This window comes from Amycolatopsis sp. NPDC043887, assembly GCF_056435665.1.
In genome coordinates this window covers 54,419-111,966 of sequence record NZ_JBWKEB010000013.1, presented here as the reverse complement: position 1 = coordinate 111,966, position 57,548 = coordinate 54,419, and the positions used below count along the sequence as shown (strand labels likewise).

General features: G+C 69.4%; 52 protein-coding genes and 1 riboswitch (2 of these 53 running past the window's edge). Of the genes, 36 read left to right on the top strand and 16 right to left on the bottom strand.

Features of this window, described 5'->3' with window-relative positions:
* On the top strand, positions 1-1,199 hold the 3' portion of the coding sequence (locus AC069H_RS30725; RefSeq protein ID WP_478234647.1) for a class II 3-deoxy-7-phosphoheptulonate synthase. 193 nt of this gene lie to the left of the window's left edge; only the last 1,199 of its 1,392 coding nucleotides appear in the window; the start codon falls outside the window, past its left edge; it ends in the stop codon at positions 1,197-1,199.
* Positions 1,200-1,274: 75 nt separating this feature from the next.
* Here AC069H_RS30725 and AC069H_RS30720 read toward each other — a convergent pair whose 3' ends face one another.
* The gene (locus AC069H_RS30720; RefSeq protein ID WP_478234646.1) at positions 1,275-2,579 is read right to left on the bottom strand and encodes a wax ester/triacylglycerol synthase family O-acyltransferase; all 1,305 of its coding nucleotides are present in this window, start codon (positions 2,577-2,579) and stop codon (positions 1,275-1,277) included.
* Positions 2,580-2,801: 222 nt separating this feature from the next.
* Here AC069H_RS30720 and AC069H_RS30715 point away from each other — a divergent pair, with 222 nt between their 5' ends.
* Positions 2,802-3,311 (top strand): DinB family protein, encoded by a 510-nt coding sequence (locus AC069H_RS30715; RefSeq protein ID WP_340687703.1) that lies wholly within the window; start codon positions 2,802-2,804, stop codon positions 3,309-3,311.
* Between the two features lie 118 nt (positions 3,312-3,429).
* On the opposite strand, the gene AC069H_RS30710 is transcribed toward AC069H_RS30715, so the two are convergent.
* On the bottom strand, positions 3,430-4,215 hold the full coding sequence (locus AC069H_RS30710; RefSeq protein WP_478234645.1) for a DUF1295 domain-containing protein: 786 nt from the start codon (positions 4,213-4,215) through the stop codon (positions 3,430-3,432).
* Positions 4,215-5,486: a class I SAM-dependent methyltransferase gene (locus tag AC069H_RS30705; protein WP_478234734.1), complete on the bottom strand. Its 1,272-nt coding sequence runs from the start codon at positions 5,484-5,486 to the stop codon at positions 4,215-4,217. The genes AC069H_RS30710 and AC069H_RS30705 overlap by 1 nt, the downstream gene beginning before the upstream one ends.
* An 87-nt stretch (positions 5,487-5,573) precedes the next feature.
* Between AC069H_RS30705 and AC069H_RS30700 the strand changes: the two genes are divergently transcribed.
* The 11 genes from AC069H_RS30700 (at position 5,574) to AC069H_RS30650 (ending at position 14,867) form a co-directional block, all read left to right on the top strand.
* Positions 5,574-6,851, top strand: a complete 1,278-nt coding sequence (locus AC069H_RS30700; protein WP_478227166.1) for an NAD(P)/FAD-dependent oxidoreductase — start codon at positions 5,574-5,576, stop codon at positions 6,849-6,851.
* 5 nt (positions 6,852-6,856) lie between these two features.
* The gene (locus tag AC069H_RS30695; RefSeq protein ID WP_478227284.1) at positions 6,857-7,585 is read left to right on the top strand and encodes a DUF1365 domain-containing protein; all 729 of its coding nucleotides are present in this window, start codon (positions 6,857-6,859) and stop codon (positions 7,583-7,585) included.
* Positions 7,586-7,604: 19 nt separating this feature from the next.
* Positions 7,605-8,186: an ECF RNA polymerase sigma factor SigK gene (sigK, locus tag AC069H_RS30690; RefSeq protein WP_478227283.1), complete on the top strand. Its 582-nt coding sequence runs from the start codon at positions 7,605-7,607 to the stop codon at positions 8,184-8,186.
* Complete coding sequence (locus tag AC069H_RS30685; RefSeq protein WP_478227165.1) at positions 8,183-8,953, top strand: anti-sigma factor; 771 nt, start codon at positions 8,183-8,185, stop codon at positions 8,951-8,953. Before sigK ends, AC069H_RS30685 begins: the two co-directional genes overlap by 4 nt.
* Before the next feature lie 425 nt (positions 8,954-9,378).
* A complete protein-coding gene (ftsZ, locus tag AC069H_RS30680) occupies positions 9,379-10,701 on the top strand; it encodes a cell division protein FtsZ (RefSeq protein ID WP_126733686.1) in 1,323 nt (440 codons plus the stop codon).
* Positions 10,702-10,777: 76 nt separating this feature from the next.
* Entirely contained in the window at positions 10,778-11,485 is a 708-nt protein-coding gene (gene pgeF, locus AC069H_RS30675; RefSeq protein WP_478234644.1) for a peptidoglycan editing factor PgeF, read from the top strand.
* Positions 11,482-12,213: a YggS family pyridoxal phosphate-dependent enzyme gene (locus AC069H_RS30670; protein ID WP_478227163.1), complete on the top strand. Its 732-nt coding sequence runs from the start codon at positions 11,482-11,484 to the stop codon at positions 12,211-12,213. The genes pgeF and AC069H_RS30670 overlap by 4 nt, the downstream gene beginning before the upstream one ends.
* 82 nt (positions 12,214-12,295) lie before the next feature.
* Positions 12,296-12,910 (top strand): cell division protein SepF, encoded by a 615-nt coding sequence (locus AC069H_RS30665; RefSeq protein WP_478227162.1) that lies wholly within the window; start codon positions 12,296-12,298, stop codon positions 12,908-12,910.
* A 114-nt stretch (positions 12,911-13,024) separates the two neighbouring features.
* Positions 13,025-13,300: a YggT family protein gene (locus AC069H_RS30660; protein WP_005155180.1), complete on the top strand. Its 276-nt coding sequence runs from the start codon at positions 13,025-13,027 to the stop codon at positions 13,298-13,300.
* Positions 13,301-13,354: 54 nt separating this feature from the next.
* On the top strand, positions 13,355-14,212 hold the full coding sequence (gene wag31 / locus AC069H_RS30655) for a DivIVA-like cell division protein Wag31 (RefSeq protein WP_478227161.1): 858 nt from the start codon (positions 13,355-13,357) through the stop codon (positions 14,210-14,212).
* Between the two features lie 97 nt (positions 14,213-14,309).
* Entirely contained in the window at positions 14,310-14,867 is a 558-nt protein-coding gene (locus tag AC069H_RS30650; protein ID WP_478234643.1) for a hypothetical protein, read from the top strand.
* On the opposite strand, the gene AC069H_RS30645 is transcribed toward AC069H_RS30650, so the two are convergent.
* Both AC069H_RS30645 and AC069H_RS30640 read right to left on the bottom strand, forming a co-directional pair.
* A complete protein-coding gene (locus tag AC069H_RS30645) occupies positions 14,864-16,672 on the bottom strand; it encodes an FUSC family protein (protein ID WP_478234642.1) in 1,809 nt (602 codons plus the stop codon). The two genes, AC069H_RS30650 and AC069H_RS30645, sit on opposite strands and share 4 nt — an antisense overlap.
* Positions 16,673-16,919: 247 nt before the next feature.
* A complete protein-coding gene (locus tag AC069H_RS30640; RefSeq protein ID WP_478227158.1) occupies positions 16,920-17,132 on the bottom strand; it encodes a hypothetical protein in 213 nt (70 codons plus the stop codon).
* A gap of 402 nt (positions 17,133-17,534) precedes the next feature.
* On the opposite strand from AC069H_RS30640, the gene ileS reads away from it, so the two are divergent.
* The 9 genes from ileS (at position 17,535) to AC069H_RS30595 (ending at position 29,448) form a co-directional block, all read left to right on the top strand.
* Complete coding sequence (gene ileS, locus AC069H_RS30635) at positions 17,535-20,696, top strand: isoleucine--tRNA ligase (protein WP_478227157.1); 3,162 nt, start codon at positions 17,535-17,537, stop codon at positions 20,694-20,696.
* A 208-nt stretch (positions 20,697-20,904) separates the two neighbouring features.
* On the top strand, positions 20,905-22,509 hold the full coding sequence (locus AC069H_RS30630) for a penicillin-binding transpeptidase domain-containing protein (RefSeq protein WP_478234641.1): 1,605 nt from the start codon (positions 20,905-20,907) through the stop codon (positions 22,507-22,509).
* Between the two features lie 43 nt (positions 22,510-22,552).
* Positions 22,553-23,236: an ArsR/SmtB family transcription factor gene (locus tag AC069H_RS30625; protein ID WP_478234640.1), complete on the top strand. Its 684-nt coding sequence runs from the start codon at positions 22,553-22,555 to the stop codon at positions 23,234-23,236.
* A gap of 112 nt (positions 23,237-23,348) precedes the next feature.
* Positions 23,349-24,827, top strand: a complete 1,479-nt coding sequence (locus tag AC069H_RS30620) for a potassium/proton antiporter (protein ID WP_478234639.1) — start codon at positions 23,349-23,351, stop codon at positions 24,825-24,827.
* A gap of 131 nt (positions 24,828-24,958) precedes the next feature.
* Entirely contained in the window at positions 24,959-25,642 is a 684-nt protein-coding gene (locus AC069H_RS30615; RefSeq protein ID WP_478234638.1) for a M23 family metallopeptidase, read from the top strand.
* A gap of 128 nt (positions 25,643-25,770) precedes the next feature.
* A riboswitch (SAM riboswitch) is annotated at positions 25,771-25,885 on the top strand.
* 32 nt (positions 25,886-25,917) lie between these two features.
* Positions 25,918-27,282, top strand: a complete 1,365-nt coding sequence (locus AC069H_RS30610) for an aminotransferase class V-fold PLP-dependent enzyme (protein ID WP_478234637.1) — start codon at positions 25,918-25,920, stop codon at positions 27,280-27,282.
* 19 nt (positions 27,283-27,301) lie between these two features.
* On the top strand, positions 27,302-27,937 hold the full coding sequence (locus AC069H_RS30605; protein WP_478234636.1) for a hypothetical protein: 636 nt from the start codon (positions 27,302-27,304) through the stop codon (positions 27,935-27,937).
* A gap of 24 nt (positions 27,938-27,961) precedes the next feature.
* Positions 27,962-28,525, top strand: coding sequence for a signal peptidase II (gene lspA / locus AC069H_RS30600; RefSeq protein ID WP_034319164.1), 564 nt, complete (start codon positions 27,962-27,964; stop codon positions 28,523-28,525).
* A complete protein-coding gene (locus tag AC069H_RS30595) occupies positions 28,522-29,448 on the top strand; it encodes an RluA family pseudouridine synthase (protein ID WP_340687722.1) in 927 nt (308 codons plus the stop codon). Before lspA ends, AC069H_RS30595 begins: the two co-directional genes overlap by 4 nt.
* A gap of 102 nt (positions 29,449-29,550) precedes the next feature.
* On the opposite strand, the gene AC069H_RS30590 is transcribed toward AC069H_RS30595, so the two are convergent.
* Positions 29,551-30,534, bottom strand: coding sequence for an AsnC family protein (locus tag AC069H_RS30590; protein ID WP_340687723.1), 984 nt, complete (start codon positions 30,532-30,534; stop codon positions 29,551-29,553).
* Positions 30,535-30,670: 136 nt separating this feature from the next.
* On the opposite strand from AC069H_RS30590, the gene AC069H_RS30585 reads away from it, so the two are divergent.
* The 4 genes from AC069H_RS30585 (at position 30,671) to AC069H_RS30570 (ending at position 36,483) form a co-directional block, all read left to right on the top strand.
* Positions 30,671-33,982 carry a DUF885 domain-containing protein gene (locus AC069H_RS30585; protein ID WP_478234635.1) on the top strand — a complete coding sequence of 1,104 codons (3,312 nt, stop codon included), beginning with the start codon at positions 30,671-30,673 and terminating at the stop codon, positions 33,980-33,982.
* An 80-nt stretch (positions 33,983-34,062) separates the two neighbouring features.
* Positions 34,063-35,103 (top strand): LLM class F420-dependent oxidoreductase, encoded by a 1,041-nt coding sequence (locus tag AC069H_RS30580; protein ID WP_478234634.1) that lies wholly within the window; start codon positions 34,063-34,065, stop codon positions 35,101-35,103.
* Positions 35,104-35,307: 204 nt separating this feature from the next.
* Entirely contained in the window at positions 35,308-36,264 is a 957-nt protein-coding gene (locus AC069H_RS30575; protein WP_478234633.1) for a Ppx/GppA phosphatase family protein, read from the top strand.
* Between the two features lie 39 nt (positions 36,265-36,303).
* Complete coding sequence (locus AC069H_RS30570) at positions 36,304-36,483, top strand: hypothetical protein (RefSeq protein WP_478227147.1); 180 nt, start codon at positions 36,304-36,306, stop codon at positions 36,481-36,483.
* Positions 36,484-36,564: 81 nt separating this feature from the next.
* Here the strand turns inward: AC069H_RS30570 and AC069H_RS30565 are convergent, their stop codons facing one another.
* The 3 genes from AC069H_RS30565 to AC069H_RS30555 are packed head-to-tail and all read right to left on the bottom strand — an operon-like array spanning position 36,565 to position 40,258.
* Positions 36,565-38,925 (bottom strand): glycoside hydrolase family 65 protein, encoded by a 2,361-nt coding sequence (locus tag AC069H_RS30565; RefSeq protein WP_478234632.1) that lies wholly within the window; start codon positions 38,923-38,925, stop codon positions 36,565-36,567.
* On the bottom strand, positions 38,922-39,656 hold the full coding sequence (locus AC069H_RS30560; protein WP_478234631.1) for an HAD family hydrolase: 735 nt from the start codon (positions 39,654-39,656) through the stop codon (positions 38,922-38,924). The genes AC069H_RS30565 and AC069H_RS30560 overlap by 4 nt, the downstream gene beginning before the upstream one ends.
* A 44-nt stretch (positions 39,657-39,700) precedes the next feature.
* Positions 39,701-40,258, bottom strand: coding sequence for a TetR/AcrR family transcriptional regulator (locus tag AC069H_RS30555; RefSeq protein WP_478234630.1), 558 nt, complete (start codon positions 40,256-40,258; stop codon positions 39,701-39,703).
* A 72-nt stretch (positions 40,259-40,330) separates the two neighbouring features.
* Here AC069H_RS30555 and AC069H_RS30550 point away from each other — a divergent pair, with 72 nt between their 5' ends.
* Positions 40,331-40,837, top strand: coding sequence for a PaaI family thioesterase (locus AC069H_RS30550; protein WP_478227143.1), 507 nt, complete (start codon positions 40,331-40,333; stop codon positions 40,835-40,837).
* Here the strand turns inward: AC069H_RS30550 and AC069H_RS30545 are convergent.
* The 3 genes from AC069H_RS30545 to AC069H_RS30535 form a co-directional block, all read right to left on the bottom strand.
* Positions 40,834-41,187, bottom strand: a complete 354-nt coding sequence (locus AC069H_RS30545) for a nuclear transport factor 2 family protein (RefSeq protein ID WP_478227142.1) — start codon at positions 41,185-41,187, stop codon at positions 40,834-40,836. The two genes, AC069H_RS30550 and AC069H_RS30545, sit on opposite strands and share 4 nt — an antisense overlap.
* A 136-nt stretch (positions 41,188-41,323) precedes the next feature.
* Entirely contained in the window at positions 41,324-42,526 is a 1,203-nt protein-coding gene (locus tag AC069H_RS30540) for an ROK family transcriptional regulator (RefSeq protein ID WP_478227141.1), read from the bottom strand.
* A 208-nt stretch (positions 42,527-42,734) separates the two neighbouring features.
* A complete protein-coding gene (locus tag AC069H_RS30535; RefSeq protein WP_340687734.1) occupies positions 42,735-43,463 on the bottom strand; it encodes a zf-HC2 domain-containing protein in 729 nt (242 codons plus the stop codon).
* Positions 43,464-43,521: 58 nt separating this feature from the next.
* On the opposite strand from AC069H_RS30535, the gene sigC reads away from it, so the two are divergent.
* From sigC to AC069H_RS30505, 6 genes are all read left to right on the top strand, one after another.
* A complete protein-coding gene (gene sigC, locus AC069H_RS30530; RefSeq protein WP_034324554.1) occupies positions 43,522-44,091 on the top strand; it encodes an RNA polymerase sigma factor SigC in 570 nt (189 codons plus the stop codon).
* Positions 44,092-44,336: 245 nt separating this feature from the next.
* Positions 44,337-46,583: a xanthine dehydrogenase family protein molybdopterin-binding subunit gene (locus tag AC069H_RS30525; protein ID WP_478227139.1), complete on the top strand. Its 2,247-nt coding sequence runs from the start codon at positions 44,337-44,339 to the stop codon at positions 46,581-46,583.
* Positions 46,584-46,610: 27 nt separating this feature from the next.
* Entirely contained in the window at positions 46,611-47,066 is a 456-nt protein-coding gene (locus AC069H_RS30520) for a (2Fe-2S)-binding protein (RefSeq protein WP_340687736.1), read from the top strand.
* A gap of 139 nt (positions 47,067-47,205) precedes the next feature.
* Positions 47,206-48,447: a PucR family transcriptional regulator gene (locus tag AC069H_RS30515; protein WP_478234629.1), complete on the top strand. Its 1,242-nt coding sequence runs from the start codon at positions 47,206-47,208 to the stop codon at positions 48,445-48,447.
* A gap of 9 nt (positions 48,448-48,456) precedes the next feature.
* Positions 48,457-49,269, top strand: coding sequence for an aldo/keto reductase (locus AC069H_RS30510; protein WP_478234628.1), 813 nt, complete (start codon positions 48,457-48,459; stop codon positions 49,267-49,269).
* Between the two features lie 68 nt (positions 49,270-49,337).
* Entirely contained in the window at positions 49,338-50,501 is a 1,164-nt protein-coding gene (locus AC069H_RS30505) for an IS30 family transposase (protein ID WP_478234627.1), read from the top strand.
* Positions 50,502-50,548: 47 nt separating this feature from the next.
* Here AC069H_RS30505 and AC069H_RS30500 read toward each other — a convergent pair whose 3' ends face one another.
* The 3 genes from AC069H_RS30500 to AC069H_RS30490 are packed head-to-tail and all read right to left on the bottom strand — an operon-like array spanning position 50,549 to position 53,346.
* Positions 50,549-51,295 (bottom strand): class I SAM-dependent methyltransferase, encoded by a 747-nt coding sequence (locus AC069H_RS30500; protein WP_478227136.1) that lies wholly within the window; start codon positions 51,293-51,295, stop codon positions 50,549-50,551.
* A 49-nt stretch (positions 51,296-51,344) separates the two neighbouring features.
* Positions 51,345-52,379 (bottom strand): L-glyceraldehyde 3-phosphate reductase, encoded by a 1,035-nt coding sequence (mgrA, locus tag AC069H_RS30495; RefSeq protein WP_478234626.1) that lies wholly within the window; start codon positions 52,377-52,379, stop codon positions 51,345-51,347.
* A gap of 10 nt (positions 52,380-52,389) precedes the next feature.
* Positions 52,390-53,346, bottom strand: a complete 957-nt coding sequence (locus AC069H_RS30490) for a helix-turn-helix transcriptional regulator (RefSeq protein ID WP_478234625.1) — start codon at positions 53,344-53,346, stop codon at positions 52,390-52,392.
* 62 nt (positions 53,347-53,408) lie between these two features.
* Here AC069H_RS30490 and AC069H_RS30485 point away from each other — a divergent pair, with 62 nt between their 5' ends.
* Genes AC069H_RS30485 through AC069H_RS30475 form a run of 3 tightly spaced genes read left to right on the top strand, consistent with a single transcriptional unit; the run spans position 53,409 to position 57,094 of the window.
* Positions 53,409-54,848, top strand: coding sequence for an MFS transporter (locus AC069H_RS30485; RefSeq protein ID WP_478234624.1), 1,440 nt, complete (start codon positions 53,409-53,411; stop codon positions 54,846-54,848).
* 21 nt (positions 54,849-54,869) lie between these two features.
* Positions 54,870-55,751 (top strand): AAA family ATPase, encoded by an 882-nt coding sequence (locus AC069H_RS30480; RefSeq protein ID WP_478234623.1) that lies wholly within the window; start codon positions 54,870-54,872, stop codon positions 55,749-55,751.
* Complete coding sequence (locus AC069H_RS30475) at positions 55,748-57,094, top strand: vWA domain-containing protein (protein WP_478234622.1); 1,347 nt, start codon at positions 55,748-55,750, stop codon at positions 57,092-57,094. The genes AC069H_RS30480 and AC069H_RS30475 overlap by 4 nt, the downstream gene beginning before the upstream one ends.
* 41 nt (positions 57,095-57,135) lie before the next feature.
* On the opposite strand, the gene AC069H_RS30470 is transcribed toward AC069H_RS30475, so the two are convergent.
* Positions 57,136-57,548 carry the 3' portion of a lytic transglycosylase domain-containing protein gene (locus tag AC069H_RS30470; protein ID WP_478234621.1) on the bottom strand. It continues 409 nt past the right edge of the window, so 413 of the gene's 822 nt are visible here — the last part of the coding sequence; the start codon falls outside the window, past its right edge; its stop codon occupies positions 57,136-57,138.

Here is a 57,548-nt window from a genome sequence, read left to right as displayed (position 1 = left end):
TCGACCGCCTCTCCGACCGGCTCGCCATGGTCGCCCGCGGCGAGGCGTTCCTGCTCCAGGGCGGTGACTGCGCGGAGACGTTCGAATCGAACACCGAACCGCACATCCGCGCCAACCTGCGCACCCTGCTGCAGATGGCCGTCGTCCTCACGTACGGCGCCAGCCTGCCGGTGGTGAAGGTCGGCCGGATCGCGGGCCAGTACGCGAAGCCGCGTTCGGCGTCCACCGACGCGCTCGGCCTGCCGGTGTACCGCGGCGACATCATCAACTCGCTCGTCGCCAAGCCCGAACTCCGCGTGCCCGACCCGGGCCGGATGATCCGCGCCTACGCGAACGCGGGCGCCGCGATGAACCTCGTCCGCGCGCTCACCGGCGCCGGCATGGCGGACCTGCACCAGGTGCACGACTGGAACAAGGACTTCGTGAAGTCCTCGCCCGCCAGCGAGCGCTACGAGGCGCTGGCCTCGGAGATCGACCGCGGCCTGCGGTTCATGTCGGCCTGCGGCGTCACGGACGCCTCGCTCCAGTCCACCGAGATCTTCGCCAGCCACGAGGCGCTGCTCCTGGACTACGAGCGCTCGATGCTGCGGATGGACCGCGCGGACGCGGCGAACCCCAAGCTGTACAACCTGTCCTCGCACTTCCTGTGGGTGGGCGAGCGGACCAGGCAGCTCGACGGCGCGCACATCGCCTTCGCCGAACTGCTGGCCAACCCGATCGGGCTCAAGATCGGCCCGACGACCACGCCGGAGCAGGCCGTCGAGTACGTCCGCCGCCTCGACCCGCGCAACGAGCCCGGCCGCCTGACGCTGATCGCCCGGATGGGCAACGCCAAGGTCCGCGAGGTGCTGCCCGCGATCGTCGAGAAGGTCGAGGCGTCCGGGCACAAGGTCATCTGGCAGTGCGACCCGATGCACGGCAACACGCACGAGTCGTCGACGGGCTACAAGACCCGGCACTTCGACCGGATCGTGGACGAGGTGCAGGGCTTCTTCGAGGTGCACCGCAAACTCGGCACGTACCCGGGCGGCATCCACGTCGAGCTGACCGGTGAGGACGTCACCGAATGCCTCGGCGGCGCGCAGGAGATCTCGGATCTGGACCTTTCGGGCCGCTACGAGACCGCGTGCGACCCGCGCCTGAACACACAGCAGTCGCTGGAGCTGGCGTTCCTGGTCGCGGAGATGCTGCGCGGCTGACCTGCCCCCTTACGCGCGCTATGAAAGGTCCTTTCCTTGCAAATTTTGCAAGGAAAGGACCTTTCATAGCGTTCGCTAGGCGGTGTCCAGCAGTCGCGCTGCCGACTTGAGTACCCCGTCTCGCAGCGAACCCATGTCCGAGACCGCCGCCCCGTTCGCCTGAAGTCCGATGTGGACCGAGTCGCGATAGGTCGCCACCGCGATCCCGACCGCCTGCCGCGGCGCCAGCGGCACGAACGGGTACACGCCGACGACCTTCGTCCCGTCGAGGGTGAGCCGGTTGGGCGGCACCGGCACCGTGGTGATGACGAGGTCGAACAGCAGTGGCGCGGCCAGGCCGGCGGCCTTCGAACCGAGCCGGTGCAGCATCGGCGGCATCCGGTCGGCGAGCAGCGGGAACGCGCCCGCGCCCCGTGCCGGGCCCGCCGCCTTGTTCCGGCTCATTTCGCGTTGGACGGCCAGCAGCCGCTCCACCGGATCGTCGAGGCCGATCGGCAGGTCGCAGAGATAGCCGGACAGCTTGTTCCCGCCGAGTTGCTCGGCGGAGCGTCCGCGCACGCTGACCGGGATGAGCGCCCGCAGCGTCCGGTCGTCGGCGCGCTGGCCGCGGTTGATCATCCAGTCGCGCAGCGCGCCGCTGAGGATCGCCAGCACGACGTCGTTGGCGGTCCCGCCGTGGGCCCGGCGGATCCGCCGGATCTCGGCGGTGTCCAGCCGGACGAGGCCGAGCCGTCGTTCGGTCGACGGCGGCGCGCTGATCGGCGACAGCGGCGAACGGGTCGCGCGGACGACCGAAGACGCGATCCCGGCCTGGGTCAGCGTCGAGCCGACGGCTTCCTTGACAGCGTCCACAGGGGACCGAGGTGCGGGCGGCCCGGACCCGCCGTGCGGACGCCTTGGCGCGCGGGGGAGTTCGTCGAGCAGGCCCACGGCGACGGCGTACGCGCCCGCCCCATCGGTGAGCGCGTGGTGCAGTTTCAGCAGCAACGCGAACTCGCCGTCCGGCAGGCCGGTGACGAGATGCAAGTCCCACAAGGGTTTTCCGGTGTCGAGCGGCCGCCCCATCCAGCGCGAGGCGTAGGCGGAGAGCGGGTCCGGTTCGTACAGGGAACTCAGGTGATGATGTGAAATATGTTCACTGGCAACGAAATCCGGGTCCTCGGCCCAGATGGCGGCGCCGGGCGGGAACAGCGCGGTGCGGGGGCGCTGACGCAGCTTCGGGAGCCGTGCGGCCCGCTCGGCCAGCAGCGCGGTCAGCTTACGCGCGTGCACCTGCCCGTGCGGCCGGAAGGTGACCACCGCGCCCATGTGCATGGGCGTCGTTTCGCTTTCCAGGCAAAGGAAAGCGACATCGAGTGCGCTCAGCTGGGGGCCTGACATCAGTGACCTTTCTCGGAACCGGCGGCGATGGGCACAACTGCACCAGCCTGACATGACGAGCGGGTGGTCGTCATGTTTCAGGGGCGCTAACTACCGCTGGTTTCACTCGAACGATGGGATCACGTTCGGACATGGACCACGGCTGTGCGGCAGATGGTGGACAGTGCGTCCTGGGGTAACTCGTTAGCGGATCATCCGAGGAAACCGGCAGACTGCACCACCATGACCGACGAACCGAAGCGCCCCGAACCGCCGCTCACCGGCGACGAGCGCACGCAGCTGAACGGCTTCCTCGACTTCCTCCGCGCCACTGTCGTGTGGAAGTGCTCCGGCCTCACCGACGAGCAGGCCCGCCGTCCGCTCGTGCCCAGCGAACTGACCACCGTCGCCGGCCTGCTCGGGCATCTGACCCTCGTCGAGCAGTACTGGTTCAACGTCGTGCTCAACGGGCAGGAGGACGTCTGGAAGGAGGCGCTGGAGGCCGATCCGGACGCCGAGTTCCGGGTCGCCATGCAGACCCCGATCGAGCAGCTGATCGCCGCCTACGAGGCCGAGTGCGAGCGGAGCCGCAAGATCGTCGCCGCGATGGGGCTGGACGACGAGGTCCCCTTCCGCGGCGATCGCAAGGTCAACGTCCGGTTCGTGGTCACGCATATGATCGAGGAGACCGGCAGGCACGCCGGCCACCTCGACCTGTTGCGTGAGCTGACCGACGGTCTCACCGGGGAGTGAGGCGGACTGGACCCCATGGCATCGAGGGGTGTCGCGAAAGCCACTTTCGCGACGTCAGATGTCCTGAAAGTGGCTTTCGCGACATGACCGCTGCATCGGTGCCCGTCCGACGCAGGTGTCAGGAGGCACCCCCTCGGCGAGGGGGCAGCGGGAAGAACCCGCTGGTCCGCTCGACGTACGCCGCGTATCCCGGCCGGGAACGCCGCAAACCCTTCTCCAGCAAAGGTTTTCCGGTTCCCTTGGCCAGCGTGTACGTCATCGCGATCGGTGACAGGATCGTCGCCGCCCCCACCCAGCTCGTACACGCCAGCAGGTACAGGCCCCACCACACGCACGCGTCGCCGAAGTAGTTCGGATGCCGGGTGTAGCGCCACAGCCCGCTGTCGAGGACCTTCCCCTTGGTGGCCGGGTCGGCCTTGAAACGCCGCAGCTGTTCGTCGCCGATCGTCTCGAATCCGAAGCCGACCAGCCACAGCGCGACACCGAGCCACGCCGTCACCCCGAAGGTGTCGCCGTACATCGCGAACTGGACCGGCAGCGAGACGAACCAGAGCACCACCGCCTGGACCAGGTACACACGGACGAAGAGCTTGAGCGCCGGATTCTCCCCGGCGTTCTCCGCCATTCGCACGTAGCGCGGGTCTTCGGGCAGCTTGTGGTTGCGCAGGTGGAGGTGGACGCCGAGGCGCACACCCCAGATCGTGGTCAGCAGCGCGGTGACCACGCGCAGCGCCACCGACCCGTCCCCGAGCGGCGCCGCGACCAGCGCGACGAGCGCGAAGCCCGGCCCCCAGAACGTGTCGACGGTGTCGTACCGCTTGCGCCACCGTGCGATGCCGAAGGTGACGACGAAGGCCAGCAGCGTCGCGCCCGCCGTGATCGCGAGTGTCCCGCCAAGGGGCATCAGGACCACTCCCGGGTGGCGGGCATCGCGCTCAAGCCCTCGTCCGACGAACGGACCGCGAGGATCTGGTCCACACCCATCCGGTTCTCCTCGAACGCGAGGGCCCCACCGACCAGGTACAGCCGCCAGACCCGCGCGCCGGATTCACCGATCAGCGCCACGACGTCGTCCCAGTTGTCCTCGAGCGTCCGTTCCCATGCCCTGACCGTACGCACGTAGTGCTCGCGCAGCGCGTGGACGTCGCGGATCTCGAACCCGGCGCTCTCCAGATGCCCGAGCGTGCGGCTCAGCGGCCGCATCGTCATGTCGGGGGCGATGTAGCGCTCGATGAACGCGCCGCCGCCGGGGGCCACCGCGCCGCGGGACATCTGCTGCAAGACCAGCCGTCCGGTGGGCTTGAGCATCCGGTACAGCGTCCGCGTGTACTCGGGGTAGTTCTCCTCGCCGACGTGTTCACCCATTTCGATGGACGCGACCGCGTCGAACGGCTCGTCGGTCAGCTCGCGATAGTCCTGCCGCCGGACCTCGACCCGTTCCTCCAGGTCGTGCTGGACGAGGCGGCCGCGGATGTGTTGCTGCTGCTGCGCCGACAGCGTGATCCCGATGGCCTGGACGCCGTGGTGCTTCGCGGCGTGCACCAGCAGCGAGCCCCAGCCGCAGCCGACGTCGAGCAGCCGCATCCCCGGCCGCAGGCCGAGCTTCCGGCAGATCAGCTCGAGTTTGTCCCACTGTGCCTGCTCTACGCCGTACCCGTCCTCGTCGGAGGTCCAGTAGCCGGACGAGTAGGCCATCGATTCGTCGAGAAGCAGCTGGTAGAAGGCATTGCTCAGGTCGTAGTGGTGCGCGATGGCCGACTTGTCGCGGAGCAGTGTGTGCAGCTTCCCGGACAGCCGGGCCTCTTCGGCGGGCGGTTTGGGCGGCGGCCCGACGACGCCGAGACCCACCGCGATCCGCAGCGCCTCCGCCCATTCGCGCGGACCGAGCTTCGCACCACGCACGGCACCCGATCGGGTCAGCGCCCAGATCCGGCGGAATCCGTCGGCGAGGTCGCCTTCGACATCGAGATCACCGGAGACGTAGGCCCTGGCCAGGCCCAATTCGCCGGGGGCGTAGAGGAGACGGCGCAGGGCACGCCGGTTGCGGAGTACCACGGTCGGCGCATCCGGCGGACCGGCACGTACGCCATCCCAGGTACGCAGACCGACCGGCAGGGAGCCGCCGAGGAGCCGCTCGGCGAACGGGACTAGGCGGGACGCGGGACTGTTCGGCATAGTCGTCATTCGCTCCCGGACCGGAAAGGGATGGGTCGGATGCTCAGCCGGTTCACGAGATCCAATCCTCGCCCGATCCGGCTCCGAATGCCTCATGTGCACACCAAGGGTCAACGCATCGGAGTCATCGGCAGCGGCGTCGCCGGCCTCACGGCGGCATACCTGCTGCAACGCCGTTACGAGGTACTGCTGTTCGAAGCCGACGACAGGCTGGGAGGCCACGCGCACACCCACGACGTCCCGAGCGCGCACGGCGGCACCGTCGGCGTCGACTCCGGGTTCATCGTGCACAACGAGCGTACCTACCCGAATCTGCTCCGCCTGTTCGCCGAACTGGGCGTCGCCACCCGTGACACCGAGATGTCGATGAGCATCCGCTGCGACGGCTGCGGTCTCGAGTACGCCGGTGCCAAGGGCCTGAAGGGCCTGTTCGCCCAGCCACGCAACGTCGCGCGCGGCAGCTATCTGCGGATGCTCGCCGACGTCAAGCGCTTCCACCGGCACGCGAAGCGCGTGCTCGAAGCGCCCGAGGCCGGAGACGTCACCCTCGGCGCCTTCCTCGCGATCGGCGGGTACACGAAGTACTTCGTCGACCACTTCATGCTCCCGGTCGTCTCGACCGTCTGGTCCGCGGACCGCACCGACACCCTGAAGTACCCCGCGCGGTACCTGTTCGAGTTCCTGCGCAACCACGGGATGCTGTCGGTCGGCGGATCCCCGAGGTGGCGCACCGTCGTCGGGGGCTCGCGCGAATACGTCGAACTGGCCGCCAAGCAGCTGACCGCCGTGCATCTGTCGACGCCGGTCCGCTCGGTCAAGCGCACCGCGCGAGGGATCGAGGTCCGCGACGACGCCGACACGCGCCACCGGCTCGACAAGGTCGTCCTGGCCACGCACGCGGACCAGGCGCTGAAGCTGCTCGCTTCACCGACCGAGGCCGAGCGCGAGGTTCTCGGCTCGTTCCGGTACTCCAGCAACGAGGCGTGGCTCCACACCGACACCGGCGTGCTCCCGACGGCGGAATCGGCGCGGGCGGGCTGGAACTACGCCACGCCGTCCTGCGGTGCCGGCCAAGGCGCGGTCCAGGTGTCCTACGACATGAACCGCCTGATGCGGCTCGACGAACCGACCGGCTACGTCGTCACGCTCAACCCCGGCACCGCGCCCGACGCCGGTTCGGTCCTGGCCAAGATGACCTACGAACACCCCGTCTACACCCCGGAATCCGTGGCCGCCCAGCGTCGTCTGCCCGAATTGAACGACGACACGGTCGCCTTCGCCGGCGCGTACCACGGCTGGGGGTTCCACGAGGACGGCTGCGCGTCCGGTGTCCGCGCGGCCGAGAACTTCGGGGTGCGCTGGTGACCGTCATGGCCGTGCTCTACGACTCCACGGTGGCTCATGTCCGGCGCGACGCCCCGCCGATCTCGTTCGCCCACCGGATCTACCTGTGGTTCGTCGACCTCGACGTGCCGCCGAAGCTGCCGTGGTGGCTGCGCCCTTTCGCGCGCTTCGACCCGCGAGACCACTTCGCGCCCGAGGACACTTCCAGCATCAGGTCCAAATTGGACCGCTGGCTCGCGGCGCGCGGCGTCGACCTCCGCGGCGGGCGGGTGCTGATGCTGGCCGGCGCGCGGATGCTGGGCCACAACTTCAACCCGATCACCCTGTACTGGTGCTACCGGCCCGACGGGATACTCGAATGCGTCGTCGCCGAGGTCCACAACACCTACGGCGGCAGGCACGCGTACCTCCTGCGGCCCGACGCGGACGGGAACGCCTTCGCGGACAAGGAGTTCTACGTTTCGCCGTTCCAGTCGATGGACGGCGAGTACCGGATGGAGGTGCCAAGGCCGGAGTCGCTGCTCTCGGTCAAGATCGCCCTCCGCCGGGACGGGCGGACGCCGCTGACCGCGTCGCTGCGCGGCGTGCGGCGGCCCGCCACTACGAAATGGCTGGCGCACATGCTGATCACCCGCCCGCTCATGCCGCACCGGGTCTCCGCGCTGATCCGGCGGCATGGGGTCAAACTGTGGTTGAAGAAGGCGCCGATGACCACGCGGACGCCGCAGACGGCCGGAGGCAGACTTGATCGATGAAACGGCACGTCCGCGCCGGATGGCGCCCGTACCCGGTGACGGCGAACCGGCCGGACCGACGGCCGAGGATCTGCTCGTCCGGGTCGCGAAGGGCGACGAGCGCGCTTTCGACGCCCTGTACGACCGGCTCGCCGGCCCGGTCCTCGGCCTGGTGCGGCGGATCCTCCGTGACGCCGCGCAGTCCGAAGAGGTCACCCAGGAGGTCATGGTGGAGCTGTGGCGCACGGCCACGCGCTACTCCCCGGAGCGGGGGAGCGCGCTGAACTGGGCCATGACGCTCGCGCATCGCCGTGCGGTCGACCGCGTCCGCTCGGCGCGCGCCAGTTCGGATCGCGAGGTCAAGGCGACCTTCGAGGCCGCCCGCGCCCGGCCCTTCGACGAGGTGGCCGAGGCCGTCGCGGCCCGCTGGGAACAGTCGCAGGTGCGCCGCTGTCTCACGACCTTGACCGAGCTGCAACGGGAATCCGTGTTGCTCGCGTACTACCAGGGCTATACCTATCGCGAGGTCTCAGAGGTGCTGCAGACCCCGCACGGAACCATCAAGACCCGGCTCCGGGACGGCCTGATCAGGCTCCGGGACTGTTTGGGGGTGACGGCATGACCATGCCCGAGATGCACACGCTCACCGGCGCCTACGCCGTCGACGCGCTGTCCGAAGTGGAGCGTGCCCAGTTCCAGCGGCACCTCGCCGAGTGCGCGTCGTGCGCACAAGAGGTCCTCGAACTGCAGATGACCGCGACCCGGCTCGGTGCCGCGCTGGCCGAGGACCCGCCGCCCGAGCTCAAGCGCCGCGTGCTCGCCGAGGCGATGGCGACCAGGCAGCAGCCGCCGAAGACGCGGTTAGCCGCCGGGGAGCGCGTCAAGGACCGGCGGCGCGCCCCGCGCTGGGCGATCGCCGCGGTCGCGGCGGCGGTCGTCGGGCTGGCGGGCACCGCCGTGTTCGGCGGGATCGCCTACGACAACCACTCGCAGCTGACCGCCGCGCGGGAGCGGGCGGCGGAGTACGCGAACCGGTACGCCCCGGTCGCCGACGTCCTTTCGGCCGTCGACCTCCGGACCGGGCACGCCGAGACCTCGGCGGGCGGCGGCGGGACCGTGATGATGTCGCGCGCGAAGGACCGGCTGGTGTTCATGGCGGCGCAGCTGCCGAAGAACGAACCGGGCCGGATCTACCAGGCCTGGCTGATGTACCCGGGCACCGCGCCCAAACCCGCCGGGCTCATTTCCGGTGGTCAGGACGGTGCACTGCTGGTCGCCGACGGTCTCGGCGGGGCCGAGAAGTTCGCGCTCAGCGTCGAACAGGCGGGCGGATCGCCGACGGGATCGCCGTCGAAGGACGTCGTCATGGTCATGTCCATGCCCACCTGATCTCCGCCCTTACCGTCTGTCAGTGAACCCGCGTCCGCGATCGACGTCGGCAGGGCGCTGCTTGGTCGAACCTCTCACGTCTGTGGGTAAGGCGCCCTGCCACCGCGATAGCGGGGCCTTCGGCGGGCGGGTTCACGCGTTATGTCCATTTCACAGTACGTCCTCAGCTCCGCCAATGGCCTCCTTACCAGGCCGCCGTTCGCCGCCGCGACCGGGTCTCGCTCTTGCGCCAGCGAACATGTTGTGGCAAAACACCTTTGCGACACACGGCGTGGCTACTGGATTCGAGCCAGCCTGGTGCATACCGTCCTGCTTCAACGTCGGCAGTTGACATAACTCTCAATCTGAACTTCAGCTCGAGGGTTCGGGACAGGCTCAGCGACCGGCGGGCAGCACGAGCACACACGATCAGGAAGGCGGCTCCGATGACGCCCCCGCACAACTACCTTGCGGTGATCAAGGTCGTCGGTATCGGCGGCGGCGGAGTGAACGCCGTGAACCGCATGATCGAGGTCGGCCTCAAGGGTGTCGAGTTCATCGCGGTGAACACCGACGCTCAGGCACTGCTCATGTCCGACGCCGATGTCAAGCTCGACATCGGCCGGGAACTGACCCGCGGCCTCGGTGCCGGCGCCGCCCCCGAGGTGGGGCAGAAGGCCGCCGAGGACCACCGCGAAGAGATCGAAGAGGTCATCAAGGGCGCCGACATGGTGTTCGTGACCGCGGGTGAGGGCGGTGGCACCGGCACCGGTGGCGCGCCGGTCGTCGCCCAGATCGCCCGCAAGCTCGGCGCGCTGACCATCGGCGTCGTCACCCGCCCGTTCACCTTCGAGGGCAAGCGCCGCAGCAAGCAGGCCGAAGAGGGCATCCAGCAGCTGCGCAACGAATGCGACACCCTCATCGTCATCCCGAACGACCGGCTGCTGCAGCTGGGCGACATCGGCGTCTCGCTGATGGACGCCTTCCGCTCGGCGGACGAGGTCCTCCTTTCGGGTGTCCAGGGCATCACCGACCTGATCACCACGCCGGGTCTGATCAACCTGGACTTCGCCGACGTCAAGAGCGTCATGTCCGGCGCGGGCTCCGCGCTGATGGGCATCGGCTCGGCGCGCGGCGAGGGCCGGGCGATCCAGGCGGCGGAGAAGGCGATCAACTCGCCGCTGCTGGAAGCGTCGATGGACGGGGCGCACGGCGCGCTGCTGTCGATCGCGGGCGGGTCGGACCTCGGCCTGTTCGAGATCAACGAGGCCGCGTCGCTGGTGCAGGAATCCGCGCACCCCGACGCCAACATCATCTTCGGGACGATCATCGACGACTCGCTCGGCGACGAGGTCCGGGTCACCGTGATCGCGGCCGGTTTCGACGCCGGCACCCCGACCCACAAGAAGCTCGACCCGCCGGCGTTCGGCTCCCGGTCGAACTCGACCGCGTCCGCACAGGCCGGTCAGGTCAACGGCGGCGGGGCGACCCCGGTGCAGAGCCCGCCTTCGGGTGCCACGCCGGTGCCGTCAACCGGTTCGAACGGCTACCCGGTCGCGCCGCCGCGTACGCACACGCCGATGCCGTCCGCCCGTAACGAGGGCAACGGCTCGATGACCGGCGGGCTCCCGCAGCCCGGCGGCGGTTCGCGCGGCTACTCGCCGATCGGGTCGAACTCGAACCACGGCAGCCTGCCCGGCCGCGCCACCCCGGTGCACGACGACCCGTCGGACGACGAGGTCGACGTTCCCCCGTTCATGCGTCGATAGCACTCGCCAGTACGTTCCGTGAAGGCCTCCTTGACTACAGTCGAGGGGGCCTTCACTCAGGTCTAGGAGGAAACGCGTGCGGGTACGGCGGGTTGTCACGACAAGGGCGGGCGGGGCTTCCCGGCCGCCTTACGACACCTTCAACCTCGGTGATCACGTCGGTGACGACGCGGGCGACGTCTACGCCAACCGCAAACGCCTCGCCACCGAACTCGGCCTCGCCGAGGACAGGCTGGCGTGGATGGAGCAGGTCCACGGCCGGACCGCCACCGTCGTCGACGGTTCGGAGACCTCCGCCGCCGAAGCGACCGACGCGCTCGTGACCGCGGAGCCCGGCCTCGCGCTCGTGGTGCTCGTCGCCGACTGCGTCCCGCTTCTGCTGGCAGACGCCGAAGCCGGTGTCGTCGCCGCCGTCCACGCGGGCCGGGTCGGCGCCAGGGTCGGCGTCGTCCCCGCGGCGATCGAGGCGATGCGTTCGGTCGGCGCCGAACCGGCCCGTACCGAAGCGCTGCTCGGTCCCGCGATCTGCGGCGACTGTTACGAAGTCCCCGCCGACATGGCCGCCGACGTCGAAAAGCACGTACCGGGCAGCGCCTGCAAAACCCGCAAGGGCACGCCGGGGCTCGACCTGCGCGCCGGGCTCTGGCGGCAGCTGGCCGACCTCGGCGTCGGCAAGATCGGCGTCGATCCGCGCTGTACCAACGAAGACAAAACTCTCTTCAGCTTCCGCCGCGACGGCACCACCGGCCGGATCGCGGGCATCACGTGGCTGGACGCGTCGTGAGTGACACCCGCCGGGAGGAATTGGCCGCGTCCCTCGCCGAAGTGGAAGAGCGGATCGCCGCCGCGTGCAAGGCCGCCGGCCGGGCCCGCGACGAGGTCAAATTGCTCGCGGTCACCAAGACCTTTCCGGCGCTCGACGCCGCGCTGCTCGCCGACCTCGGCGCACTCGACCTCGCCGAGAACCGCGATCAGGAGGCGGGCGCGAAGGCCGAAGAGGTCGCCGCTCTCCGCCCGGACGCCCGGATCCGCTGGCATATGGTCGGCAGCCTGCAGCGGAACAAGGCCAAATCGGTCGTGCGCTGGGCGGACGAGGTCCAGTCCGTCGACTCCGAGCGGCTCGCCGACGCGCTCGCGAAGGCGACCAAGTCGGCGCTGGATTCCGGGCAACGCGAGCACCCGCTGGACGTCCTCATTCAAGTAAGTCTCGATGACGATCCGAAGCGCGGGGGCATTCGGTTGAGCGAAGTGAGCCATTTGGCGGCGCGGATAGCCCATGTGGGTGATATTCGCCTCCGAGGGCTTATGGCGGTGGCGCCGTTGGGTACTGATCCCGCGGAGGCGTTCGGGAAACTCGCTCGCGCGTCGGAGCGTCTGCGGGAAGAACACCCAAATGCCCGTGAGATCTCCGCCGGAATGAGCAATGATCTCGAGCAGGCGATCACGCACGGCTCGACCTGTGTGCGTGTCGGAACCGCGTTGCTCGGTGGGCGCGGTTTAGCCTCGCCCTAGGGAATACCGTCTCGTCGTTACGGGGAGTGGTGGCGAGGGCGGGGGAGTACGGTGCGGGACGCGGCTAAGGCTAGGGAGAGGCATGAGCGCGCTGCAGAAGCTGAAGGCCTACTTCGGGATGGTGCCCGCGGACGAAGACGGCTATGACGTCGAGGATGACTACCGGCGAGGCTACGCCCCAAAGGAATATGCCGACGACGAGTACGACTACGACGACGAGCCACCGGCCCGGTCACGGGGGGGACGTTACCGGGATGTCGATGACACTTATGACGAGCCCGCGCCGCGGCCTCGGTCACGCTCCGTGGCCAGTCCGGAGCCTGCCGTCCACGGAGCACTGGCGATGGACCGTCAGCCGGAGCCGGTCGCGCGGCTGCGGCCGGTCACGGAGCCGGTCCGTCCGGCGGTCCGCGACCCGTTGAGCCGGATCACGACGCTGCACCCGACGAGCTACGCGGAAGCGCGGGCGATCGGGGAGCACTACCGGGAAGGCATCCCGGTGATCATGAACCTCACGGAGATGGAGAACGCGGACGCGAAACGTCTCGTCGACTTCGCCGCGGGGCTCGCGTTCGCGTTGCGCGGATCGATGGACAAGGTCACCAACAAGGTGTTCCTTCTCTCACCGCCCGATGTGGATGTCACCGCGGAGGACCGCCGACGGATTGCCGAAGGCGGATTGTTCCTGCGCGGCTGATCACCCGGTGACCGCTGAGCGCAGCCGGATGTGATTTTGTCGACTCATCGCCATCCGCGGCCCGTCAACTGCGTCTTTTGACGCGAGGCATGGCAGAGTGGTTACGTGAATGCTGTGTTGCTGGTCGTCTGGTACGTGCTGTTCGCTTTCTGGCTCCTGCTGACGGCACGGATCGTCGTCGAGCTCGTGCGTGCTTTCGCTCGCGAGTGGCGTCCTGCCGGAGGGGTTGCGGTAACGCTCGAGACCATCTACACAGTGACCGACCCACCGGTTCGTCTGTTCAGACGAATCATCCCGACCGTACGAATCGGCGGCGTCGGACTGGACTTATCGATTATGGTGCTGCTGTTGGTTGTGTTCTTCGCGATGCAGCTGGCAACGCCAGGGTGATTTTCGGGGAAGCCCCGGTGGACCTGCAGGCCATGGAGTGCGTGAGGTGATCTGATGTCGTTGACCCCCGCTGACGTGCATAACGTCGCGTTCAGCAAGCCGCCCATTGGCAAAAGGGGCTACAACGAGGACGAGGTGGACGCGTTCCTCGACCTGGTGGAGACCGAGCTTGCCCGGTTGATCGAGGACAACAACGAGCTGCGGCAGCAGGTCGAACAGCTCGACAACGAGCTCGAGACCACCCGTGGTGAGCTCGAGAACGCCAAGGCCGGCGCCGTCGGCCCGCCGCCGCAGGTACGCGACGAGCCGTCGCGCCGCCTGGCGCCGGTGCCGCCGCAGTCGGCGATGGAGCAGACCCAGGCCCACTCGATGGTGCCGGACAACGGGGAGCCCAACGTCCAGGCCGCTAAGGTGCTCGGGCTGGCGCAGGAAATGGCCGACCGGCTCACCGCCGAGGCCAAGACCGAGTCGGACGGCATGCTCGCCGAAGCCCGGACCAAGTCCGAGCAGCTGTTGTCGGACGCGCGGTCCAAGTCGGACTCGATGGTGAACGAGGCGCGCACGCGCGCCGAGACGATGCTGAACGACGCGCGAACCCGTGCCGAGACCTTGGAGCGCCAGGCGCGCGACAAGGCGACGACCATGGAGCGCGAGGCTCAGCGCAAGTACACCGAGACCATGAACAACATGAACGCGGAGAAGGGCTCGCTGGGCAAGAAGATCGAGGAGCTGCGCACGATCGAGCGGGAGTACCGCACGAGGCTGCGCGGGTTCCTCGAGTCCCAGCTGCGTGAGCTCGACGACCGTGGTTCGGCCGCTCCCGCGTCGGCGTCTTCGTCGACCTCGGGGCAGTCCTCGTCCTCCGGTAGCGGACAGGGTTACTCGTTCGGCCCGCGGGCCGAAGCGGGCTGATCCGGTTCCACCCGGTTTGTTTCTACACAGTGGAACGGCCTCGGCACTCTCCGGAGGGTCGGGGCCGTTTCGCTTGGCCCTCGTGTTGTAATTCACCGTGCTCTACATCGTCCTGGTACTGGTACTGGCGGCTCTGGGGCTGCTCGTCGCGGCGCTCATCACCGCGAACTCCCTGTGGGCTTGGATCTCCATCGGCGTCTCCGTCGTCGCGGGGTTGCTGCTCCTCTTCGACCTGCTGCGCCGCCGGAAGAAGCGCGCTCCCGCGGAGGAAGAGGCGGATGATTCGGCCGAAGACGCTTCCGACGACGAGTCCGCCGAGGGTGAGGAAAAGAAACCCGAGGACGTCGAGCAGACCGTCTTGATGCCCGCCACCGGTGAACTGGGCGACGCGGAAGACACCCCGGAGCCTCAGCGTGGGGGCGACCCCGGCGAGGAGAAGAGCGACCCCGCGGATGTGGCGGTCGTCTCCGAACTCGAGATCGAGGTCGTCGTCGTCGACGAGTACCCGCGCTATCACGTGACATCGTGCGAGTGGCTCGAAACCCGGGACACGATCCCGCTCGGCATCGGCGAGGCGCGGCAGCTCGGCTTCACGCCGTGCGCGCTATGCACGCCCGACGCCGAGATCGCCGGACAACACCGCGAGAAGGCCTAGAGCTTCTGGGCCGCTTCGCCGACAGCCACGACGTCGGCGGCGATCGTGTCGAGCACCAGGCGCAGCTCCTCGTCCGCGTCGTGTGGCGCGGGGATCTCCGCCGCCTCCTCGGTCCCGAGCGTGCGCGCCGCCTCGGCGACGGCGTCCGCCGCTCCGGCCGAACCAGGCCGCAGCAAGAGCGACGACGCCGTGACGGACAGACCTCGCAAGGCTTCGGCCGCGTTCTCCAGCGCGTCCCGCTGGCCGGGCGCGGGTTCCTTGGTACCCGGCTCCGCGGCGAGCAGGCCGTGGTGCGCGACCGCGGCGGTACGGAACTCGCGGCCGAGCGTCCGCGGGTCGACGTCCTCGCCGCGTAGTTTCCGCGCCACCGAACCGAGCAGTGCGCGGGTGGCGCCGACGGCGCTTTCGAACCGTTCCGCAGGGCCGGGTTTCGGCACGCCGGGGATCGCGGCGAAACCGAACAGCAGGGCGATGGCGCCGGCGAGGACCATCAGGAGCAGGTACTCGACGAGTACGTAGCGCGGGTCGAGATGTCGGGTGGTCGCGTTCATGCCGACCGACATCAGCACCATGCAGCCGTTGAAGATCGACGGACGCGTCCGCATGAACGAGAACCCGCCGAGCACCGCGACGAGCCCGACCGGCAGCAGAAACCCTTGTGGCAGAAGCCAAAGAACGAAAGTGAGCACGACGGCGCCGCCGAGTGAGCCGCCGATCCGCTGCCTGGCCTTGCTGAGGCTGTCCCGCCATTCCGGTTGCATGATGGCGAAAGTGCCGAGCAGGAACGACACGGTGAGCGGGTCGCCGGGCCGGAAACTCGCGACCACCAGCGCCACCCCGACGCCGAGCCCGCAGCGGAGCGCGTGCCGGAACTGTGCCGACCGCCAGGAAAACGCGCCGCTCAACTCGATCCGGCGCAGTTCCTTGCGGAGTCCTTTCGGCACGTCCACACGCGACTCGTCCCGTTCGGCCGCTGCGGTCCGGATGGATTCGAGAGCCTCCCAGAGCGCGGTGACGAGCCTCGCCGTGGCACCGGGAAGTCCGCTGGGTTCCTTGCGCCGCACCGGTTCGACTTCGTCCGGTGCCGCCGGGCCCCGAACGGCGTCGGCGAGCCTGGCGGCTTCTTCCTTGGCGGCGTCGAGCGTTTGGACGATTTCTTCGCTGTTCAGTCGTCTCCGGCGGATCTCCAGCAACCCGGTGGCCGCGCGATAGCGGAACATGCCGCCGAGGACCCGGCCGGTCCAGCGACGAGGCCGGTCCGCGAGCCAAAGCCTCGCCGCGCGCTCCTGCGTTTCCGACGAGCCCGCCGTGAGCGCGTCGGCCAGCGCCTCACGGGTCGGCTTGGCCGGATCCTTCGCGCCCATCAACGCCCGCAACAGGGTCACGACGCCCGCCGCGAGCGTGGGCGCGCCCACGATCTGCCCCGCCGACGCCGTCCCCGTCAGCTGGAAGCCGTACCCGAACAGTGACGCCATCCCGAGCCCCAGCCCGACCGTGACGAACCGTGCCCCGAGCACGGGCAACAGCCCGGCGACGACCACGATCGCCACCAGCAGCCCGATCGCCGCCCACTGCGACACCTCGCCCAGCAACCGCGGCACCCCGACCGCGAGGATCAGCGCGGGCGCGAACCACGCCAGCAACCGCAGATCCGCCCAAAGTGGCCCGCCCACCGCCGCCAGGAGACAGAAGAGCGCGGTGAGGGCCGCCAGGACGGCCGCGTTGCCCAGTCCCAGGGCGAACCCGAGCCCGCTGACACCGCCGAGGACCACCAGCAGGACGATGAGGAGTCCGGGCCCTTTCACCGGGCCTCGCAGAACGACATACCCGTCAACCTAGATGCGGTGGCGGGGACGGCAAGTCGGGCCTTTTGCGGGACTGCTCGGTGGTTGCAGTGGCGCCTTGATCAAGGTCCGAGAGCGGATGACCGTGCGTTGATGAAGGAATCGGGACACTCAACGTCCCGATTCCTTCATCAACGGCGCCTGTATAACGACCTGCACGCCCGCGCGCCAAGGGATCCGGACAGGATTTCTTCGTGCCGGAGGACGGTCACCTGCTCGATGAGCTGCTGCGGAGGCCGAATCCGTCGTCGTCCTGGTAAGTGCCGATCCCCATCGCGCCGCCGTCGGCCGGCCAAGCTTGAAGCCAGTACAGCTGGAGGCAAGGAATGTCGGGGTCGGCGAACTGCGGGCTGGTTCCCGCCACGTCCTCCCGCAGAGCCATTTCCACGCCGACCCAGGCCTCGATGTGTTCACCGGTCAACGCCGTTGAACTCCCCGACTGCCGGGTCAACCACTCGGCTCGCCCCATGTCCGCAGTATGGCGCTGAGGCGGAGCAGGAGTACGTCGAGATCGAGAACGGGCGCTGCGCGATCCGGGCCCCGGACAACCCGCTTGCCCCCGCGCGCTACCCTTGAATCAACTGGCACCGATCCGGCCATCACCGGGGAGCCTCCGGAAGAACAGGGCCCGTGTCCTCAACAGACGAGCCCTCAGTAGAACCGGACGGGTACGGCCCGTCACAGCCGTCGAATGAGCGGCCCAGCCGGAACACCACCGGCCGGGCAAGCGGGGTGGTACCGCGGAACGCGCCGGAAACGGCCGTCTCGTCCCCGTGTGGGCGCGAGCCCGTACGAGAGAGACGAACCGCGAGGAGCACCGAAGATGTATCCCAAGGCACAGATGGACGGCGAGACCGGCGTCCCGTCCCAGCCTTCGTTCCCCGAGTCGGAAAAGCGCGTCCTCGCGTACTGGGAAGCCGATCGGACCTTCCAGGCTTCGATCGACGCCCGCGACCCCGGCGTCAACGGTTCGAACGAGTACGTCTTCTACGACGGCCCGCCGTTCGCCAACGGTCTCCCGCACTACGGTCACCTGCTCACCGGGTACGTGAAGGACCTGGTTCCCCGTTACCAGACCATGAAGGGCAAGCGCGTCGAGCGCCGCTTCGGCTGGGACACCCACGGCCTGCCCGCCGAACTCGAGGCCATGCGCCAGCTCGGGATCACCGAGAAGTCCGAGATCGACGCGATGGGCATCGACGTCTTCAACGAGGCGTGCCGCGAGTCCGTGCTGCGCTACACCGGCGAATGGCAGGACTACGTCACCCGCCAGGCCCGCTGGGTCGACTTCGGCAACGACTACAAGACGCTCGACCTGTCCTACATGGAGTCGGTCATCTGGGCGTTCAAGCAGCTGTGGGACAAGGGCCTGGTCTACGAGGGCTACCGCGTCCTGCCCTACTGCTGGCGCGACGAGACCCCGCTGTCCAACCACGAGCTCCGCATGGACGACGACGTCTACGCCAGCCGCCAGGACCCGGCCGTCACGGTCGGTTTCCGCTTGGAGGGCAATGACAACGAGCTCGACGGCACCTACCTCCTGATCTGGACCACGACCCCGTGGACGCTGCCGTCCAACCTTGCGACCGCGGTGCACCCGGACGTGCGGTACGTCGTGGTGGAAAGCGACGGCAAGCGGTTCCTGCTCGCCGAAGCGCGCGTCGCCTCGTACGCCCGCGAGCTCGGTGAAGAGCCGACCGTCGTCGGGCACTACACCGGCACCGAACTGCTCGGAACCCGTTACGCCCCACCGTTCCCGTACTTCACCGGACACGAGAACGCGCACCGCGTGCTGTCCGCGGACTACGTCACCACCGAGGACGGCACCGGTGTCGTCCACATCGCGCCCGCCTATGGTGAAGAGGACAAGGTCGTCACCGACGCGGCCGGCATCGTGCCGGTCACCCCGGTGGACGCGCAGGGCAAGTTCGACGCGACCGTCTCGGACTACGCGGGCCAGCAGGTGTTCGACGCCAACCCGAACATCATCAAGGATCTCAAGAACGGCACCGGTTCCGCCGGCCGTCAGGGCGCGGTCCTGCTGCGCCACGAGACCTACGAGCACCCGTACCCGCACTGCTGGCGCTGCCGCAATCCGCTGATCTACCGCGCCGTCTCGTCGTGGTTCGTCGCGGTGACCGAGTTCAAGGACCGGATGGTCGAGCTGAACCAGCAGATCACCTGGTACCCGGAGAACGTCAAGGACGGCCAGTTCGGCAAGTGGCTGGAGAACGCCCGCGACTGGTCGGTCTCCCGCAACCGGTACTTCGGCACGCCGATCCCGGTGTGGCAGTCGGACGACCCGGCGTACCCGCGCACGGACGTCTACGGCTCGCTCGACGAGATCGAGCGCGACTTCGGCGTGCGGCTGGAGAACCTGCACCGGCCGTTCATCGACGAGCTGACCCGGCCCAACCCGGACGACCCGACCGGGAAGTCCACCATGCGCCGGATCGAGGACGTGCTGGACGTCTGGTTCGATTCGGGTTCGATGCCCTACGCGCAGGTGCACTACCCGTTCGAGAACACCGAGTGGTTCGAGCACCACTACCCGGGTGACTTCATCGTCGAGTACATCGGCCAGACCCGCGGCTGGTTCTACGTCCTGCACGTGCTGGCGACCGCGTTGTTCGACCGGCCGGCGTTCCGCACCTGCATCTCGCACGGGATCGTGCTCGGCTCGGACGGCCAGAAGATGTCCAAGTCGCTGCGCAACTACCCGGACGTCAACGAGGTCTTCGACCGCGACGGTTCCGACGCGATGCGCTGGTACCTGATGGCGAGCCCGATCCTGCGCGGCGGGAACCTGGTCGTCACCGACAAGGGCATCCGCGACGCCGTCCGCCAGGCCGTGCTGCCGCTGTGGAACTCGTACTACTTCCTCGCGCTCTACGCGAACGCCGAGGGTGTGGAAGGCCAGTGGCGCACGGATTCGAAGCACATCCTCGACCGGTACGTGCTGGCGAAGACGCACGAGCTGGTGACCGATGTCGAGCACGCGCTCGACACCTACGACGTCGCCGGTGCCTGCTCGACCGTTCGTGACTTCCTCGAGGTGCTGACGAACTGGTACGTGCGCCGGTCGCGCGACCGGTTCTGGGCGGGCGAGCAGGACGCGATCGACACCCTGCACACCGTGCTGGAGGTGACGTCGCGGGTGGTGGCACCGCTGCTGCCGCTGACCACCGAGGTCGTCTGGCGCGGGCTGACCGGCGGCCGTTCGGTGCACCTGACCGACTGGCCGAACGCGCTCGACCTGCCCGCCGACGCGGCGCTGGTGACGGCGATGGACCGGGTGCGCCAGGTGGCGTCTTCGGCGCTCTCGCTGCGGAAGTCGAACAAGCTGCGGGTGCGGCTTCCGCTGGCCAAGCTGGTCGTCGCCGCGCACGAGGCCGACTCGCTGCGCGACTTCACCGACATCCTGCGCGACGAGGTCAACGTCAAGTCCGTCGAGCTGACCACGGATGTCGCCGCGCACGGCGGTTTCGAGGTCGCGGTGAACGCCCGCGCCGCCGGGCCGCGGCTGGGCAAGGACGTCCAGACGGTGATCAAGGCCGTCAAGGCCGGTGAGTGGACGACCTCGGAGAGCGGCGCCGTCGTGGCCGCCGGGATCGAGCTCGTCGAAGGCGAGTACGACCGGCGTCTGGTCGCCAAGGGCGGCGGCGCGGCCGCGGAACTGCCCGGCGGCGCCGGACTGGTGCTGCTCGACACCGAGGTGACCGACGAACTGGCGGCCGAAGGCCTCGCCCGTGACCTGGTCCGGGTCGTGCAGCAGGCCCGCCGTGACGCCGGGCTCGACGTCGCCGACCGGATCGCGCTGACGGTCGACGCGCCGGAAGAGGTGGTCACGGCCGCGAAGACGCACGAGGAGTTCATCGCTTCGGAGACGTTGGCGACTTCGGTCGCCTACGGCGATGTCGCCGACGGCTCGGCCGGGACGGTCGGGGAGGGCACCAAGGTGACCGTGGCGGTCGCCAAGGCCTGACTCTCGCAAGTGACATGAAAGGCCCCTTCATTGCTAATTTTGCGATGAAGGGGCCTTTCATTGCAGTCGTGAGGTCCCGATCACCGGGATCACGAAAAGGATTCGGTATAGCCGCTTTCCCGCCGGAAGCGCGCCTTGCGCGGGGGAAATCGGCAGGCTGGCGCCCGGGGGCGCGCGAGGGGCGCGCCGTATGGGGGAGAGCGAATCCATGAGTCCTGCCCGGAAAAGAGGGATCCTGATCGGCGCCGCGCTGGCGGTCGTCGCCATCGTGGTGGCCGCGGTGGTGCTGCTGGTCAAGGAGGACCGGGCGCCTGCGGCCGCCGTCGGCCCGGGGGAGTCCACCGCGAACACGCAGGACAGCCCGGCGCAGGTCGCCGGCCGGTTCCTGCGGTTGTTCGACATGGGTGACCTGACCACCGCCCCGGTCGACGATCCAGCGGCGGCCACGACAGCCCTGACGGGTACGCGCAACACGCTCAACGGGGCGTCCGTCAAGACGTCTCTCGGCGAGGTCCCGACGACGCCGGGTGACGCGCCCTCGACGTCGGCCACCTTCCACGCCGCGTGGACGTTCGCCGGCGGCAGCGTCTGGAAATACGAAGGCAAGCTTGACCTGGTGCGCAACGCCGGGAAATGGGTCGTCCGCTGGGCGATGTCGGTGATCCACCCGAAGCTCGAAGCCGGGCAGCGGCTCGCCGTCGCCCCGGTTTCGGCCAAACCGGTCGTGGCCGACCGCGACGGCAAGGCCCTCGTCGGCGGCGACGCGGCGGGCGTCGCGCCGATCCTGCAGGGGGCCTTGGCCAAGGTCGCCTCCGAGCAGAACGGCGGCAGCGGAACCCCGGCCACCGTCACCGTGTCGCGCGTCGACGCCTCCGGGAAGCCGGTCGAAACGCTCTTCGGGCAGACCGCCGAGACCGGCAAACCGTTGACCTCGACCTTGAGCGTGGCTTCTCAGGCAGCCGCCCAGAAAGCCGTCGACGGCTTCGGAGGGCCGGCGATCATCGTCGCGATGAAGACTTCGGGCGAACTCCTGGCGGTCGCGCAGAACGGCGCGGCCGGGAACCGGCCGGATGCGCTCAACGGCCTGTACTCGCCGGGTTCGGCTTTCAAGATCGCCACGGCGACCGCGGCGTTGCAGCAGGGCGGGGTCACCGCCGACTCCCCGTTGGCCTGCCCGGGCAGTGAGCAGATCGGGACCCGCACGCTCAAGAACGACAACGGGTTCGACCTGGGGACCGTCCCGCTGAAGACGGCGTTCGCCGCGTCGTGCAACACGACCTTCGGGCGACTCGCCAAGCAGCTGCCCGCGGACGGACTCGCGAGGGCCGCAAGCCAGTTCGGCCTCAACGCCGACTTCGAGATCCCCGGACTCGCCACGGAGACCGGGAGGGTGGAGCCGTCCGGCAGCGGTGACGAGCAGGTCGAAGCCGGGATCGGGCAGGGCAGGGTGCAGGTCAGCCCGCTGGGCGCGGCGCTCATGGCCGCGACGGTCGCCACGGGGAAGCCGGTGGTCCCGAAGCTGTGGCAGGGCCTGGAGACCAAGGTCAACGTCGGCTACCAGGCCCCGCCGGCCGGGGTGTTGAACCAGGTCCGCGCGATGATGCGTGAGGTCTGCACGACTGGGACCGCGAAGGCGCTGAAGGGCAGCGGAGCGGTCTTCGGCAAGACGGGGACGGCGCAGTTCGGGTCGGGCGCGGACGCCAACGGCTGGTTCGTCGGCTATCGCGGGGACGTCGCTTTCGCCGTCATGCTCGAAGGTTCCAACGACTCCAAACCCGCGGTGCAGCTGGCGGCGAAGTTCCTGGCAGGCTGACGCTTCGGCGGTCGCCGAACCGTGGGTCTTCTACGGTGGACGCATGGAGACGATCGCCCTGGCCGAGGTCGCGGCCGTGCTCGCCGATCCGAGCCGCGCGTCGATGTGCCTCGCGCTGCTCGACGGGCGTGCCTGGACGGTGACCGAGCTGGCGGGCGCGGCCGAAGTGGCCGCGTCGACGGCGAGCGAGCACGTGAAGAAGCTGACCGAGGCAGGCTTCGTCGTGCGGGTCAAGCAGGGGAGGCACAGTTACGTCCGGATAGCCGGCCCCCGGGTGGCGGAACTGATCGAGCATCTGGCGCAGCACGCCGAGCATCGGCCGGTGAAGGGGCTGCGGTCGTCCGTGCGGGTGAAGCGGCTCGGGTTCGCCAGGACCTGCTACGACCACCTCGCCGGAACGGTCGGCGTCGCGCTGCGGGACGGGATGCTCGCCACTGGGCTGATCGACGACGCCGGCGGCCTGACGCTGACCGATCGCGGCCGCGAGGTGCTCGGCGCACTCGGGGTGGAGATCGACGGCGGCCGCCGCCCGATGCTGCGTGACTGTCTGGATTGGACGGTCCGGCGTGATCATTTGGCGGGCCGGGCCCCCGCGGCGTTACTGTCTCACGGAGTGAGCGCCGGCTGGTTGTCCCGTGAGGGCGACCGCGCGGTGAAAGTCCTGCCCGCGGCGGAAGAACCGTTCGCGGAACTCGGCGTCGACCTGGTGGCCCTGCGCAGTCCGTAATGGACAGTCTGTAACACAGGCTGTCCGGACGGATTTCGGCCGGTACACGGACGAGTGACGAGCACCGCCTCACTATTCTGGAGCCCTCACGGCGACCGGAACGGGAGGCGACATGGAGCAACTCCCGCTCATTCTCGGCACCGGCGGGGCCGTGCTGCTCGTCGCCGTGATCGCCGTCCGGGTGTCGATCCGGGTCGGCCTTCCTTCGCTGCTGTTGTACCTGGGCATGGGGGTCCTGCTCGGCGAAGCCGGGTTCGGCATCCAGTACGACAACCCCGAGCTGACCCAGTCGCTCGGCCTCGCCGCGCTGGTGATGATCCTGTCCGAAGGTGGCCTCACCACCAGGTGGTCGGCCGTGAAACCCTCGCTGGGCATCGGAATCGCACTGTCCACAGTGGCCGTGGTGGTGAGCATCGCGGTCACCGGCGCCGCCCTGCACTGGTTACTGGGCCTGGACTGGCGGATGGCGTTGTTGTGGGGCGCGGTACTCGCCTCGACCGACGCCGCCGCGGTCTTCTCGGTGCTGAGATCCGCGGGGATCGGCAAGCGGCTCGTCGGCGCGCTGGAGATCGAGTCGGGGATCAACGACGCCCCGGCCTACATCGCCGTCGTCGTCCTCGCCGAGGGGACGACCATCGACTGGTCGCTGCCGCTGCTGGTGGTCTACGAACTCGCCGCCGGGCTGGTGATCGGCCTGGCCTTCGGCTGGGGCGGGGCGTTCGCGCTGCGCCGGGCGGCGCTTCCCGCCACCGGTCTGTACCCGCTGGCCACGGTCGCGGTGTGCGTCGTGGCGTACTCGAGCGGGCAGCTCGCCCACGCGTCGGGCCTGCTCGCCACCTACGTGGCGGCCCTGGTGCTGGGGAACTCGAAGCTGCCGCACCGGTCGGACACGCTGTCCTTCGCCGAAGGGCTCGGCTGGCTCGCGCAGATCGGCCTGTTCGTGCTGCTCGGCCTGTTCGCCTCGCCGAGCAGGATCTTCGAAAGCCTGGTCCAGGGCCTGGTCGCGGGTGCGGTCGTGCTACTGCTCGCCCGCCCGCTGTCGGTGCTGCTGTCGGCGCTGCCGTTCAAGATCCCCTGGCGAGAACAGGTGTTCCTGTCCTGGGCCGGGCTGCGCGGTGCGGTCCCGATCGTGCTCGCGCTGATCCCGCTGTCGTCCGGGGTGCCGGGCGCGCAGCAGCTGGTCGACGCGGTGTTCGTGCTGGTCATCGTGCTGACACTGCTCCAAGGGGCGACGCTGACCCCGCTCGCGAGAATCCTCGGGCTGGCCCAGCACGCCGAGGCGCACGAGATCGACGTCGACTCCGCGCCGCTCGACGAGATGGGCGCGGAACTCCTGCAGGTCCGGATCCACGCGGGATCGAAGATGCACGGCGTGTACCTGGCCGAACTGCGGCTGCCGGTGGGGGCGACGATCAGCCTCCTCGTCCGAGACGGCTCCGGCTTCACGCCGAACAAGAACACCAGGCTCCAGGAACGCGACCAGTTACTCGTCGTGACGACCGCCGAAGCCCGTGACGCGGCCGAACGACGCCTTCGGGCCGTCGACCGCGCCGGCCGCCTCGCCAGGTGGAAGGGCGAATCCGGCCAGTAGGTCACGAACCGGCACCAGCTGTTCGTCGGTTGATCTCAGAAAATTCTTCCCTTTCGTACTTCCTTTGAATTACTTTCCCCGCAACTGACTCCATCGAATGGGTGAGTGTCACGGGGTAAGGAGTACGCAAGGTGACGAAACTTCCTGTGTGGTTCGCCGGTCTGGGGGCCGCTGTGGCGCTCGTCGGAGTGGTTCTCGCCGCCCCGACTGCGACGGCGGCCGGGGCCTTTCCCGCGTTCGGGCTCCCCTTCGACACGGGCCAGTCGGTCTACTCGGCGGGGATCCACTCGGACAACGGGACGTCCGGAGTGAAGAACGCCATCGACTTCAGCCCCGGGGACAAGACCGTTCGCGCCCCGCTGGCGGGCACGGTCCGGATCCAGCACTGCTCCGGTGGCGACTGGGTGACCGTCGACCACGACGGCGGCTGGCGGACCGGGTACTACCACCTGGAGAACATCGCGGTCACCGACGGCCAGAAGGTCGCCCCCGGCGACGCACTCGGCCGGACCGGTAACGCGCTGCCCTGTGGTGGCAGCAGCACCGGCGCCCATGTGCACTTCACCCTGTGGACCCTGCCCACGGCGGCCGCGCAGGGCGGCGACTCGCGCGACTTCGGGGTCGGCGCGGGCAACTGGAACGGCCTGTCCTACGACGAGGTCTCGACCAAGGTCGCCGAGGCCTACGGCGAAGCCGTCGACGGCAAGACCTTCGGCGGCTGGCGGTTCACCGCGGGCACCGATCAGTACTCCGGCACAGCGACTGAGGTCTCCTCCCGCGCGACCGTCCCGCTGCCCGGCCGATTCCGGGTCTGACCGGCCGTTGCCCGGCGCGGCGCGGCGCCGGGCAGCGGTTCTTCCCGCTTGCGGAGCACGTGAGCGGCGTCTCAAGATGCGGACGAGGGCTGGCTCGATCGCCCGCCCATCCGCTAACTTCGTTCCTAGGTCACGAGTGTCAGCGTCAAGCCCCGGCTAGCTGACCGGCAACCCTCCTACCGCGGTGGGGTGCCCCGGGTGAGGACCTGGCTCGTCGCGTGGTGCGACGGGCAAGCGCGGGATCCTCGTCGGGTCCCCTGACCCGGAGGATGACGATGACTCTCGCACTCGAACGCACCAGCGCTCCCGCTGAAGTCGCTGAAACCGTTGCCACGCACCAAAACCCGACGGTCGCGTGCGCCGATCTGCGGGTCCCGCTGGTCACCGGCGGCGACATCGGCTACGCCAACCTCGATCACGCGGCGAGCGCCCCCTGCCTGGACAAGGTGCGTGCCGCGGTCGACGAATTCCTGCCCTGGTACGCCAGTGTGCACCGCGGCGCCGGGTTCGCCTCGCAGGTCTCGACCAAGCTTTACGAGCGCACGCGCGGAATCCTGCGCGGCTTCGTCGACGCGCGGTCGACCGACACCGTCGTGTTCACCCGCAACACCACCGATTCCTTCAACCTTCTCGCGCGCAGCCTGCCGAAGCACACGTCGGTCGTCGTGTTCGACACCGAGCATCACGCCGCGCTGCTGCCGTGGAAGGGACCGAACGTCCGCCGGATCGAAACCCCTCGGACCCGCCTCGCCGCGGTGTCCGCCGTGGACGAAGCGCTCGCGGACTGCCCGCAGGGCCCGCGCCTGGTGGTGCTCACCGGAGCGTCCAACGTGACCGGGGAACTGTTGCCGGTCAAGGAGATCGCGGCCGTCGCGCGGCGGCACGGCGCCCGGATCGCGCTCGACGCGGCGCAGCTCGCGCCGCACCGCAAGATCTCGATCCGCGATCTCGACGTCGACTACGTCGCGCTGTCGGGGCACAAGCTGTACGCGCCTTTCGGTGCCGGCGCGCTGATCGGCCGCGCCGACTGGCTGCGCGCGGCTCAGCCGTACCTCGCCGGTGGCGGCGCGACGAAGCTTGTCACCCGTGACTCCGAAAACCTCGGCGTGGTCTGGAATTCCGGCGCCGAGCGGCACGAAGCCGGTTCGCCCAACACTGTCGGCGTCTACGCGCTCGGTGTCGCCTGCGAGACCCTGGCCGCGAACTGGGACGGGATCGTCGCCCACGAGGAGGAACTGCTGGCGCGGCTGCGTCGCGGCCTCGCCGCCGTCCCCGGTTTCGCCGAACTGCGGCTGTTCGACGCGCCGGTCGACCGGGTCGGCACGCTCAGCTTCGTCGTCGACGGCTTCGACCCGGGCTGGCTCGCCGCGGTGCTGTCCGCGGAGTACGGCATCGGCGTGCGGGACGGCGCGTTCTGCGCGCACGTGGCGACGAAGCGGCTGATCGCCGTGGCCGGTGCGACGGGGCAGCAGGCCGTGCGGGTCAGCCTCGGCCTCGGCAGCACCACCGAGCACGTGGACCGGATCGTCCTGGCGCTGCGCCAGATCGTCGCCCGTGGCGCGCGCTGGCAGTACGAGAAGCCGGAGGGCCGCTGGGTGCCGGAGAACGATCCGCGCGAACTTCCCCCGTTCTGCGCCTGACCCACTATCCTCTCCCCGCATGGGGAACGAGCGACCGCGTTACTGGTTTCCGCTGGCGTTGCTGGGTTTCGCTCAGCTGATCGTGGTGGCCTTCGGCGGGATGTGGTCCGGGGGCTGGTTCGCCTACGCGCCCGCCGGTGAACAGCAGTTCCTGACCCAGAATCTTTACGGTGTCGGTGATGGTGGGGTTTTCGGATCCTTGCGCGGGGTCGAGATGAGCCGCGAGACCGCCGCCGCGCTGGACACGTCGTTCGACATCGCCGGCCGGAACGACGACTGGCTGTTCGCCGTCCTCGTGGTCTACCTCGGCACGGTGCTGTTCTACGCCATCCGGACAAAGACCATGCGCTGGTGGAAGGTCGCCGCGATCGCGCTCGGCGGACTGGTCGCCATCGTGCTGGCGGATCTGGTCGGCTACTGGGAATTCGATCTCGACGGTGACACCCGGAGCGCGATCCTGCTGACGCTGGGCCTCGTCGGGCTCGCCTGGCTGGAGCGCAGCGTGCTGGTGCTGGTCGTGGCCGCGGCGTTCGTGCTCTGCGCGGTCGTGCTCGCGCAGGGACAGCTCGCGCTGGTGCTTTCGTCGCTGGTCGTGCTCGCCGGGGCGTTCGCGGCCCTGCTGAGCAGGCCGAAGACGGCCGCCGAGGAGTCCTGAACACGCTCAGTGGACAATGGGGCTGTGAGTACTGAGCCCGAAACGGCGCCACCGTCGCCACCGCTGCCCAAGAAGCGCGTCGCCGTGGTGTTCGCCGTCGCCGCGGTGCTGTGGGGGATCGACCTCCTCACCAAGCAGATCGCCGTGTCCACGCTGGAGGGCAAGCAGCCGGTCGAGTTCCTCGGCGGGCTCGTGTACTTCCAGCTGGTGCGCAACCCCGGTGCCGCCTTCTCGATGGCGACCGGGCTGACCTGGGTGCTCGCGCTGGTCGCGATCGCCGTCGTGATCGCCATCGTCTGGCTGTCCCGGCGGCTGCGCTCGGTCGGCTGGGCCATCGGCCTCGGCCTGGTGCTGGCGGGCGCGCTCGGCAACCTGACCGACCGGATCTTCCGCGCGCCCGGCCCGCTGCAAGGGCACGTGGTCGACATGATCTCCGCGTTCGCGCCGAACGGGCAGGGCTGGGCGATCTTCAACGTCGCCGACTCGGCGATCTGCGTCGGCGGCGTGCTCATCGTGATCCTTTCCTTGCTGGGCAAGGACTACGATGGAACGTCTACAAAGGACAAAAAGAAGGCGGCGAGCGAATGAGCGCGCGGATGTTGCCCGTTCCCGACGGGCTCGACGGCATGCGCGTCGACGCGGGGCTGGCGAAACTACTGGGACTTTCCCGCACGGTCGTGGCGGAGCTGGCCGAATCCGGTGAGATCCTCCTCGACGGCAGGCCCGCCGGGAAATCGGACCGGCTGACCGCCGGCGGACTGCTCGAAGTGACGCTGCCCGATCCGGCCTCGGCCGTCGAGGTCGTCGCGGAACCCGTCGAAGGCATGAAGATCCTGCACGACGATGACGACATCGTGGTGATCTCAAAGCCGGTCGGTGTCGCCGTGCACCCGAGCCCCGGCTGGGCCGGGCCGACCGTCGTCGGCGGGCTCGCCGCCGCCGGGCTGCGCATCGCGACCTCGGGCGCCGCCGAACGCCAGGGCGTCGTGCACCGGCTGGACGCCGGCACCACCGGCGTCATGGTCGTGGCGAAGAGCGAGCACGCGTACACCGTGCTGAAGCGGGCGTTCAAGGAACGCACCGTCGACAAGGGCTACCACGCCATCGTGCAGGGCCACCCGGACCCGACACGCGGCACCATCGACGCGCCGATCGACCGGCACCCCCGGCACGACTACAAGTTCGCCGTCGTCCAGGGTGGGCGGCCCAGCGTCACGCACTACGAGGTCGTCGAGGCCTTCCGCGCCGCGTCGCTGGCCCAGATCAAACTGGAGACCGGGCGCACGCACCAGATCCGCGTGCACTTCTCGGCGCTCAAGCACCCGTGCGTCGGCGACCTGACCTACGGTGCCGACCCGGTGCTGGCGCGCAAGCTCGGGCTCTCCCGGCAGTGGCTGCACGCGAAGACGCTCGGCTTCGCCCACCCGGCCGACGGGCGCTGGGTCGAGTTCGAGTCGGAGTACCCGGACGACCTGGCCAACGCGCTGCGGATCCTGCAGGACGAGAACTAGGCGCGAGTCTCCTGTCCGTGAAGGCCTCCTTCCCTACCTTGAGAGTAGGCAAGGAGGCCTTCACGGACCACAAGTCACGAAGGCACCGGGAGCCGTCGCGAGCTAATCGTCGATCGACCAGGTCAGCGTGCGCTCGTCCGGCTCGGGCCGCGGTGACCAGCGCACGGCGACCACGCGCGTCGAGTCCGGCAGCACGTAGACGGTGTGCCCGCCCAGGGTCTCCCCGGGCCGGACGCCGATCTTGTGCGGCGGCCGCGACGTCAGCGAGACCGGCGCCTTCGCGATCGGCTTGCCGTCCGCGGTGAGCAGTTCGAGGTAGTTGTCCGGGAGCGACACGAACGGGATGTTCCCGCGGTTGGTGATCTCGGTGTGCACCACGACCGACCGTTCCCCGGCTTCCAGCGAGTAGCCCGCGGCGCTGAACAGGTAGTCCGCCGGGTCCTGGACCTCGAGCAGCTGGACGGTGAGCTGCTCGCCCTCCAGGCCCTGGGTCTCCATCACGTCACCGGTCCGGCCCTTCTTGCCCTCCGGGGCGGGCTGCGGCGTGACCTGCTGTTCGTCGCCGCGTGCCCAGGACGCGGTCTGCGGGACGCCCCAGGTGCTCATCACCGGGTCGGCGGGCGCCATCGGGGGTGGCGCGAACTGCTGCTGCGGCGGGGCGGGCGGTCGCGGAGGCGGCGCCATCGGCTGGCGTACCGGGGCCGAAGGCGGGCCGGGGTAGCGGCCCGACGGCGTGCCGTGCACGTTGTACGCGCCCGACGGCGTCCCCTGGACGTTGTACGGCCCGGAGGGGGTGCCCTGGACGTTGTGCGGTCCCGAATGCCCCGGCGGACGCTGGGGCTGCGGAGGTTGCTGGGGCTGCTGAGCCCAGGAAGGCGGCGCGCTCGCGATGGCGGCCCGTAACCCGTTCGGGTCGCTCTCCACGCCCACGAGCAGCGGCAACCCGCTGCCGGAGAGGGCGACCAGGCGGTACGCGACCTCGCGCGGGTCCATCCCGACCTTGGCCGCGAGTTCGTGTACGGCCGCCTTGCCCAGGTCCGCGAGGGCGGCGAGCAGGCGGATGTCCACGGGATCGGTCACGGCCACGTCCGGGAACGCTACCGTCTCGCTCCCGGCGCCGCGGGGAGAGGCCGTCCGAGTGCGGCAAAACCCGGCTTCGGTAGTACGCGGTCTCCATTAGGGTCGGGGATACCGCCTCCATCGACCTCTGGGGAAAGAAAACATGAGCGAAGTCTCCGCCCTCGCCGACGAGTTCGTCGAAGCCCTCTTCGACGCCGAGCCGGTCATGCCCGCTTTGCAGGGCTTCCGTCCGGAATCGACCGGGCTCAGCGATCTCAGCGAGGCCGCGGGGGACGCCTTCCGCGCGCGGCTGGCCGGGTTGGCCGAGCGGGCCGAGGCACTCGCCTCCGACGGTTTGAGCGCGGAGGAGAAGACCACCCGTGACGTCCTGATCGCGATGGCGCGGGCGAGGATCGCGCTGCTGGACTCCCGGTTCGTCGAGTTCACCGTCAGTGACCTGTTCATCTCGCCCGCCGCCGAGGTGCTCACCGTGCTGCCGATGATGTCGGTCGGGACGGGCGCGCAGGCCGAGGCGCACCTCGGGCGGATCGCCGCGATCCCGGAGTACCTGCGGCAGGCCGCGCAGCGGCACCGTGACGGCGTCGCCCGCGGGCTGGTCCCGGTCGCGTACCTCGTCGACGCCGCCGTCGCGTACCTCGACCGGCACCTCGCCGAGCCCTCGGCCGATCCGCTGCTGCGCCAGCCCGCGCCCGACGACGACTTCGAGACCCGCCGCGCCGCCCTGCTGCGTGACGTCGTCCGGCCCGCGATCGCGGAGTACCGCGAGGTGCTCGCGAAGGAGATCGCGCCGCACGGCCGTCCCGAGGACAAGCCCGGCGTCTGCTGGCTGCCCGACGGCGAGCGAATCTACGCCCTGCTCGCCGAGATGCACACGACGACCGACCGCACCCCGCGTGAGCTGCACCAGACCGGGCTCGACGTGATCGCGGGCCTCGCCGACGAGTACCGCGAGTACGGCTCGCGGGTCTTCGGCACCAGCGACCTCCAGGAGATCTTCACCAAGCTCCGCTCCGACCCGGCTCTGCGCTGGTCCGGTGCCGACGAGATGCTCGACTCCGCCCGCGCGGCCATCACCAGGGCCGAGGCCGAGGCGCCGAAGTGGTTCGGCCGGATCCCGCCGCAGCCGTGGACGGTCGAGCCGGTTCCCGCCGAATCCGCGCCCGGCGCGCCCGCCGCGTACTACATGTGGCCCGCGGTCGACGGCTCCCGGCCCGGCATCTACTTCGCCAACACCCACAAGGCGGAGGAGCGGTTCCGGCACGCGGCGGAGGCGACGGCGTTCCACGAGGCCATTCCCGGCCACCACTTCCAGCTGAGCCTCGCGCAGGGACTCACCGAACTCCCGCTGCTGCGCCGAATCGGCGACTTCACCGCGTACGCCGAGGGCTGGGGCCTGTACACCGAGCGCCTCGCCGACGAGATGGGCCTGTACTCCGACGACGTCGCGAAGCTCGGCATGCTGACCATGGATTCGATGCGCGCCGGACGGCTGGTCGTCGACACCGGGCTGCACGCGCTGGGCTGGAGCCGCCGCCAGGCGATCGACTTCCTCACCGAGAACACGCCGATGGCGCCGGTGGAGATCGAGTCCGAAGTGGACCGGTACATCGCCTTCCCCGGCCAGGCGCTGTCGTACATGGTGGGACGGCTGGAGATCCAGCGCATCCGTGCCGAGGCCGAGCTGACACTGGGCAGCCGGTTCGACATCAAGGCCTTCCACGACGTCGTGCTCGGCGGCGGTGCGCTGCCGCTCTCGGTGCTGGACGGCGTGGTCCGCGACTGGGTCGCCGGCCACGGCGACACCCCGAACGGTCTCGCCGACGAGCTGATGGAGCTCAAGTTCGAGGAGCTTCCGCTGTGGCGCTCGCTGCTCGGGCTCCCCGGCGACGAAGGCGCGCTGCCCGATCCGAGCGCGGAGGCCGCGGCCGCGCAGCGCGCGACGGCGGTCGCCATCGCCGAGCGCGCCGAAGCCCTAGACACCGAAGGGCTTTCCCCCACCGAGGTGGTCACCCGCGAGGTCGTGATCCAGCAGGCGAAGGCGATGGTCGACGTCCTCGATTCGCGGGCCGCGGAGTTCTCGGTCAGCGATGGGCTGGCGTCGCCCGCGCTGTTCATGCTCAACGAACTCTCGGTGCTGTCGCTGAACGACGAGGAAAAGGTCCGCGGCTACCTGAAGCGGCTGGAAGGCATGGGCGCCTATCTCGACGCCCTGATCGTGCGCCAGCGCGCGGCGGCGGCCGACGGGCTGGTCCCGCCCGGCTTCCTCGTCGAAGGCGGGATCGCCTACGTGGAGCGTTATCTCGGTGACGAGGCGGGGGATCCGCTGGCGCTCACCGCGTCCGTTTCCGTGGAGGGCTACGAAACCGAACGTGACCGGCTGCTGGCCGAGGTCGTCCGGCCCGCTTACACGCGGTACCGCGACTTCCTCGCCGACGAGCTGCGTCCCGTGGCGAAGCCCGAAACCGAGCCGGGTCTCTGCGCGCTCCCTGGCGGGCAGGAGAAGTACGCCGCGCTGATCCGGGCGCATACATCCACCGAGCGCAGCGCGCGGGAGCTGCACGACACCGGCCTCGACATGATCGCGAAACTGGCCGACCAGTATCGCGAGCTGGGCGAGAAGATCTTCGGTACCAAGGATCTCGACGCGATCTTCGAGCGGCTGCGCACCGACCCTGCCCTGCGCTGGCGGGACGGTGAAGAACTGCTCGACGCCGCGCGTGACGCCATCACCCGCGCCGAAGCCGTCGCCCCGCAGTGGTTCTCGACCGTGCCCGAGGAGCGGTGCCAGGTCGAGCCGGTCCCGCCGGCCGAGGCGCCCGGCGGCACGCTGGCGTACTACATCGAGGCGTCGCTCGACGGCTCGCGGCCGGGCACCTACTACGCGAACACCCACGAGGCCGAGCAGCGCCCGAAGCACACGAGCGAGGCGATCGCCTTCCACGAAGCCGTTCCGGGGCACCACTTCCAGATCTGCATCGCGCACAAGCTCAAGGGCCTGCCGATGTTGCGCGGGCACGCGGACGTCAACGCCTACGTCGAGGGCTGGGGGCTCTACTCGGAGCGCCTCGCCGACGAGATGGGCCTGTACTCCAGCGACCTGACCAGGTTCGGCATGCTCACCCAGGATTCGATGCGCGCCGGGCGGCTCGTCGTCGACACCGGGATGCACGCGCTCGGCTGGAGCCGTCAGCAGGCCGTCGACTACCTGGCCGAGAACACGCCCATGGCGAGGGTGGAGATCGAGGCCGAGATCGACCGCTACGCCGCCGTTCCCGGGCAGGCGCTGTCGTACATGGTCGGGCGGCTCGAGATCGAGCGGATCCGTGCCGAGGCCGAGGCCGCGCTGGGCGACCGGTTCGACATCAAGGGCTTCCACGAGGTCGTGCTGAGCAACGGGATCCTCCCGCTGCGGGTGCTGGACGACGTGGTGAAGGCCTGGGTGGCCGCGCAGTGAGCCGGGACACAGGCGAAAGGCGGCGTCCCGGCGCATACTGTCGCTAAGCGAGCGCTCAGTAACCTACGAGGGAGATGCCGATGAGGATCGGGACCGCGATCAGCTACGCCGGTGGTTTCGCCGACAGCGTGGCGGACATCGTCGAGCTGGAGAAGGCCGGGCTGGACATCGTCTTCGTTCCCGAGGCCTACTCGTTCGACGCGGTCAGCCAGCTCGGCTACGTCGCGGCGAAGACCGAACGGGTCCAGATCGCCTCGGGCATCTTCCAGATCTACACGCGGACGCCGACGCTGACCGCGATGACCGCCGCCGGGCTCGACTTCGTGTCCGACGGCCGGTTCACGCTCGGCATCGGCGCGTCGGGTCCGCAGGTCATCGAGGGTTTCCACGGCGTGAAGTACGACGCGCCGCTCGGCAGGACCCGCGAGATCATCGACATCTGCCGTCAGGTGTGGCGGCGGGAGAAGGTGGTGCACTCCGGCACGCACTACTCGATCCCGCTGCCACCCGAGCAGGGCACCGGCCTCGGCAAGCCGCTGAAGCTGATCAACCACCCGGTGCGCGAGCGGATCCCGATCCTGCTGGCCTCGATCGGCCCGAAGAACGTCGCGCTCACCGCCGAACTCGCCGAGGGCTGGGAGCCGATCTTCTTCCACCCCGAGAAGGCCGCCGAGGTCTGGGGCGCGTCGCTGGCCGAGGGCAAGGCGAAGCGTGACCCGTCGCTGGGCGAGCTGGACACCTTCGTCGGCGCCGCGCTGGCGATCGGTGACGACGTCGAAGGGCTGCTGGACCACCTGCGCGGCATGCTGGCGCTCTACATCGGCGGCATGGGTGCGCGCGGCAAGAACTTCTACAACAGTCTCGCTCAGCGGTACGGCTACGAGGCCGAAGCGAAGCTCATCCAGGACCGCTACCTGGACGGCAAGAAGGACGAGGCCGCCGCGGCGGTGCCGAAGGAACTGATCAGGGCGATCTCGCTGATCGGGCCGGAGGGCTACGTCAAGGAGCGCCTCGCCGCCTTCCGTGAGGCCGGCGCGACCACGTTGGTGGTCAACCCGATGCTGCCCGGCCGGGAGGCGCGCGTGGCGCAGGTTTCGAAGCTGCGCGAACTGGTCGGCTAGGCACGCGGCGGGGAGGCGAACCTCTCATCTGTATCGATCCGGTATACTTGACCTGCGCTGGCGTACCCCCTTCGTGGTCAAAAAACGGCCTCCCGGTGGAAAGGGAACGTAAACCACGCCTGAACGGCGAGAAAATACGCCATTATCAGGAGTGAAAGCGAGACCTCGGGGGAATACGTTCGCGACGAAGGTGAGGTGCCTCGCGTGCGCAAGCAGATCGGCGAGCCGTCCGCCGCGGTCCTGGACGTCGGGTCGTTCAGTGCGCGGCTGGTGGTTCTGGCCAAGGGCGGTTCGCCGCTCGACCCCGCGCTGAGCCACCAGACGCGGCTGCGGCTGGACAGGGAACTCGACGATGACGGGAACCTGACCCGGCGCGGTATCGACGCGGTGTCGTCCGCGGTCGAAGCGGGGATGACGATGGCCGCCAAGCACGGCGTCGAAGACGTGTATCCGCTCGCCACGTCGTCGATCCGCGACGCGAGCAACGTCAAGCAGGTCGTCCGCGACGTCCAGAAGGCCACCGGGGTCAAACTGCGGTTCCTCACCGGCCGCCGCGAGGCCGAACTGGCCTACGTCGGCGCGCGCCGGTGGTACGGCGCTTCCGCCGGCGGGCTGCTGGTGCTCGATATCGGCGGCGGGACCGTCGAACTAGCCGCGGGGGACGGCGAGGAGGCCGGGTTCGCGCACTCCCTGCCGCTCGGCGCCCGGTCACTGACCCGGGACTGGTTCGCCACCGAATGCCCGTCGCCCAAGGTCGTGCGGGCGATGCGGGAACACGTGCTCGACGAGTTCCGCGACGCGATGCAGGACGTCCTCCCGCGGATCCGCGACCATCGCGCCGTCGGCTGCTCCAAGGTGCTGCGGCAGCTCGCCCGGCTCGCCGGGGACCGGCCGTCCCGCTCCCGGGAACTGCACCTCGACGACCTGCGCGCGTGGATCCCTCGGCTGGCGAAGCTGCCCGCCAAACGCCGCGCCGAACTGCCGGGTATCTCGCGGCAGCGCTCCCACCAGGCTCTCGCGGGCGCGATCGTCGCCGAGGCGCTGCTGACGCTGGCCGGTGGCCAGGTCGCCATCTGCCCGTGGTCCACCCGGGACGGGCTGCTGCTCGGCATGCTCGACGGGCTGGTCACCCCGGAGGGTGAATCGGCCAAAGCCGCCTGAAGACTGGCGCATCCGGCCGCGAGCGGGTACCCCGGACACATGAGGGAAAGCAAGAAGAGCTTCGGGCAGGACGACGAAGAAGACCTCGACGACCTTCGCGGAATCCAGCCGAAGACCGACGTGCCCGGCGTGCCCAATCGTGACGTCGGGCCGCACGGCACCAAGGAGGTCGACGACGTGCCGGGCGGCGGCGAAGTGCCCGTCGAACCCCCGGACTGAGCTCGCCGCGTGTGCTATGAAAGGTCCTTTCCTTGCAAAATTTGCAAGGAAAGGACCTTTCATAGCACACGAAGGGACCGGTCACGCGTCCTTCGGCTGCCTCCGCGCCGGTGCGCGGCCCGCGGGCTGCACCGGCGCCGGCCCCGGGTCGAGCGCCGGGATCGGCAGCCGCACCGGCTCGGCGGTCACCGTGAACGTGTCGCCGTGGTGCACCAGTTCCAGCGGTGCCCCGGTGATCACGTGGTACGTCGCGCCCTCGCCGTCGATCTCGACCTGGAACCGGGTGCCGCGGAAGGTCAGCCGGAACGCGATCCGCCGGAGTTGCGGCGGCAGCCTCGGCGCGAAGCTCAGCCGGCCGCCGTAGTCGCGCAGCCCGCCGAAACCGGCGACGGTGCCCTGCCACGCGCCCGCCAGCGACGCCAGGTGCAGACCGTTGCGGACGTTGTTGTGCACGTCGTGCAGGTCGGTGAGCGCCGCCTCGGCGAGGTAGTCGTAAGCCAGTTCGAGATGCCCGACCTCGGCCGCCACCACCGCCTGCGTTCCCGCCGACAGCGAGGAATCCCGTACGGTTCGCGCCTCGTAGTAGGCGAAGTCGCGCGCTTTTTCCTCGGGGGTGAAGGAATCCCCGCATAGATGCAGCGCGAGCACGAGATCCGCCTGCTTGACCACCTGTTTGCGGTACAGGTCGAAGTACGGGTAGTTCAGCAGCAGCGGGTAGAAATCCGGGTCCGTCGCCTCGAAATCCCACTCGTCGTGCTCCAGGAACCCTTCGGACTGCGGGTGTACGCCGAGATCCTCGTCGTAGGGCACCAGCATCGCGTCGGCGGCCTTGCGCCACGACGCGACCTCGTCCGCGCCGACCTCGAACCGGCGGGCGACGTCGTCGTGCTGGCCGACGATCTCGGCGGCGTAGAACAGGTTCCGGCGGGCCATGAGGTTCGTGTAGACGTTGTTGTCCGCCACCGCGGAGTACTCGTCCGGCCCGGTGACGCCGTCGATCCGGAACCGGCCCCGCCGGTCGAAATGCCCGAGTGACAACCACAATCGCGCGGTTTCGAGGAGCAGTTCGGCGCCGCAGGTCCGCATGAACTCGTCGTCGCCGGTGGCGTTGAGATAGCGCACGACGGCGTCGGAGATGTCCGCGCTGACGTGGAACGCCGCCGTGCCCGCCGGCCAGTACGCGGAGCATTCCGCGCCGTTGATGGACCGCCAGGGGAACGCCGCGCCGCGCAAACCCAGCTGTGCCGCCCTTTCCCGTGCTTTGTCCAAAGTGGAGTGACGCCAGCGCAGTGCGTCGCGGGCGGCGTCCGGGATGCTGTAGGTGAGCACGGGCAGGACGAACGTCTCGGTGTCCCAGAACGCGTGCCCGTCGTAGCCGGGGCCGGTCAACCCCTTGCCCGCCAGCGCCCTCGTCTCGCCGCGGGCTCCGGCCTGCAGGAGGTGGAAGAGCGCGAACCGCACGGCCTGCTGGAGTTCCGGGTCGCCGTCGATCTCGATGTCCGACGTCTCCCAGAAGTCGTCGAGGAACTCCTTCTGTTCGGCGAGCAGCCCCTTCCAGCCGGTCTGCCGGGCCCCGGCCAGCGCGGCCTCGACCTGCGCGCGCACGGCGGGCACCGAACGCTGCGCGGACCAGCCGTAGGCGAGGAACTTGGTGATCCGCAGCCGTCCGCCCTGGGGCACGTCGACGGCGATGGTGAGCCGCGCCAGGTCTTCCTCGGCCTCGATATGCGTGCGCACGCCGTCGGAGACGTCGATCTTGTGGTCCATCGCGGCGGCCATCCGCAAACCGGATCGGCGGGTCTGGTGCACCAGCACCGCGTGATACGCCTCCGCGTGGTGGTATTCCCCGATCAGCGGCGACTCCAGCGCCGCCGCGACCCGGGGGTCACGCGTGTCGGACTCGATCGGTTCGTTCGCCAGCAGATCCGATTGCACCACCAGCTGGAGGTCGTCGTCGAGCGGTTCGACCTCATACCTGATCGCCGCGACGGCCCGCTGCGTGAAGGAGACCAGGCGTTCGGTCTTCACTCGGACCCGGCGGCCGGTCGGCGAAGACCAGACGGTGTCGCGCGCGAGGGTGCCCTTCCGGAAGTCGAGCACGCGGTCGTGTTCGGTCGCCTGGCCGTACCGCATGTCGAGCGGTTCGTCCTCGACGAGCAGCCGGATGACCTTGCCGTCGGTCACGTTGACGACGGTCTGTCCCTCTTCGGGATAGCCGTAACCGCTTTCCGCGTAAGGAAGATCGTGCTGTTCGTAGAAACCGTTCAGGTAGGTGCCCGGAAGGCCGCGTGGCTCGGCCTCCTCAAGCGTGCCGCGCAGGCCGATGTGCCCGTTGGACACCGCGAACGCCGATTCGGTGCGCTGCAACGCGTCGACGTCCATTCCGTGCCAGCGCAGCTCCCAGGGCGCGACCTCGTAGCCGCGGAGAAGCGATTCGGTCACTTGCGATCCTCCAGGAGTTCGGCGAGGTCCTCCACCACGACGTCGGCGCCGTGCGCGAGCAGCTCGCCCGACTGATGCGCGCGGTTCACCCCTACCACGTAACCGAAACCGCCGTCCTTGCCCGCCTGCACGCCCGCGAGGGCGTCCTCGAAGACGGCCGCGTTCGCCGGTGCGACACCGAACGCCTCGGCGCCGGCGAGGAACGAGTCGGGGGCGGGCTTGCCGCGCAGGTTCTTCTCGGCGATCACGATCCCGTCGATCCGCGCTTCGACGAACTTGGTCAGGTCGGCGGCGTCGAGCACCTTCGCGCCGTTGGCCGACGAGGTGACGACGCCGATGCGCAGCCCCGCTGCCTTGGCGGCCTCCAGATACCGGACGGAACCCGGATACGGAGTCACGCCCTCTTCGTCGATGATCTTCAGCACCAGCTGGTTCTTCCGGTTCCCGATCCCGTTGACGGTGGCGGCCTCGATGTCGTCGCCCGGGCTTCCCTCTGGCAGTTCGATCCCGCGCGAGGTGAGGAACGTGCGGACGCCGTCGGCCCTCGGCCGTCCGTCGACGTAGGCCGCGTAATCGGTGTCGGTGAACGGCGAGAACGCGTCACCGTCGCGGGCGCGCAGGAACTCGTCGAACGTGCGTTTCCACGCTTCGCGATGCTGGGCCGCGGTTCCGGTCAGCACGCCGTCGAGGTCGAAGAGACAGGCCGTGATGGTGTCGGGCAGACCGATCATGTCTGGCCACGCTACCCGCGCCGGCTGGTGCTCGCTCGGCTTCGTCAGGCGTTGCGGATCACGAGCGCGACATGCCGCGCGGCCCGGTCCAGCGGGTCGGACGACCGGTGGACCCGGCTGACCAGCAGGGCTCCTTCGAGGTTGTTCATGATGGCCGTCGCGACGTCTTCGGGATCCTTGACATCACTGAGCAGTTCGACGAGCAGGGCATGCCAGGCGGCGAACGCGTCCTGGCACGCCTTGGTGATGGCGGGCGAGGCGTGCGCCATCTCCAGGGTGATCGTGGCGAGCGGGCAGCCACCGCGGTAGTCGTCGGCGGCCAACGCCTCACCCGCCTTGCGATACCACCAGGCCACGGCGTCTTCGACGGTCTCGGTGCGCTCGAAGGCACGGCGGACCGTCTTCGCCACGACGGCGGTGCCGAGTTCGATGGCGGCGACCGCGAGTTGCTCTTTGCCGCCGGGGAAGTGGTGGTACGCCGACCCCCACGGCGTCCCGGCCTGCTCGACCAGCCGCCGCCACGAGGTGGCCTGGTAGCCCTCGCGGCGGAAGAGCGTCATCGCGGTCGAGATCATCCGCTCGCGAGTGGTGGTGTCGGACACGTCGCTCAGCATAGCCCTTGACTAGGACGACCGTCTTAGGAAACTCTAGGACGATCGTCTTAGGAGGCGGCCATGACCACCGATGTCACCGGGCAGACCAGGCAGAAGACCGTGACCTGGCAGGATCCGCTGCCCACCGCCCGGCTCGGCCGGGAAATGTCCGGCCTCGACTACCTCACCGGCATCGCCGAGGGGCGGATCCCGCCGGCACCGATCTCGGCGCATTTCGGCATGCGCTGGGTGAGCGTGGCCGAAGGCGACGTCGTGATCGCCGCGACGCCGGACGAGTCGCTGTACAACCCCATCGGGACCGTGCACGGCGGGGTCGCGGCGACCCTGCTCGATTCGGCGGTGGCGTGCGCGGTGCACTCGACCCTGCCCGCCGGGATCGGCTACACCTCGGTGGAGCTGAAGGTGAACTACCTGCGCGCCATTTCCGGCTCGGTGGGGGAGATCCGCGCCCACGGCTGGGTCGTGAAGGCCGGTTCGCGCGTCGCGTTCGCCGAGGGCGACATCCGCGACGGTCAGGGCAAGGTGCTCGCGACGGCGTCGAGCACCTGCCTGATCATCAAGCCCTAGAACATTTTCGCGCCGGGCGGCACCGGCTGTTTGACGTCCCAGTGCTCCACGATGAGCCCGTCCTCCACGCGCACGATGTCGACGACGGCCGCTCCGGGTTCCTCGCCCGGGCGGACGACGTGCAGGTGCACGACGACGTGCTCGTCGTCGGCGATCACGCGTTTCACCGAGACGTCCGCGCCCGCCATCGGCGAATTCCGCATCGCTTCCACGAAAGCGTCACGGCCGGAGGGAAATCCCGGGCTGTGCGTGACGAAATCCGGGTGTACGTTCGTGCCCGCGGCGGCGAAGTCCTTGCGCACGAACAAGTTCTCGAAACAGTCGAGGACGATCTTCTTGGCTGTGGTCATACGGACATCGTTCCGCGCGGGCTCCGCAGCCGTCGATTACCGCGGAGGTAAAGCCCCACGACGGCGAGCGCGCCGGAACGTGGCGGGACGACCACCTCCCCAGGTGCAAGCCGACGCGAACTTCCGACCCGGCCGCTCAGGCCGCGCCGACCTTGCGTTCGAAGACCAGGCCTTCGGCGGCGCGCAACCCGACGCTGATCGCGCCGGTCAGCACCCCGTCGTCGCCCAGTTCGCCCTGGACGACCGACGGGACCAAGGGAGTGAACGAGCGCAGGGCGCGGTCGATCGGGTCGAGCAGCAGATCGGCCGCGGTGCCGATCCCGCCGCCGAGCACGATCAGTTCGGGATCGATCACCGCGGCCACGGACGCCACGGTGTACGCGAGCCTGTCGGCCTCCGCCTCGACGGCACGCAGGGCGAGTTCGTCGCCGTCCCGGGCGAGCCGGAAGACCTCGCGGGCCGATTTCGCCGTGCCGAGGCCGAGTTCGCGCGCGCCGCGGACGACGGACTGCGCCGCCGTCGCCTCTTCGAGGTGGCCGCGGACCGGCGGCGAGTCCTCGCCTTCGCCCGCCGCGTCCGACTGCCCGTACGGCAGGTAGCCGATCTCGCCCGCCGCGCCCGTCGCGCCGCGGAAGACCTGGCCGTTGACCATCACGCCCATCCCGACGCCGGTGCCGATGGTGATGCAGCCGAACACCGACGCCCCGCGCGCGGCGCCGCGTTCCCATTCGCCGACGGCGGTGAGGTTCGCGTCGTTCTCGACCATGAGATCCGGGCCGAGGACGGCTTCGAGTTCGTCGAGCAGGCCCGCCTTGCCCCAGCCGGGCAGGTTCGGCGCGTGCCGGAAGCAGCGTTTGTCCGGGTCGGCGACGCCGGGGGAGCCGAGGACCCGCACGACGATGTCGGCCTGGCTCAGCCCCGCTTCGCGCACGGTCGCCGCGGCGAGGGCGCCCACCGCGCTGACGAGCGCGGTGCCCGAACGTGAGGTGTTCCGCTCGTCACGGCGGGCGACCACGGTATGGCCGAGATCCGAGACGGCGACGCGGAGGTGCTCGCGTCCGATGTCGACACCGAGGACGTAGCCCGCCGTGGGATCCGCTTCGTAGAGGACGGCGGACCGGCCGGTGCCGGTCGAGGTGTGCCCGGTCGCCCTGGCGAGACCCGCCGCTTCGAGCGCCAGTAACGCTTGGCTCACCGTGGGTTTCGAAAGACCGGTGTCCTTGGCGACTTGGGGTCGCGTCGCCGGGCCGCTGCGGCGTAGGAGGTCCAGCACGGCGCGCTGATTGATCTTCCGCATCCCGGCGGGGGTGCCGACGGGTGGGTTTTCTGCGCCAACCACGAGCTTCGCCTCCTGTCGAACCAAGGTGTTCCACCAAAGTTATCCGCCTCCGGCCCGAAATGGGCAAGAAGGTTTACATTCGGTGGTTCCAGGCGACGATAAACGTGTCCGCGCCGCGAATCGCGCACGCCGCGCGCGAAAAACCGTGATTCACCCGGTATCCGGGCGCGTGCTCCCAGTGACCGGTAATGGTCTAGACCAGATGGCTTCAAGCGACGTGGCGGCTCGCAGGCCTCCGGAATCCCCTGTGCTGCCGGGGTCGTTCGGGGGCTTCACCGGTCTCGTGGTCCGTTTCCGCGCTGTGGGAACCCGGATGGTCGGCCGTCGTCGCCGGGCTGGGGCGGTTGCGCAGCCGGTGCTGCCGGTTCACCACGTACAGCAACAGCAGTCCGGCGACGACCAACCCGTGGGTGAGCACGCGTCCGGCGGTCACCTGCCCGGTGACGAGGTCACCCGCCGACAGCGCCAGGAGGAGCGCGACGAAACCGGTCAGCGCGGGCAGCTGCCCGGACGCCGCCTTCGTGCGGACGGCCGCCCAGCCGAGTCCGACACCGACGGCGAGGTTCCACGCGCTGCTTTCATGCGAAAGGTGCCCGATCAGGGATTCCGTGCCGTGCCCCGCGGTGTGGTCTTCGACGCCCAGCAGCTGGGCGAAAGCGAGGCCGAGCTGCGCGATCGCGACCAGCGCGAGCGCGATCCTGGCAGGCCAGCCCTCGCTCGGCGGGGCTGGGGTGCGTTCGAGGATGACGGCGGTGAGGTCCGGGACCGGGGGAGCGGGCCGCACCAGCATCGCCCGGTGCATCCGCTCGGCGCGAGAGAGCCACGACCGGCATGCGGGGCAGCCCGCCACGTGCCGGTCGACCACCTCGGGCGGGGCGGGTTCGGTTTCGCCGTCGAGCCGGGCCGACAGGGCCTCGCGGCAGGTCTCGCACTTCACGTCTCACTTGTCGGGCGCGGGCCTGCCCCGGTTCCCGGGACGCTGCTACGTTTCTCGTATGGCCGGGCCGCGCAACCACGACGACGAGCGGGTGACCGAGCTCGCTCTCGCCGCCGCCCGCGGCGACCGGCGGGCGCTCGAGGACTGGGTGCGTGCCACCCAGGCCGACGTCTGGCGCTTCGTCGCGCACCTCGCCGACGTCGGCGCCGCGGACGATCTCACCCAGGAGACGTACCTGCGCGCGTTCGGCAGCCTGCGGCGGTTCGCCGGCCGGTCCTCTTCGCGGACCTGGCTCCTGTCGATCGCGCGCCGCGTCGTCGTCGACCGCATCCGGGCGGCTTCGGCGCGTCCGAAGCTCGCCGATGTCGACTGGGAGGCCACCGCCGAGCGACGTGGCGCCCGTCAGGCGGAGGGTGTCGCCGGCTTCGAGGACCTGGTGGAGCTGCGGATGCTGCTCGACGGGCTCGACCCGGAGCGGCGCGAGGTCCTCGTCCTCACCCAGGTGCTCGGGCTTTCGTACGCCGAGGCCGCCGAGATCTGCGGCTGCCCGGTCGGCACCGTGCGTTCGCGTGTCGCGCGTGCCCGCGAGGACCTGCTCGAAGCGGGCCGGGAGCGCGACTCCATCTGACGCGTTTAGTCCTCTGAATGCGGTAGTTCGCGCTGCCAACTACCGCATTCAGAGGACGAATTGCCCCGCGTGCTGTGGCGCGCCACACATTCGGGGCCGTTCGTTGTCATCTTGTCACACAGATGAGCCGACCCGACTACTCCGCGTTGACTAGGCCGAATGCCGATGCCTAGCGTGTCGCCATCCGACCCCAGGCCGCGCGAGGGTCCCCGCCTTCTCCGCGCGCTCTCGAAGGGATCTTCCCGATGGCCAGTCCCACCACTGGAACCCCAGGCGAGGCCCCGGACCCCGGAGGCCTCGGCCGTCGCCGGTTCCTGACCTTTCTCGTCGCCGCGCCCACGCTCACGATCGCCACGAAGATCGGTATCGACACCGTCGCGCCCGAAGAGGCCGAAGCCGTCATCCCGACCCCGCCCGGGCCGGCCGAGATCCTCGACCTCGGCGACGTGCTGATCCTGTCGAACGCCCCCACCGCCGGTCTTCTCGTGCTCGAAGTCCGCGAAGACGGCCGCGTGCGGCTGGAACTGCCGCGGACCGAGGTCGGGCAGGGCATCACCACGGCGAACGCGATGCTGGTCGCCGAAGAGATGGACCTGCCGCTCGACCGCGTCGACGTCGTCCTCTCCGACGCCCGCTCCGAGCTGCTGTTCAACCAGCTGACCGGCGGTTCCAACACGATGCGCTCGCTCTACACCCCGGTGCGGACCGCGGCGGCCGCAGCGCGCGCCCGCCTGGTCGCGACCGCCGCCCAGCAATGGGGCGCCAAGGCCGACCGGCTGTCCACAAGGGACGGTTCGGTGATCGCCCCCGACGGACGCCGCGCGGACTACGGCGCACTGGCCAAGCCCGCCGCCCGCGCCGACCTCGGCAAGCTCACCGCGGCCCCGAAGGCGGAGTCCGCGCACAAGCTGGTCGGCACGCCGCAATCGCGCAAGGACGCCCGCGCGATGGTCACCGGACAGCTGCAGTACACCCTCGACCTGGACATCCCCGGCGCGAAGCCGGTCATGGTCCGCCGCCCGCCGACGATCAACGGCACGGTCAAGCAGGTCAACAACGAGGCCGCCGTCCGCGCGATGCCCGGCATCATCGACATCGCCGTGATCAAGACCGGGGTCGCGGTGATGGCCGAGACCTTCGGCCAGGCGCTCGACGGCAAGAACGCCCTCGACGTCACCTGGAACGGCGGCACCGTCGACGGCGAGAACAACGCGACGATCAAGAAGAAGCTGCAGGCCGCCGCGCTCCCGTTCATCGTGCCGCCGCTGCTGACCCAGTACGTCGACGGCGAGTTCGACTTCGCCTTCGCCAGCCACGCCCCGCTGGAGACCAACTCGGCCGTCGCCGACGTCCGGGAGGACAGCGCGACCATCTGGTCCGGGATGAAGGTGCCGATCCTCGCGAAGCAGAACATCGCGCAGGAACTCGGGCTGCCGGAGAACAAGGTGACCGTGCACGTCCAGCAGGCGGGCGGTTCCTTCGGCCGGCGGCTGTTCTCCGACGGCGCCATCGAGGCCGCGCGTGCGTCCAAGGCGTTCAAGCGGCCGGTGCGGCTGATGTGGAGCCGCATCGACGACATGCGCCACGGCCGCGCGCGGGCCGCGAGCCACCACAAGATCCGCGCCACCTTCGCACTCGGCCAGGTGCTCACCTTCGAACACCGGGTCGCCAGCGTGGAAACCGACTGGAGCCACGGGCTCGGCGAGGTCCTCACGGCGTTCGCCTCCGAACTGCCCGTCGGCGGCAACCTGAGCTTCGCGCAGACGGTGTTCCTGCTGACGGTGAAGTCGCCGTACAACTTCGGCGTCACGACGCAGCTGCTCAACGAGGTCCCGGTGGACTTCCACACCGGTGCCTGGCGGTCGGTGTACTCGTCGAGCACGCGCGGTGCGGAAGAGATCATGGTCGACGAGATCGCCGCGAAGCTCGGCAAGGACCCGGTCGAGTTCCGGCGTGAGTTCATCAAGGACGACCGGCAGCGCGCGGTGCTGGACAAGGTCGCCGAACTCGGCGAGTGGGGCAAGAAGATGCCCAAGGGCTTCGCGCAGGGTGTCGCCGTGCACGGCGAGTACAAGTCGTACACCGCCTGCCTCGTTGAAATGGACGCCCGTGACCCTAAGAAACCGCGTGTCACCAAGGCGACCATCGCGGTCGACGTCGGCAAGCCGATCAACCCGCGCGGGATCGAGGCGCAGATGCTCGGCGGCCTGACCGATGGCATCGCCACGACGCTGACCGCGGGTCTGCACATCGACAAGGGTCTGCCGCTGGAGGGCAGCTACTCGCAGTTCCATTACGCGCGGCAGAAGAACTCGCCGACGGACGTCAAGATCCACGTGATGCCGGAGACGGGCGAGATCGGCGGCGCCGGGGAGCTCGGCGTGCCCGCGCCGGTCGGCGCGATCGGGAACGCCTACGCGCGGGCCACCGGGATCAAACCGCGCAGCTTCCCGATCAACTTCCCGATCGACTTCGAACCCTTCCCCCGCTGACTTTCCTTCCCCGCCAAGGAGTTTTCGATGCCCAATTACACCTTCACGGTGAACGGGAAGACCGTCACCGTCGACGCTCCCGCGGATCTGCCCATGCTGTGGGCGCTGCGGGACAAGCTCGGCGTCCGCGGCCCGAAGTACGGCTGCGGGATCAACGTCTGCAAGGCCTGCACCAGCCACCTCGACGGCGAGGCGTTCAACCCGTGCGTGACGCCGGTGTCCGACTGCGCGGGCAAGGAGGTCACCACGATCGAAGGTCTCGCCGACGGTGACGACCTGCACCCGGTGCAGGAGGCCTGGCTGGAGCAGGACGTCGCGCAGTGCGGCTACTGCCAGCCGGGTCAGATCATGGCGGCGGTGGCGCTGCTGAAGAAGACGAAGAACCCGACCGACGCCGAGATCGACGCGATCCAGAACGTCTGCCGGTGCGGCACCTACTTCCGGATCCGCGAAGCCATCAAGAGCGCGGCCGCGAAGCTGTGAAACCCCGCCGGTGCGGTGGAAATCCCGATTTTCCGCCGCACCGGCGGCGCCTCGCGGTTTCGACAGGCCACTTCCGGGCAAGTCGTGTTAGATGACGTCCCCAGGGACTCGACGAGGAGTCCCTGCCCGGAGGACGTCCATGCACTACCGAACTGTGCTCCGCGAAGGTTCGGCCGCCGTCGTCGCCGAACTGGCCGTGGAGGTCGAAAAGCAGCTGCCGGCGCTCATCGACAGCACTGTCGGGCAGATCCGTGCCGAGATGCCGGTGTACCGCGACGCGCAGTTCGTCGGCCCCGCCGAACTGCGGACGTCGGTGCGGAACAACCTCGAGTTCGTCATGCGGACCCTCCGTGGCACGGAGGAACCCGACCTCACCCAGGCCAGGGCGACCGGGCGCGCCCGCGCGCTGCAGGGCGCGCCGCTGCCGGAACTCCTGCGGGCCTACCGGATCGGGCTCACCGAGGTGTGGAACCGGTTCGTCGACCTGACCGCTTCGGGTGAGCATCAGGACCTCCGCGGCCTCGTCGCCGCGACGTCGGCGATCTGGGCGCTGATCGACGACTACGCCGAGGCGCTGACGACGACCTACCGCGACACCACCGCCGAAGTCATGCTGGCGCACCAAAGCAGACGCTCGGCGTTGGTCGAGGCGCTGTTCGCCGGTGGCGCGGCCACCGAGGGCACGCTGTGGGACATCGCGCGCGTGCTGGAGCTCTCGCTCGACGGGACGTATGTGGTCGTCGCCGCCGAGACCCCGCGCGTCGGGCACGAACCGTTGCCCCAGATCGAAAACCGGCTCCGCGAACGGCATCACGCGTCCGCCTGGCGGCTCACTCCGGACCTGCAGGTGGGCGTGGTCTCGATGCGGGATCCGGCGGCGTCCCAGGTGATCATCGAGCTGTTGCGGGAGAACCAGACCGGCCGGATCGGGGTCAGCCCGGTGTTCACCGGACTCGGGAACACCTCCCGCGCACTGCACCTCGCCCGAGTCGCGCTCTCCAGCATGATGCCGGGGTCGACGGGAATGGTGCAGTTCAACGAATCCCCGCTGGCCGGTCTCGTCGCCAGCGCGCCCGAGGCGTCGGTCCAGCTCGCGCACCATGTGCTGCGGCCGATCCTGGACCTGCCCGGCGACGACCGGAACGTGCTCCTGCTGACGTTGCGGGCGTGGTTCGAATGCCAGGGCTCCACGAAACTGACGTCCGAGCGGATGTTCTGTCATCCCAACACGATCCGGCACCGGCTGAAGCGGATTTCCGAGGAACTGGGGCGTTCGCTGACCGACCCGGCCGACATAGCCGAACTCGGTGCCGCCCTGCGCGCGCTCCACATGTTCCCGGACACCTCGCATTTGCCCTCGCCGAGGGATCCGCTGCGCTAGGTTCGCGGCATGGAACAGTTCGCCATCGGCGGAGACCTGCCCGTACACCGTCTCGGTTTCGGCGCCATGCACCTGCCGACCGAAGCAGGACCCGGACGCGACAACGCGATCGCCGTCGCGCGGCGCGCGGTCGAACTCGGCATCACGCTGATCGACACCGCGCATCTCTACGGCGGGGGCGCGAACGAGGAACTGCTCGCCGAAGCGCTCCATCCGTACCCCGGCGATCTGGTGGTCACCACCAAGGTCGGCGTCGTGCGGACCGGCGACGACTGGAAGTACGACGCACGGCCGGAATCGCTACGGGTGCAGATCGACGAAGGGCTGCGGCGGCTGCGTGTCGAGCGAATCGAGCTGCTGCAGTTGCACCGCCTCGACCCGGAGACGCCCCTGGCCGATCAGCTCGGCGCGCTGCGGGACCTGCGCGACGAGGGCAAGATCGGCCGGATCGGGCTGTCCGAGGTCACCGTGGACGAACTCGCGCGGGCACGGGAGATCGTGGACATCGCGAGCGTGCAGAACCGCTACAGCCTGCTCGACCGCGAGCACGAATCGGTGCTGGACGCGTGCGAGGCGGCCGGGATCGCTTTCCTGCCATGGCGTCCGGTGCACGGCGCCGCGTCTTCCGCCACCGCCGCGCTCGCGGCCGTCGCTTCGGAACTCGGGGTGACCACGGCGCAGGCCGGGCTCGCGTGGCTGCTCGCGCGGTCGCCGGTGATCCTGCCGATCCCGGGGACGGCGAGCCTCGCACACCTGGAGGAGAACTTCGCCGCCGCCGACGTCAAGCTGACCGCTGAGCAGCTGGAGCGCTTGGGCTCGTGAGTGGTAAGGACGGTTAGAACCGCTTGGGTTCTAGTGGTCGTCGCAGCATCTGATGTGGAGGTGTTGTGATGGCTGGGATACGTCGTCGTTGGTTGCCGCGGGATGTTCGGGTGGCGTTCTGGGACCGGGTTCGGGCCGGGTTGCCGGTGGAGCGGGCGGCGGTGGCCGTGGGCGTGTCGCGGGCCAGCGGGAGACGGTGGTTCGACGAGGCTGGCGGTGTGATCAGTAATGCGCCGAAGGCGGGGTCGGGCCGCTATCTCTCGCTGGCCGAGCGGGAGGAGATCATGATCCTGTGGGCCCAGGAAGTACCGAGAGCGGAGATCGCGCGCCGGCTGGGCCGGGATCGCTCCACGATCGGGCGGGAGCTGGACCGTAACAGCACCGGGCAGGGCTATCGGGCCAGCAGTGCCCAGCAGTTGTCCGAGCTGCGGGCGAAACGGCCGAAACCGGCGAAGCTGGCCGTGGACCCGGTGCTGCGGGACAGAGTGCAGGCGGATCTGCGGGCGCGGTGGTCGCCGGAACAGATCACTGCCAGGCTGGTCCGGGACTTTCCCGACCAGCCGAGGATGCACGTGAGTCACGAGACGATCTACCAGGCCATCTACGTCCAAGGCCGGGGCGCGCTGCGGCGTGAGCTGGCGCAGTGCTTGCGGACCGGGCGAGCGATCCGCCGGCCGCATCGGATGCCCGATGGACGCCGGACCCGTCAGGGCAAGATCGCCGGGATGGTCCCGATCTCCGAACGCCCCGCCGAAGCCGCAGACCGGGCGATCCCGGGGCATTGGGAAGGCGATCTGATCATGGGCAAGGACAATCGTTCGGCGATCGGGACCCTGGTCGAACGCTCGACCCGGTTCTGCCTGCTGCTGCACCTGCCCGGCGGGAAAGACGCCGCCACCGTCGCCGACGAGATGATCAAGACGATTCAGCGGTTGCCCGCCGAGCTGCGCCGGTCACTGGCCTGGGACCAAGGAACCGAGATGGCCCAGCACGCCCAGATCACCCTGGCCACCGACCTCGACATCTACTTCTGCGACCCGCACTCACCCTGGCAACGAGGCTCGAACGAGAACACCAACGGCCTGCTCCGTCAGTACTTCCCCAAAGGCACCGACCTCGCCACACACAGCCGGGAAGACCTTGCGAGGGTGGCCGCCGAACTCAACGGCCGCCCCCGCAGAACCCTCAACTGGGACACCCCAGCCGAACGACTCAACAAGCTACTGTCCTAACAGGAGCATGTTGCGACGATCGCATGAATCCACCCCGTCCTTACCACTCACGAGGGTTTGACGGCCTCCACGAGCACCCGCCGCGAGTGCGCGACGAACTTCCCATCGGCCTCGATCATCCGATGGAGTTCCGCGAGCCTGTCGCGGTACTTCTCCACTTCGAACCCCGGCACGATCCAGATCACCTTCCGGAGGAAGTGGACCACCGCGGCGAGGTCGAAGAACTCCATCCGCAGTTTCGCCGGTTCGAGGCGCTCGACCCGCAGCCCGACGGCCTCCGCCTCGACGCGCAGCACGTCGGGCGTCCAGCCGCCGTAGTCCTGCGGGCCGAGGAAGAACTCCTTCAGCTCCCGCACGGTGCCGGCACCGATCTGTTGCGACAGAAAGGTTCCGCCCGGACGTAGCACGCGGGCGATCTCCCGCCACGGGTTCTCGATCGGATGACGGCTGCTCACCAGATCGAAGGACTCGTCGGGGAACGGCAAAGGCGCGTCGTACTCGGCCTCGACCACCTCGCCGCCCAACGGCGAGAGGGTCCTCCGGGCGACCTCGACGTTCGGCGGCCAGCCTTCGGTGGCGGCGAGGACCGGTGGCGGTTTCGGGATGCCCGCGAGCACCTCGCCGCCGCCGGTCTGCAGATCCAGCCCGGCGGCGGCCGCCGCCATCCGCTCGCCGAGCAGCCGCGAGTAACCCCACGGTGGCCGTTCCTCCGTGGCCCGGCCCTCGAACCACGAGAAGTCCCAGCCTTCGACCGGGACGGCCTCTCCCTCGGCGAGCAGCTCTTCGAAAGTCATGCCCGCAGTCTCGGCTCCCCGGCTTGGCGGGGCAACGCGATTTCGGGTGCTATCCGGCGTCGGTCGAGCGCTTCCAGAGGTTGATGTCGGCCTCGGTGGCGTAGCGGTCGATCTCGGCCAGCTCTTCGTGGGTGAAGTGCAGGTTCTTCAGCGCGCCGACGTTGTCCTCCAGCTGGGCGACGCTGCTCGCGCCGATCAGCACCGACGTCATCCGCGGGTCACGCAGGCCCCACGCGAGCGCGAGCTGCGCCAGCGTCTGCCCGCGCCGCCGGGCGATCTCGTTCAGCGCCCGGATCTTGCCGAGGGTGCTCTCGGTGATAGTGTCCGGGTTGAGGGACTTCCCTTGCGCCGCACGGGAATTCTCGGGGACGCCGTCGAGGTAGCGGCTGGTCAGCAGTCCCTGCGCCAGCGGCGAGAAGGCGATGCATCCCGCGCCTTCGGCTTCGAGCGTGTCGAGCAGCTTGTCGCCTTCGAGCCAGCGGTTGAACATCGAGTACGACGGCTGGTGGATGAGCAGCGGGGTGCCCAGCTCGCGCAGAAGTCGCGCGGCCTCGGCGGTCTTCTCCGACGAGTACGACGATATGCCGACGTACAGCGCGCGTCCGGAGCGGACGGCGGTGTCGAGCGCGCCGACCGTCTCCTCGAGCGGCGTCTCGGGGTCGAAGCGGTGCGAGTAGAAGATGTCGACGTAGTCCAGGCCCATCCTGCCGAGCGACTGGTCCAAAGAGGACAGCAGGTACTTGCGCGAGCCCCATTCGCCGTACGGGCCTGGCCACATGTCGTAACCGGCCTTGGTCGAGACGACCAGTTCGTCACGGTAGGGCTTGAAGTCCGAAGCCAGCAGCCTGCCGAAGTTCTGCTCGGCCGAACCGTAGGGCGGGCCGTAGTTGTTGGCGAGGTCGAAATGGGTGATGCCCAGGTCGAACGCGCGCCGCGCGATGTCCCGCTGGGTGCCCAGTGGCTTGTCGTCGCCGAAGTTGTGCCACAGGCCCAGCGAGATCGCGGGCAGCTTCAGGCCGCTGCGCCCGGTGCGGCGGTAAGGGATGCTCTCGTATCGGCCCTCGGCCGCGACATAGGTGCTCACCGGGCCGATGCTAGTCGCCGGAAGCGCGGGAGAAGAGGGTGGCGACGGCGCCGAGGTGATCTTTGAACGCCGAAGGGCTCTCGACCTGGAAGGGCGCGCCGATGGCGGCGAGGATCAGGACGGGCCAGTCGAAGGTGTCGACGTTCATCGTCAGACGGCAGGACGTCTCGTCGATCGCTTCGAGCGCGCCACCGAGGTACCGCACCGCCGATTCGACCCGGTCCTTCGGCGCGTCGACCCGGACGACCAAGGTGTGGGTGGTCGGCCTGGCCTTGATCCGCGCCTCGACGAACTTGACCGCGTCGCCGCCGGGGAGCTCGCGCGGCCGGTAGCGCGCGCCGGTCGTGCGAGGATCGCTGAGCCTGTCGACGCGGAACGTGCGCCAATCCACCCGGTCGAGGTCCCACGCCACCAGATACCAGCGCCGTCCGAGCGAGACGAGCCGATGCGGCTCGACCAGCCGCGCGGACTCCTCGCCGCCGCGTGCCGCGTAGTCGAACTTCAGCCGCTCGTCGTCCCGGCACGCCTGAGCGATCACCGTCAGGCTGGCCGCGTTGACCCGGGGGCCGGTGACGGCCGCCGGCGTCGTGTACGCCTGGAGCGCGTCGACACGTCTGCGCAGCCGGGGCGGCATCACCTGGACGACCTTCGTCAGCGCCCGGACCGAGGTCTCCTCGATGCCTTCCACCGAACCGCTCGCCGCCGTCCGCAGGCCGACCGCGATCGCCACGGCCTCCTCGTCGTCCAGCAGCAACGGCGGCATGACCGTGCCCGATCGCAGCTGATAGCCGCCCGCGACGCCGCGGCTCGCGTTGACCGGATAACCCAGCTCGCGCAGCCGCTCGACGTCGCGCCGCAGCGTCCGCTCGCTCACCTCGAGTTTGTCGCTCAGTTCGGTCCCCGACCAGAAGCGGTGTGTCTGCAGCAGCGACAGCAGCCGCAGCATCCGCGCACTCGTATTCGCCATGAATCCAGGTTCGCTCCGATTCCGGTCAGAAAGTGGCCGGAAATGATCTTAGCGTTGGTCCCATGACGATGACACTGGACACCCCGAGCGGTGTGACCACGGAAAACGTGGAGAAGTCCTACCGCTGGCGCTGGCCCGCGCTGTTCGTGATCCTGACCGGCTCGGTGATGGAACTGCTCGACATGACCGTCACGAGCATCGCCGGACCGGTCATGCGGGAGTCGCTCGGTGGCGGCACGGCGATGATCCAGTGGCTCGGCGTCGCCTACACCCTCGCGATGGTGTCCGGCCTGCTCACCGGCGGGCGGCTCGGCGACATCTTCGGCCGCAAGCGCATGTTCCTCATCGGTGCGATCGGTTTCGTCGTCGGCTCGCTGTTCTGCGCGATCGCGGTGAACCCGGAAATGATCATCACCGCGCGGGTCGTGCAGGGCCTGTTCGGCGCCGCGATGGTCCCGCAGGGCCTCGGCATGATGAAGGAGATGTTCACCGGGAAGGAGCTTCAGTCCGCGTTCGGCATGTTCGGCCCGGTGATGGGGCTCGCCGCGGTCGGTGGCCCGATCCTCGCGGGCTGGCTGGTCGACGCCGATTTCTTCGGCACCGGCTGGCGGATGATCTTCCTGATCAACCTCCCGATCGGCGCGCTGGCCGTGCTCGCCGCGCTGAAGTTCCTCCCCGAATCCCGGCCCGGCGGTTCGCTCACCCTCGACATCCCCGGTGCGCTGCTCGCCACGACCGGAGCGCTGCTGATCGTCTTCCCGCTGGTGCAGGGCCGCGAGTACGGCTGGCCGCTGTGGACGTTCGCGATGATGGCCGCCGCGGTCGTGGTGTTCGGGGTCTTCGCGTGGTTCGAGAAGCGCAAGAGCGGCCGCGGCGGTGATCCGCTGGTGGAGCCGAGCCTGTTCCGCAAGCGCAGCTTCCTCGCCGGGATGGCGACCGGGACGATCTACTTCGCCGCGTTCTCCGGCTTCGGCCTCGTCTTCACGCTGTACCTGCAGCTCGGGTTGGGATTCTCCCCGCTGAAGGCGGGGCTGACCGGGGTGCCGATGTCGCTGGGGATGATCGTCGGGATGGGCCTGGTGCAGGCGGTGCGCAAGCACGGCCGCAAGGTGCTGCACACCGGTGCGCTCATCATGACCGCCGGCGTGGTCGCGTTGCTGCTGCTCCTCGGCCCCGAGACGGGTCCGTGGCAGCTCGCGCCCGCGTTGCTGGTGGTCGGGATCGGCTCCGGCCTGATCATGGGGCCGTACTTCGAGATCGCGCTGTCCGGAGTGGAACCGTCCGAGGCCGGATCGGCGTCAGGCGCGTTGACGTCGCTCCAGCAGGTCGGTGGCGCGCTGGGGCTGGCGTTGCTGGGCACGGTGTTCTTCGACGCCGGGACCGCGGATCCGACCGGCGCTGCCCAGCGGACGTTCTGGGTGGTCGCGGTGATGGTGATGCTCACGTTCGCGGTCGGGTTCCTCCTGCCGAAGCGGATTCGCGACGTAGAGTCGGCCGGGTAGGCGATCGAGCTGGGAGGCCGCGTGGCTGGGACCGGGTACTTCACATCCGTCGAAGACGTGACGGCGAAGCTCGCCGACACCGGCTACCTGGCCTCCGCGGCCGTCGCCACCACGGTGTTCCTCGCGGACGCCCTCGGCAAGCCGTTGCTGATCGAGGGCCCCGCGGGGGTGGGCAAGACCGAGCTGGCGAAGGCGGTCGCGCAGGCCAGCGGCTCCCGGCTCGTGCGGTTGCAGTGCTACGAAGGCGTCGACGAGTCGCGGGCGCTGTACGAGTGGAACCACGCGAAGCAGCTTCTCCGGATCACGGCCGGTAAGGACGAGACCTGGGACGAAGCCCGCAACGACATCTTCGGTGAAGAGTTCCTGTTGGCCAGGCCGCTGCTGACGGCGATCAAGGGCGACGAACCGACCGTCCTGCTCATCGACGAGACCGACAAGGCCGACGTCGAGATCGAGGGGCTGCTGCTGGAGGTGCTCGGCGACTTCCAGATCACCGTCCCGGAACTCGGCACGATCACCGCCGGGCGCAAGCCGTTCGTGGTGCTGACCTCCAACGCGACCCGCGAGCTTTCCGAGGCGCTGCGACGGCGTTGCCTGTTCCTGCACATCGATTTCCCCGACGCGGCACTGGAACAGCGCATCGTGCGGCTCAAGGTGCCGGGCGTCGACGACGCGCTCGCCGCGTCCGTCGTCAAGGTGATCACCGCGCTGCGGGCGATGGAACTGCGGAAGGCGCCGTCGGTCGCCGAAACCATCGACTGGGCCCGCACTCTGCTGGCGCTCGGCGCGGACAGTCTCGGCGAGGACGTCGTCCGCGCGAGTCTCGGCGTCATCCTCAAACACCAGGACGACGTCGTGAAGGCGGAAGCGCGGCTGGAACTCGGCAAGGTCCTCGACTCGTGAGCGGTGTGCCGGGCAGGCTCGTCGAGTTCGTCGAAGCGTTGCGGGAGCACGGGATCCCTGCGGGTCCCAGTGAGACGGTCGACGCCGCCGCGGCACTGGAAGTACTGGGCCTCGCCTCCCGTGAGCAGATGCGCGAAGGGCTCGCGGCGGCTCTGGTCCGGCGCGGCGGCCAGCGCGCGGTGTTCGACGCGACGTTCGACATCTACTTCCCGCTCGGCGTCGGCGCGCCCTCGCAGGACCCCGTCGAAGACCTGGCCGCGTTGCGGGACCGGCTCGCCTCGGCGCTCGCGGCCAACGACCAGACCGAACTGACGCAACTGGCCGGGCTCGCCGTCGACATGCTGGGGGAGTACGGCGGTACGGCGGGCACCGGCGGGTGGTCGGCGCACCAGACCCTGGAACGGCTTCAGCCGCAGACGCTCGTGGTCCGCGTGCTCGAAGCGATCCGCGCGGGAGCTTCGGACGATTTCACCGACAGACTGGACCGCGACGACGTCCGGCGTCGGGTCGAGGGTTTCCGTGGGCTGGTGCGGACCGAAGCTCGCCGCCGGGTGGCGGAAGTCCGTGGCAGGGAACGGGTTTCGCGGCACGCCGTCCCGCCGGCGGCCGACCGCGTCGACTTCCTGCTCGCCAGCCGCGCGCAACTCGCCGAACTCCGCCGCGTCGTCCAGCCGTTGTCGCGCAAACTCGCCACCCGGCTTGCCGCCCGGCGACGGCGGCACGCGCGCGGGCAGATCGACCTGCGCCGGACGCTGCGGCGCTCGCTGTCCACCGGTGGCGTCCCGATGCGGCCGTCGTACCGGCGGCACCGGCCGGGGAGGCCGGAAATCGTGCTGCTGTGCGACATGTCGGGCTCGGTGGCCGGATTCGCGAACTTCACCATGCTGCTGGTGCAGGCCTTGCGCGACCAGTTCAGCAAGGTGCGGGTGTTCGCGTTCATCGACGCGTGCGACGAGATCACCCACCTCGTCGACACCGGTGCCGCCGATCCGGAGGACCTCGGCGCGCGCATCCTCGCCGACGCGGAACTGACCCGCTGGGACGGGCACAGCGACTACGGGCACGCGCTCGGCGAGTTCGCCGAGCGCTACTCGGACGCCGTGGGGCCCAGGACATCCCTGCTCATCCTCGGGGACGCCAGGACCAACGGCGGCGACCCGAACCTGGAGGCGGTGCGCGGAATGGCCGCCGCCGCGAGGCATACGTACTGGCTCAATCCCGAGCGGACCGCGCTGTGGTCCACCGGGGACTCCGAAGCGCACGCGTACGCCCAGGTCGTCGAAATGCACGAATGCCGGAACGTGCACCAGTTGACGCGGCTGGTGGCTCGTCTGGTCTCGTGAGTGGTAAGGACGGTTAGAACCGTCCTTACCGCTCACGAGGTTCAGGGTTTGAGCGCGGCCTTGCCGTAGGCGTCGGCGTTGCTGAACACTTCCTGCCCGTACGTGGTGGAGTTGTTGTAGGTCAGCACCGCGGTCCACCAGCCGGCGGGGTCTCCGAGGTCGCCGCCCCGCGCGCACATGTACCGCGCGGTCGTCATGGCCGCGTCGTCGATGTTCTGCGGGTCCGGCGCGGCGCCGTCGCCGCTCGCGCGGACGCCGTACCGCTTCCAGGTGGCGGGCAGGAACTGCATCGGCCCGACCGCGCGATCCCACTTCGGATCGCCGTCGAGGGCGCCCTTGTCCGTGTCGACGATCGCCAGCACGCCGGGGGAGCCGTCGAGCGGGATGCCGATGATCGGCGGCGTCACGACACCGTCCTCACCGGCGCGGGAACCGTCGTGCCGGGCGTGCTGGG

Excerpts from the sequence above, each read along its gene's own strand:
- AC069H_RS30525 (WP_478227139.1), top strand. The coding sequence starts at position 44,337 with ATGGCCAGTCCCACCACTGGAACCCCAGGCGAGGCCCCGGACCCCGGA.
- AC069H_RS30515 (WP_478234629.1), top strand. The coding sequence starts at position 47,206 with ATGCACTACCGAACTGTGCTCCGCGAAGGTTCGGCCGCCGTCGTCGCC.
- AC069H_RS30490 (WP_478234625.1), bottom strand. The coding sequence starts at position 53,346 with ATGGCGAATACGAGTGCGCGGATGCTGCGGCTGCTGTCGCTGCTGCAG.
- AC069H_RS30665 (WP_478227162.1), top strand. The coding sequence starts at position 12,296 with ATGAGCGCGCTGCAGAAGCTGAAGGCCTACTTCGGGATGGTGCCCGCG.
- AC069H_RS30560 (WP_478234631.1), bottom strand. The coding sequence starts at position 39,656 with ATGATCGGTCTGCCCGACACCATCACGGCCTGTCTCTTCGACCTCGAC.
- AC069H_RS30510 (WP_478234628.1), top strand. The coding sequence starts at position 48,457 with ATGGAACAGTTCGCCATCGGCGGAGACCTGCCCGTACACCGTCTCGGT.
- AC069H_RS30705 (WP_478234734.1), bottom strand. The coding sequence starts at position 5,486 with ATGCCGAACAGTCCCGCGTCCCGCCTAGTCCCGTTCGCCGAGCGGCTC.
- AC069H_RS30720 (WP_478234646.1), bottom strand. The coding sequence starts at position 2,579 with ATGTCAGGCCCCCAGCTGAGCGCACTCGATGTCGCTTTCCTTTGCCTG.
- AC069H_RS30500 (WP_478227136.1), bottom strand. The coding sequence starts at position 51,295 with ATGACTTTCGAAGAGCTGCTCGCCGAGGGAGAGGCCGTCCCGGTCGAA.
- wag31 (WP_478227161.1), top strand. The coding sequence starts at position 13,355 with ATGTCGTTGACCCCCGCTGACGTGCATAACGTCGCGTTCAGCAAGCCG.
- AC069H_RS30685 (WP_478227165.1), top strand. The coding sequence starts at position 8,183 with ATGACCATGCCCGAGATGCACACGCTCACCGGCGCCTACGCCGTCGAC.
- AC069H_RS30570 (WP_478227147.1), top strand. The coding sequence starts at position 36,304 with ATGAGGGAAAGCAAGAAGAGCTTCGGGCAGGACGACGAAGAAGACCTC.
- AC069H_RS30520 (WP_340687736.1), top strand. The coding sequence starts at position 46,611 with ATGCCCAATTACACCTTCACGGTGAACGGGAAGACCGTCACCGTCGAC.
- AC069H_RS30505 (WP_478234627.1), top strand. The coding sequence starts at position 49,338 with ATGGCTGGGATACGTCGTCGTTGGTTGCCGCGGGATGTTCGGGTGGCG.
- AC069H_RS30605 (WP_478234636.1), top strand. The coding sequence starts at position 27,302 with ATGGGGAACGAGCGACCGCGTTACTGGTTTCCGCTGGCGTTGCTGGGT.
- AC069H_RS30485 (WP_478234624.1), top strand. The coding sequence starts at position 53,409 with ATGACGATGACACTGGACACCCCGAGCGGTGTGACCACGGAAAACGTG.
- AC069H_RS30695 (WP_478227284.1), top strand. The coding sequence starts at position 6,857 with ATGGCCGTGCTCTACGACTCCACGGTGGCTCATGTCCGGCGCGACGCC.
- AC069H_RS30545 (WP_478227142.1), bottom strand. The coding sequence starts at position 41,187 with ATGACCACAGCCAAGAAGATCGTCCTCGACTGTTTCGAGAACTTGTTC.
- AC069H_RS30700 (WP_478227166.1), top strand. The coding sequence starts at position 5,574 with ATGCCTCATGTGCACACCAAGGGTCAACGCATCGGAGTCATCGGCAGC.
- sigK (WP_478227283.1), top strand. The coding sequence starts at position 7,605 with ATGGCGCCCGTACCCGGTGACGGCGAACCGGCCGGACCGACGGCCGAG.
- AC069H_RS30630 (WP_478234641.1), top strand. The coding sequence starts at position 20,905 with ATGAGTCCTGCCCGGAAAAGAGGGATCCTGATCGGCGCCGCGCTGGCG.
- AC069H_RS30620 (WP_478234639.1), top strand. The coding sequence starts at position 23,349 with ATGGAGCAACTCCCGCTCATTCTCGGCACCGGCGGGGCCGTGCTGCTC.
- AC069H_RS30715 (WP_340687703.1), top strand. The coding sequence starts at position 2,802 with ATGACCGACGAACCGAAGCGCCCCGAACCGCCGCTCACCGGCGACGAG.
- AC069H_RS30580 (WP_478234634.1), top strand. The coding sequence starts at position 34,063 with ATGAGGATCGGGACCGCGATCAGCTACGCCGGTGGTTTCGCCGACAGC.
- AC069H_RS30625 (WP_478234640.1), top strand. The coding sequence starts at position 22,553 with ATGGAGACGATCGCCCTGGCCGAGGTCGCGGCCGTGCTCGCCGATCCG.
- ileS (WP_478227157.1), top strand. The coding sequence starts at position 17,535 with ATGTATCCCAAGGCACAGATGGACGGCGAGACCGGCGTCCCGTCCCAG.
- AC069H_RS30550 (WP_478227143.1), top strand. The coding sequence starts at position 40,331 with ATGACCACCGATGTCACCGGGCAGACCAGGCAGAAGACCGTGACCTGG.
- ftsZ (WP_126733686.1), top strand. The coding sequence starts at position 9,379 with ATGACGCCCCCGCACAACTACCTTGCGGTGATCAAGGTCGTCGGTATC.
- AC069H_RS30710 (WP_478234645.1), bottom strand. The coding sequence starts at position 4,215 with ATGCCCCTTGGCGGGACACTCGCGATCACGGCGGGCGCGACGCTGCTG.
- sigC (WP_034324554.1), top strand. The coding sequence starts at position 43,522 with ATGGCCGGGCCGCGCAACCACGACGACGAGCGGGTGACCGAGCTCGCT.
- AC069H_RS30595 (WP_340687722.1), top strand. The coding sequence starts at position 28,522 with ATGAGCGCGCGGATGTTGCCCGTTCCCGACGGGCTCGACGGCATGCGC.
- AC069H_RS30610 (WP_478234637.1), top strand. The coding sequence starts at position 25,918 with ATGACTCTCGCACTCGAACGCACCAGCGCTCCCGCTGAAGTCGCTGAA.
- AC069H_RS30585 (WP_478234635.1), top strand. The coding sequence starts at position 30,671 with ATGAGCGAAGTCTCCGCCCTCGCCGACGAGTTCGTCGAAGCCCTCTTC.